At 56.9% G+C, this 57173-nt stretch carries 52 protein-coding genes (1 of these 52 only partly in view); 13 read left to right on the top strand and 39 right to left on the bottom strand.

Annotated elements, in window-relative coordinates:
- Positions 1–90 precede the first annotated feature (90 nt).
- The 4 genes from ACEN8R_RS06495 to ACEN8R_RS06510 all read right to left on the bottom strand — a co-directional run bounded on the left by ACEN8R_RS06495 (position 91) and on the right by ACEN8R_RS06510 (position 4091).
- Positions 91–1089, bottom strand: a complete 999-nt coding sequence (locus tag ACEN8R_RS06495; RefSeq protein WP_408981128.1) for a hypothetical protein — start codon at positions 1087–1089, stop codon at positions 91–93.
- A gap of 159 nt (positions 1090–1248) precedes the next feature.
- Positions 1249–1854: a hypothetical protein gene (locus ACEN8R_RS06500; RefSeq protein WP_428634051.1), complete on the bottom strand. Its 606-nt coding sequence runs from the start codon at positions 1852–1854 to the stop codon at positions 1249–1251.
- 144 nt (positions 1855–1998) lie between these two features.
- Entirely contained in the window at positions 1999–2469 is a 471-nt protein-coding gene (locus ACEN8R_RS06505; RefSeq protein ID WP_428634054.1) for a hypothetical protein, read from the bottom strand.
- Positions 2466–4091: an RHS repeat domain-containing protein gene (locus ACEN8R_RS06510; protein WP_495624661.1), complete on the bottom strand. Its 1626-nt coding sequence runs from the start codon at positions 4089–4091 to the stop codon at positions 2466–2468. The genes ACEN8R_RS06505 and ACEN8R_RS06510 overlap by 4 nt, the downstream gene beginning before the upstream one ends.
- A gap of 394 nt (positions 4092–4485) precedes the next feature.
- Between ACEN8R_RS06510 and ACEN8R_RS06515 the strand changes: the two genes are divergently transcribed.
- A complete protein-coding gene (locus ACEN8R_RS06515) occupies positions 4486–5040 on the top strand; it encodes an RNA 2'-phosphotransferase (RefSeq protein WP_495624662.1) in 555 nt (184 codons plus the stop codon).
- A gap of 5 nt (positions 5041–5045) precedes the next feature.
- On the opposite strand, the gene ACEN8R_RS06520 is transcribed toward ACEN8R_RS06515, so the two are convergent.
- From ACEN8R_RS06520 to ACEN8R_RS06540, 5 genes are all read right to left on the bottom strand, one after another.
- The gene (locus tag ACEN8R_RS06520) at positions 5046–5420 is read right to left on the bottom strand and encodes an SMI1/KNR4 family protein (RefSeq protein ID WP_495624663.1); all 375 of its coding nucleotides are present in this window, start codon (positions 5418–5420) and stop codon (positions 5046–5048) included.
- Positions 5417–10099 (bottom strand): RHS repeat-associated core domain-containing protein, encoded by a 4683-nt coding sequence (locus tag ACEN8R_RS06525; RefSeq protein ID WP_495624664.1) that lies wholly within the window; start codon positions 10097–10099, stop codon positions 5417–5419. The genes ACEN8R_RS06520 and ACEN8R_RS06525 overlap by 4 nt, the downstream gene beginning before the upstream one ends.
- Entirely contained in the window at positions 10099–10821 is a 723-nt protein-coding gene (locus ACEN8R_RS06530; RefSeq protein WP_495624665.1) for a DUF4123 domain-containing protein, read from the bottom strand. Before ACEN8R_RS06530 ends, ACEN8R_RS06525 begins: the two co-directional genes overlap by 1 nt.
- A 4-nt stretch (positions 10822–10825) precedes the next feature.
- Positions 10826–12868, bottom strand: coding sequence for a type VI secretion system Vgr family protein (locus ACEN8R_RS06535; RefSeq protein ID WP_495624666.1), 2043 nt, complete (start codon positions 12866–12868; stop codon positions 10826–10828).
- Positions 12869–13000: 132 nt separating this feature from the next.
- On the bottom strand, positions 13001–13516 hold the full coding sequence (locus tag ACEN8R_RS06540) for an Hcp family type VI secretion system effector (RefSeq protein ID WP_007900657.1): 516 nt from the start codon (positions 13514–13516) through the stop codon (positions 13001–13003).
- A 433-nt stretch (positions 13517–13949) separates the two neighbouring features.
- Here ACEN8R_RS06540 and ligD point away from each other — a divergent pair, with 433 nt between their 5' ends.
- Positions 13950–16487, top strand: a complete 2538-nt coding sequence (gene ligD, locus ACEN8R_RS06545; protein ID WP_495624667.1) for a DNA ligase D — start codon at positions 13950–13952, stop codon at positions 16485–16487.
- A gap of 107 nt (positions 16488–16594) precedes the next feature.
- Here the strand turns inward: ligD and ACEN8R_RS06550 are convergent, their stop codons facing one another.
- The 3 genes from ACEN8R_RS06550 to ACEN8R_RS06560 form a co-directional block, all read right to left on the bottom strand.
- On the bottom strand, positions 16595–16876 hold the full coding sequence (locus tag ACEN8R_RS06550; RefSeq protein ID WP_018925598.1) for a DUF3303 domain-containing protein: 282 nt from the start codon (positions 16874–16876) through the stop codon (positions 16595–16597).
- Between the two features lie 212 nt (positions 16877–17088).
- Positions 17089–17490: a hypothetical protein gene (locus ACEN8R_RS06555; protein ID WP_007937009.1), complete on the bottom strand. Its 402-nt coding sequence runs from the start codon at positions 17488–17490 to the stop codon at positions 17089–17091.
- 132 nt (positions 17491–17622) lie between these two features.
- Positions 17623–17913 carry a hypothetical protein gene (locus ACEN8R_RS06560; protein ID WP_018925600.1) on the bottom strand — a complete coding sequence of 97 codons (291 nt, stop codon included), beginning with the start codon at positions 17911–17913 and terminating at the stop codon, positions 17623–17625.
- Between the two features lie 243 nt (positions 17914–18156).
- On the opposite strand from ACEN8R_RS06560, the gene ACEN8R_RS06565 reads away from it, so the two are divergent.
- Positions 18157–18501 (top strand): cupin domain-containing protein, encoded by a 345-nt coding sequence (locus ACEN8R_RS06565; RefSeq protein WP_064618713.1) that lies wholly within the window; start codon positions 18157–18159, stop codon positions 18499–18501.
- Positions 18502–18550: 49 nt separating this feature from the next.
- Here the strand turns inward: ACEN8R_RS06565 and ACEN8R_RS06570 are convergent, their stop codons facing one another.
- The 6 genes from ACEN8R_RS06570 to ACEN8R_RS06595 all read right to left on the bottom strand — a co-directional run bounded on the left by ACEN8R_RS06570 (position 18551) and on the right by ACEN8R_RS06595 (position 25527).
- Positions 18551–19591, bottom strand: coding sequence for a YncE family protein (locus tag ACEN8R_RS06570; protein ID WP_258612342.1), 1041 nt, complete (start codon positions 19589–19591; stop codon positions 18551–18553).
- A 131-nt stretch (positions 19592–19722) separates the two neighbouring features.
- A complete protein-coding gene (locus ACEN8R_RS06575; RefSeq protein WP_086944954.1) occupies positions 19723–20175 on the bottom strand; it encodes a chromate resistance protein ChrB domain-containing protein in 453 nt (150 codons plus the stop codon).
- 82 nt (positions 20176–20257) lie between these two features.
- Entirely contained in the window at positions 20258–21616 is a 1359-nt protein-coding gene (gene chrA, locus ACEN8R_RS06580) for a chromate efflux transporter (protein ID WP_258612340.1), read from the bottom strand.
- On the bottom strand, positions 21609–22553 hold the full coding sequence (locus tag ACEN8R_RS06585) for a chromate resistance protein ChrB domain-containing protein (protein WP_495624668.1): 945 nt from the start codon (positions 22551–22553) through the stop codon (positions 21609–21611). The genes chrA and ACEN8R_RS06585 overlap by 8 nt, the downstream gene beginning before the upstream one ends.
- Before the next feature lie 102 nt (positions 22554–22655).
- A complete protein-coding gene (locus tag ACEN8R_RS06590) occupies positions 22656–24695 on the bottom strand; it encodes a bifunctional DedA family/phosphatase PAP2 family protein (protein ID WP_495624669.1) in 2040 nt (679 codons plus the stop codon).
- Positions 24696–24903: 208 nt separating this feature from the next.
- A complete protein-coding gene (locus ACEN8R_RS06595; protein ID WP_495624670.1) occupies positions 24904–25527 on the bottom strand; it encodes an eCIS core domain-containing protein in 624 nt (207 codons plus the stop codon).
- 425 nt (positions 25528–25952) lie between these two features.
- Here ACEN8R_RS06595 and ACEN8R_RS06600 point away from each other — a divergent pair, with 425 nt between their 5' ends.
- On the top strand, positions 25953–26426 hold the full coding sequence (locus ACEN8R_RS06600) for a hypothetical protein (RefSeq protein WP_018925608.1): 474 nt from the start codon (positions 25953–25955) through the stop codon (positions 26424–26426).
- A gap of 111 nt (positions 26427–26537) precedes the next feature.
- Here the strand turns inward: ACEN8R_RS06600 and ACEN8R_RS06605 are convergent, their stop codons facing one another.
- From ACEN8R_RS06605 to ACEN8R_RS06635, 7 genes are all read right to left on the bottom strand, one after another.
- Positions 26538–27320 (bottom strand): alpha-amylase family protein, encoded by a 783-nt coding sequence (locus tag ACEN8R_RS06605; RefSeq protein WP_225602777.1) that lies wholly within the window; start codon positions 27318–27320, stop codon positions 26538–26540.
- 172 nt (positions 27321–27492) lie between these two features.
- Positions 27493–30039, bottom strand: coding sequence for an NfrA family protein (locus ACEN8R_RS06610; protein ID WP_495624671.1), 2547 nt, complete (start codon positions 30037–30039; stop codon positions 27493–27495).
- Positions 30036–32150 (bottom strand): glycosyl transferase family protein, encoded by a 2115-nt coding sequence (locus ACEN8R_RS06615; protein WP_064618693.1) that lies wholly within the window; start codon positions 32148–32150, stop codon positions 30036–30038. The genes ACEN8R_RS06610 and ACEN8R_RS06615 overlap by 4 nt, the downstream gene beginning before the upstream one ends.
- A 12-nt stretch (positions 32151–32162) precedes the next feature.
- Positions 32163–34376: a hypothetical protein gene (locus ACEN8R_RS06620; protein WP_495624672.1), complete on the bottom strand. Its 2214-nt coding sequence runs from the start codon at positions 34374–34376 to the stop codon at positions 32163–32165.
- A gap of 41 nt (positions 34377–34417) precedes the next feature.
- A complete protein-coding gene (wecB, locus tag ACEN8R_RS06625) occupies positions 34418–35656 on the bottom strand; it encodes a non-hydrolyzing UDP-N-acetylglucosamine 2-epimerase (RefSeq protein WP_495625002.1) in 1239 nt (412 codons plus the stop codon).
- Between the two features lie 710 nt (positions 35657–36366).
- On the bottom strand, positions 36367–36687 hold the full coding sequence (locus ACEN8R_RS06630; protein ID WP_064618687.1) for an isochorismate lyase: 321 nt from the start codon (positions 36685–36687) through the stop codon (positions 36367–36369).
- 57 nt (positions 36688–36744) lie between these two features.
- The gene (locus ACEN8R_RS06635; protein WP_495624673.1) at positions 36745–37644 is read right to left on the bottom strand and encodes a LysR family transcriptional regulator; all 900 of its coding nucleotides are present in this window, start codon (positions 37642–37644) and stop codon (positions 36745–36747) included.
- A gap of 92 nt (positions 37645–37736) precedes the next feature.
- Between ACEN8R_RS06635 and ACEN8R_RS06640 the strand changes: the two genes are divergently transcribed.
- A complete protein-coding gene (locus ACEN8R_RS06640) occupies positions 37737–38744 on the top strand; it encodes an aldo/keto reductase (protein WP_495624674.1) in 1008 nt (335 codons plus the stop codon).
- 24 nt (positions 38745–38768) lie between these two features.
- On the opposite strand, the gene ACEN8R_RS06645 is transcribed toward ACEN8R_RS06640, so the two are convergent.
- From ACEN8R_RS06645 to ACEN8R_RS06655, 3 genes are all read right to left on the bottom strand, one after another.
- The gene (locus ACEN8R_RS06645) at positions 38769–38972 is read right to left on the bottom strand and encodes a hypothetical protein (RefSeq protein ID WP_495624675.1); all 204 of its coding nucleotides are present in this window, start codon (positions 38970–38972) and stop codon (positions 38769–38771) included.
- Positions 38973–38987: 15 nt separating this feature from the next.
- Positions 38988–39299 carry a hypothetical protein gene (locus tag ACEN8R_RS06650; RefSeq protein WP_081628190.1) on the bottom strand — a complete coding sequence of 104 codons (312 nt, stop codon included), beginning with the start codon at positions 39297–39299 and terminating at the stop codon, positions 38988–38990.
- Positions 39300–39459: 160 nt separating this feature from the next.
- Positions 39460–40524, bottom strand: a complete 1065-nt coding sequence (locus tag ACEN8R_RS06655; RefSeq protein ID WP_495624676.1) for an alpha/beta fold hydrolase — start codon at positions 40522–40524, stop codon at positions 39460–39462.
- Between the two features lie 205 nt (positions 40525–40729).
- On the opposite strand from ACEN8R_RS06655, the gene ACEN8R_RS06660 reads away from it, so the two are divergent.
- Positions 40730–41194, top strand: a complete 465-nt coding sequence (locus ACEN8R_RS06660; protein ID WP_258669151.1) for a VOC family protein — start codon at positions 40730–40732, stop codon at positions 41192–41194.
- A 191-nt stretch (positions 41195–41385) separates the two neighbouring features.
- Here ACEN8R_RS06660 and ACEN8R_RS06665 read toward each other — a convergent pair whose 3' ends face one another.
- From ACEN8R_RS06665 to ACEN8R_RS06680, 4 genes are all read right to left on the bottom strand, one after another.
- The gene (locus ACEN8R_RS06665; protein ID WP_064618677.1) at positions 41386–41646 is read right to left on the bottom strand and encodes a hypothetical protein; all 261 of its coding nucleotides are present in this window, start codon (positions 41644–41646) and stop codon (positions 41386–41388) included.
- Positions 41647–42685: 1039 nt separating this feature from the next.
- Entirely contained in the window at positions 42686–42994 is a 309-nt protein-coding gene (locus ACEN8R_RS06670) for a hypothetical protein (protein ID WP_495624677.1), read from the bottom strand.
- Between the two features lie 54 nt (positions 42995–43048).
- The gene (locus ACEN8R_RS06675) at positions 43049–43411 is read right to left on the bottom strand and encodes a hypothetical protein (RefSeq protein WP_138867866.1); all 363 of its coding nucleotides are present in this window, start codon (positions 43409–43411) and stop codon (positions 43049–43051) included.
- Positions 43412–44147: 736 nt separating this feature from the next.
- Positions 44148–45017 (bottom strand): AraC family transcriptional regulator, encoded by an 870-nt coding sequence (locus tag ACEN8R_RS06680; protein ID WP_495624678.1) that lies wholly within the window; start codon positions 45015–45017, stop codon positions 44148–44150.
- Positions 45018–45311: 294 nt separating this feature from the next.
- Here ACEN8R_RS06680 and ACEN8R_RS06685 point away from each other — a divergent pair, with 294 nt between their 5' ends.
- The 3 genes from ACEN8R_RS06685 (at position 45312) to ACEN8R_RS06695 (ending at position 47599) form a co-directional block, all read left to right on the top strand.
- Positions 45312–45896 carry an eCIS core domain-containing protein gene (locus tag ACEN8R_RS06685; protein ID WP_018925624.1) on the top strand — a complete coding sequence of 195 codons (585 nt, stop codon included), beginning with the start codon at positions 45312–45314 and terminating at the stop codon, positions 45894–45896.
- Between the two features lie 82 nt (positions 45897–45978).
- Positions 45979–47106, top strand: coding sequence for a saccharopine dehydrogenase family protein (locus ACEN8R_RS06690; protein ID WP_258612326.1), 1128 nt, complete (start codon positions 45979–45981; stop codon positions 47104–47106).
- Position 47107: 1 nt separating this feature from the next.
- On the top strand, positions 47108–47599 hold the full coding sequence (locus ACEN8R_RS06695) for a DUF2269 family protein (RefSeq protein WP_495624679.1): 492 nt from the start codon (positions 47108–47110) through the stop codon (positions 47597–47599).
- An 86-nt stretch (positions 47600–47685) separates the two neighbouring features.
- Here ACEN8R_RS06695 and ACEN8R_RS06700 read toward each other — a convergent pair whose 3' ends face one another.
- A complete protein-coding gene (locus ACEN8R_RS06700) occupies positions 47686–48138 on the bottom strand; it encodes a thiol-disulfide oxidoreductase DCC family protein (RefSeq protein WP_111455137.1) in 453 nt (150 codons plus the stop codon).
- Between the two features lie 141 nt (positions 48139–48279).
- Here ACEN8R_RS06700 and ACEN8R_RS06705 point away from each other — a divergent pair, with 141 nt between their 5' ends.
- Positions 48280–48636 carry a VOC family protein gene (locus ACEN8R_RS06705; protein WP_018925628.1) on the top strand — a complete coding sequence of 119 codons (357 nt, stop codon included), beginning with the start codon at positions 48280–48282 and terminating at the stop codon, positions 48634–48636.
- A gap of 181 nt (positions 48637–48817) precedes the next feature.
- Positions 48818–49513, top strand: a complete 696-nt coding sequence (locus ACEN8R_RS06710; RefSeq protein WP_305887972.1) for a tRNA (adenine(22)-N(1))-methyltransferase — start codon at positions 48818–48820, stop codon at positions 49511–49513.
- A 66-nt stretch (positions 49514–49579) separates the two neighbouring features.
- Here ACEN8R_RS06710 and tssI read toward each other — a convergent pair whose 3' ends face one another.
- Complete coding sequence (gene tssI, locus ACEN8R_RS06715; protein ID WP_495624680.1) at positions 49580–50875, bottom strand: type VI secretion system tip protein TssI/VgrG; 1296 nt, start codon at positions 50873–50875, stop codon at positions 49580–49582.
- Positions 50876–51119: 244 nt separating this feature from the next.
- Positions 51120–52223, bottom strand: a complete 1104-nt coding sequence (locus tag ACEN8R_RS06720; protein ID WP_018925631.1) for a polyamine ABC transporter substrate-binding protein — start codon at positions 52221–52223, stop codon at positions 51120–51122.
- A 138-nt stretch (positions 52224–52361) separates the two neighbouring features.
- Between ACEN8R_RS06720 and ACEN8R_RS06725 the strand changes: the two genes are divergently transcribed.
- Positions 52362–53153, top strand: a complete 792-nt coding sequence (locus ACEN8R_RS06725) for a response regulator transcription factor (protein WP_258612325.1) — start codon at positions 52362–52364, stop codon at positions 53151–53153.
- A 124-nt stretch (positions 53154–53277) separates the two neighbouring features.
- On the opposite strand, the gene argC is transcribed toward ACEN8R_RS06725, so the two are convergent.
- Positions 53278–54207: an N-acetyl-gamma-glutamyl-phosphate reductase gene (gene argC / locus ACEN8R_RS06730; protein ID WP_495624681.1), complete on the bottom strand. Its 930-nt coding sequence runs from the start codon at positions 54205–54207 to the stop codon at positions 53278–53280.
- Positions 54208–54321: 114 nt separating this feature from the next.
- Between argC and ACEN8R_RS06735 the strand changes: the two genes are divergently transcribed.
- Positions 54322–55206: a LysR family transcriptional regulator gene (locus tag ACEN8R_RS06735; RefSeq protein WP_064618643.1), complete on the top strand. Its 885-nt coding sequence runs from the start codon at positions 54322–54324 to the stop codon at positions 55204–55206.
- Between the two features lie 93 nt (positions 55207–55299).
- On the opposite strand, the gene ACEN8R_RS06740 is transcribed toward ACEN8R_RS06735, so the two are convergent.
- The 3 genes from ACEN8R_RS06740 to ACEN8R_RS06750 all read right to left on the bottom strand — a co-directional run.
- Positions 55300–56040 (bottom strand): Mut7-C RNAse domain-containing protein, encoded by a 741-nt coding sequence (locus tag ACEN8R_RS06740; protein ID WP_018925635.1) that lies wholly within the window; start codon positions 56038–56040, stop codon positions 55300–55302.
- 125 nt (positions 56041–56165) lie between these two features.
- Positions 56166–56930 carry an ABC transporter ATP-binding protein gene (locus ACEN8R_RS06745; RefSeq protein WP_018925636.1) on the bottom strand — a complete coding sequence of 255 codons (765 nt, stop codon included), beginning with the start codon at positions 56928–56930 and terminating at the stop codon, positions 56166–56168.
- Positions 56931–56946: 16 nt separating this feature from the next.
- A protein-coding gene (locus tag ACEN8R_RS06750) for an ABC transporter permease (RefSeq protein WP_064618600.1) crosses the window boundary here: on the bottom strand, positions 56947–57173 show its final stretch. Its footprint extends 484 nt past the window's final position; only the last 227 of its 711 coding nucleotides appear in the window; its start codon lies off the right edge, out of view; it ends in the stop codon at positions 56947–56949.

Consider the following 57173-nt stretch of genomic DNA (forward strand, 5'->3'; position numbering starts at 1 on the left):
TCCTGAACGAAATTGGGCAAAGGCTAGATTACCCGTCACGAAGATTTGAATAAGTCTGCCTATTGCGTTCGATCATTTAGTTAAAGAAAGTCAGACTTCTTTTCTCCACGCGGAAAAGGTGATGGCTGTTCCTTCTTCCTCGTTATCCTTGATCTCGATCTTGTAGGTGGCACCACCTGCAACGCCTTCAATCAATGCCTTTTCATCGTTCGCACTTAACTCGGCACCCTTGGCATTCTGTTTGTAAAACTCGACGACGTCGGAGAACTCGGTATAGGTTTTCAGCATGACCTCGAAATCATGTCGTGGGCGGCCTGCCAATTCGTCGAAATCACCGTAAATCGGTGCGCCTTTCATGCCGGGCGTGGTGTACACGCCATCGACGCCGGCGCCCGCCAGATGGGCATTCTTCGGAAGCAACGGGAGCATCGCCTTCGGGAAGTCGGAAGGTAATTGCGAGGCGTTCCAGGAGTCTTTTTTCGGGTCAGTGGTGATGTATTCGACCGTGGCAATTTTTTGCGCTCGAGCACGTGTTTCGGGATCTTCACTTTCGGCCCAATACGCAATCAATGGCGGCAACTGTTTGCTCCAGACAATGATTGGGTCCGCGTCGCTCTTCTTGGCGCCTTTCGCCTGGAAGATGGTCAGCACGGTTTCTGGACCGGGATTGCAGGACAACGACTCTGTGCGTGATTTGACGGTACAGTGCCCATTGACCAGCCCAACGGCGATCAACTGCCCCTTTTCGTCCAGCAACAGCGCGCCGCGTTCGTCGCCGTGGTTACCGTCATCCATGGCGGTAAGCATCTTGCGCCCGGCAGGCACACCTTCCTCAAACGTCGAGAACTCTGAATCGAGAGATTCCAGTACTTGCGTCACGATCAACGAGCCATCGTTGGTGTAGCTGCCTGTCGCGTAACCGATGAAGTCAATCAAGGCGGCCCGTATCGCCGGATCTTCGTTGAGCTGTGGTGCGTGCTCCGGGGCAGGGTCGTTGGTGAGCAGCAGCACAGTGGCACCGTCTTCGCGCTTTTCTGATCGAAGTGACAGCGCAACGGCGTCAAGAGAAAGGGTCAATGCCAGAAGCATGGCGAATGGTCGTGCAATGGTAACCAAGGGTTCATTCCTTTGTTGGGTGGTGATCCGGTTTCTTTGGGAGTGACTTGTCGATGGCAATGCATCGGAAGCAAAAGGGGGACAGATTATTTTCATGGTCACGTAGAAACAAATCTGTCTCCACCATGGTTTTTAATATCGACGAACTCCGAGCGAGCCTGTCTTCTTGGTTAACGCTAAGGTAAATGCCTCCTCCGACGTGAACTTCAGTGTTTCCAGCCAGCTCATAAACCACTCGACGTCCAGTGCCGCGAATATCTTTAGCCACTCAGCTTTTTTGCCTCCGCAAGCGGGTACTGCTGTCCCACTCAGTCCATGACCCTTGCCTTCGAAAAACAAAAAGTAGTCATCGTCGTAGCAGTAGCCGATCAATTTTGGCCAGTCAGCGCTGTGGGGTTGCTCCGGTACAAGATCCTTTTCGGCAATCACATAATAATTTCGGACTTTGTGGGGCTGTAGGGGAGGACGGTAGCTAGAAAGCCAGATCAGGCATTGAGTTGCTTTATCGGAGTCGTCCATCCAAGTCGATACTTTCTTGTCCAGTTCCGTAAATGTTCCTGCGGTGCCCATGCGATAAAACATTAACCAACCGTCTCGTCCTTCGTTGACTATTAAGTAGGTGTACCCATGAGCTTCGACGGTCAACGACCAACAGCCGAAATATACTCGCTGATCCGAGAACTCGGTGACGGTGAATCCAGCATGTTGAACAGCATTTTGCAGATCGGGATAAGGCAATTGGCATACTCCTAGCAAAGTCTAAGTTCGCACCTTGAATTTTGCGCCTCCTCCGTGAGGAGGGGGAGGTCGGCCAGACGATTCTCAGGTTTGTTTTCATGAGCGCTTAGAAAATAAATCTGTCCCTTTGTCCTTATTTTGTGCTTATAAATTTTCTAGATTTGTTGGTCCGCCATCATTTAGAAGTTTTGTCATTCGCCGATTGTAAAGCTCAATGTCTTGTGCGTTGTTGGCTTTGTTCAGTTCTTGACGCAGGAATCCCATGGAGTTAGATATTATCTGCTTTTCATTTCTAGACAAGTCGCGGATTAGATCGAACCCATTTGCAGCTAGGGCTGGAATCTTTTTTCGCATGTAGTAATAACAGCCAATATTTTCGAGAAGATCATTTGCATCTTCTACGGTGTTATTAATGGTTGCTACGTATTTTTTGAATGCGTTTGCTAATATGGGCTCTGGACTTTTTTGTGTTTTTAGAAAGCCGCAAAGTCCTTGCCAGTTAATGATGTGTAGCTGAGTTCCCCAGTCAGGATCTTTCGTGAAATAAATGCCAGCCCCTCTGAAGTAGGCTGGGAATTCGTCTCTATTTAGCGCTTTTTCAAAGTTGCTGATCATTGGAGTTGTTCCCAGTCGTCAAATTGGCTCAGAAGTTTGTCCATGTCAGCTCCGTGATTGATTTTTTCGGACCCGATCAGGGCAGCTTCCTTCGTTCCGCTTTTTGTTTCGCCTCCAGGTACCCATTCTTTTGGATAGGCACCTGCTTCATTGCCATTTGGAATTTCATATTTAAATCTAGGATCATCAGGCTTGATTTTGACGAGGTAGATTTTGGCGGAGGAAAGGTCCGAGGCACCAAGGTTGAGCTCCTTGTTGAGCACTTGCCAGTTACCCCCACTAGCTTTGTATTTGGCAACCACGGTATCCATCTCTGATGGCAATCCTACAAATTTTCTAGGAGGGAATGTTGGATAACTAGAGCGTTCAATCCATTCGTCAATAACGACAAAGGAGCCTCCCTGCTGCTTGAAGGCTTCTTCGTGCATATTTACATAATGCTCCGGTAGATATTCACGTGTGTCAGCAGGCCTATTTCCTTTTTCAAGGTTAATCACTTCATCGTACTTAGCCTGGGACATGGGAATATTGTCGGGTTTCGTTGCATTTGCCGAATTATTGGGCAGCTTGCAATCAGGACCAGGACACGTTGAACTCAGCCCCAACGGATCCACCCATCCCGTAGGGTTAGGCACGTACTGGTAGTTGTTCAACCCACCCGCAAGCTTGATCGGATCCGGCGTCAGATACCGTCCAGTTCCCGGATTGTAGTAGCGATGCCGGTTGTAATGTAAGCCCGTTTCGGCGTCGAAGTACTGACCCTGGAAGCGCAGCGGGTTGTCGATTTCAGCGACATCCAGCGTAGCGAGGTTGCCGTAGGCCCGGTATTTAGCCGACCACATGATCTCTCCGCTGTAGTCGGTGAGTTCTTGTGGCGTGCCGAGATGATCGAGTTGGTAATAGAAAGGTGTAGCGCTCAGCGGGCCTTCGCCATCAAGCATCGCCAAAGGGCGGAAGCTGCCGGGTTCATAAATGTAAGTGCGATAGCGGTTGTCGGCGCTTTCAGCGATGAGGCGTTCGCCTTGCCACAGGAATTCTGTGGTTTGGCCGTCTACGGTTTTGGCGATGCGTCGGCCGAAGGCGTCGTATTTGTAGCTCGCGGTGCTGCCACCCGGCAGGCTGACGCCGATTAAACGGTGCTGGCAGTCGTAACGATATTCGGTGACGAGTTTCTGCCCGGTGCCGCGACGTTCGCGGATCAGATTGCCGTGGGCGTCGTAGTCATAGTGGCGGTCGCCCTGCATGAGCAGGCGGTTGCCTTTGACGTTGGCAAGATTCGCGGCCGGCTGGTCGCCTTGGCCCAGGAGGTTGCCCGCCGGGTCGTGGGCGAAGCTTTCAGGCGTAGCTCCGCGCACACTGATCAGGCGATCGAGCGGATCATAGTGATAGCTGCGGTTGCCTTTGCGGCTGTCATCGATACCCGCGAGGTTGCCGTTGGCATCGTAGGAGTAGCGGCGACGGAACAGGTTGCGGTCCTGCTGGCTGACGGTGTGGGCTTGCAGGCGACCTTGTTCGTCGTACTGGTATTGGCTGAGCAGCAGGCCTTGTTGGCGCTGCTGTTCGCGACCGGCGTTGAACTGGTGGTTGGTCAGGCGGGAGCCGTTGAGGTCGATGCTGCTCAACTGGCCACCAGGCTGGTGGCGGTAGTCGAGCTTGCTGCCGTCCGGCAGGCGGCAGTGCTTCAGTTGGCCGACGCTGTCGTACTCGTAGCGCAGGGTGCCCCAACCCTGGTGTTCGGTGATGAGGCGGTCTTGCAGATCGTATTCGTAGGCTAGGGGCCAGTGGCCGTCGTTGACGTTGACGAGGCGGCCGAGGGCGGATGGGATCGGGGGGAGAAGTCTATAGATCGAAACGAGTTCTGAGATAGAGTGGAGTCTAAACTGTACAAAAAATACATTAGATTACGAACGCTTCATGGGCTTAATTTTTTAGCTTCCAGCTACTATTGATGCAGAGTTAAGTTTTTTCTATGTGGTACTTTTGAGCGTGTCTCAGAATAGGTCTAAAGGAGGGGTGGTGAGCGATGAAGCCAATGCTTTAAGCAAGTTTTTGAGCTATGTATTACGTCATAAGCCTGAGCACATTGGGCTTGAGTTGGACAGTGAAGGATGGGCTGCGGTCGCTGAGCTGATCTCCGGCGCGGCAGAGAAAGGGATTTTCATAAATTCTTCAAAAATTCAAGAGTTGGTTTCGCTAAGCGATAAGAAACGTTTCGAAATTTCAAGTGATGGGCTTAAAGTTCGCGCAGTACAAGGGCATTCGTCAAAGCTAGTTAACAGAAGTTATGTTGAGTTTAAGCCTCCTTTGTTTTTATATCATGGCACGGCGACACGCTTCTTAGATTCTATCCGTCAACATGGTTTAATTGCGGGTGAAAGGCATCATGTGCATTTGACCCAAGATAAGAGTTCAGCGTTGGAAGTCGGTCGGCGCTACGGAAAGGTAGTGGTTCTAAAAATCAATAGTAATTTAATGCATGTAGAGGGATTTAAGTTTTTCAAGGCGGAAAATGATGTATGGTTAACCGCTTGTGTGCCACCAGAGTTTATAGATGAAGTTGAGGAAGAGTAGCTTGGCTACTCTTCTTCTTCCCATTTTTGGTGGGTTTTTATTGCCTCACTTAACCAAGCATCAAAGTTGTTATAGGTTCCGTGTAGCTCCCAGCCTTCTGAAGCATAGGCGTGGATGATTAGTACTTTTGGCTCTCCAGAACTATCGTGGCCATCGAAGCAGGCAATGTCGTCGTTAGCATTAAATTTTGCAAATGGTATTAGCTCTCTTTTTGGATAAAGTTGTTTTAATGTGTGATGCCAATAATCTACATCTCCATCTTCAAATACAATGAGCCACCAAGGCTCAATGTCAATGGGTGGATTGAGGTTGATAGTAGTTATAAAGCTTTCCGGATAGAGAAAATCCTGTCTGTTTTTTATTTTTAAATAAATACTCATTCTTTACCACTCAGTTTTGGCAGTTCATGTGATCCGTAAGGTGTTTCTTTACCGAAACGTTTAGGTGACTGTTTACCTACTCGTAGCTCGATTGCTTGTCCCCACGTATCCGGTTTCTTCCCTTTTACGGCAAAGCGATGTTGTTCTGACTCGGTTACGACGTCGTTATATCCACGCTCTCTAGCCTCCACTTTGATTCCCGCTTCACGTGCAGCCCTTACGCGAGTGTTGTCCATGCTGGTTAGATGACCATCTGGCATTCGTACGACATCAATAGGGTCGCCTTGCCAGCCTTTCTCTCTCATGCTAGTGACTAAATTGTCATACGTATAATTATTTCCATTTCTGTCAATTTTGTTATACGAAACTGACGTTTGGGAGAAACGCACTTCGTTGGGATCAATAGATCTTACTTTGGGGCAGTTTGCCACTGTACTACTCAACCCCAACGGATCCACCCACCCCGTAGGGTTAGGCACGTATTGGTAGTTGTTCAACCCACCCGCCAGCTTGATCGGGTCCGGCGTCAAAAACCGTCCAGTCCCCGGATTGTAGTAGCGATGCCGGTTGTAGTGTAAACCCGTTTCCGCATCGAAATACTGACCTTGGAAACGCAGCGGGTTGTCGATTTCGGCGACGTCCAGCGCGGCAAGGTTGCCGTAGGCGCGATATTTGGCCGACCACATGATTTCACCGCTGTAGTCGGTGAGTTCCTGCGGGGTGCCGAGGTGGTCGAGTTGGTAGTAGAACGGCGTGGCTTTCAGTGGGCCTTCGCCATCGAGCATGGCCAGTGGGCGGAAGCTGCCGGGTTCGTAGATGTAGCTGCGATAGCGGTTGTCAGCGCTTTCGGCGATGAGACGTTCGCCTTGCCACAGGAATTCCGTGGTGTGGCCATCGACGGTTTTGGCGATGCGGCGGCCAAAGGCGTCGTACTTGTAGCTTGCGATGCTGCCGCCGGGGAGGCTGACACCGATCAGGCGATGTTGGCAGTCGTAGCGATACTCGGTGACGAGTTTCTGCCCGGAGCCGCGACGTTCGCGAATCAGGTTGCCGTGGGCATCATAGTCATAGTGGCGGTCGCCCTGCATCAGCAGGCGGTTGCCTTTGACGTTAGCGAGGTTCGCGGTCGGTTGGTCGCCTTGGCCCAGGAGGTTGCCCGCCGGATCGTGGGCGAAGCTTTCCGGGGTGGTGCCACGGACGTTGATCAGGCGATCGAGCGGATCATAGTGATAGCTGCGGTTGCCTTTGCGGCTGTCATCGATACCCGCGAGGTTGCCGTTGGCATCGTAGGAGTAGCGGCGACGGAACAGGTTGCGGTCCTGCTGGCTGACGGTGTGGGCTTGCAGGCGACCTTGTTCGTCGTACTGGTATTGGCTGAGCAGCAGGCCTTGTTGGCGCTGTTGTTCGCGACCGGCGCTGAACTGGTGCGTGGTCAGGCGCGAGCCGTTGAGGTCGATGCTGCTCAGGCGTCCACCGGGTTGGTGGCGGTAGTCGAGTTTGCTGCCGTCGGGGAGGCGGCAGTGGCTGAGTTGGCCGAGGTTGTCGTACTCGTAACGCAGGGTGCCCCAGCCTTGGTGCTCAGTGACGAGGCGATCTTGCAGGTCGTATTCGTAGGCGAGGGGCCAGTGGCCGTCGTCGACGTTGACGAGGCGGCCGAGGGCGTCGTAGCTGTAGTGAATTTCCTCGCCATCGGCCAGGGTTTTCACTAGCAGGCGGCCAGCGGCGTCGCGTTGGTACTCGGTGATTAGCTCACTGCCGTCTTCGCCGAATTCGGTTTTCTTCAGCAGTTGGCCGTTGAGGTCGTACTCGTAGGCAGTGCGGCGACCGTCGAAACCGGTTTCCTGTTGGATCAGGCCATTCGGGTAGTAATCGAGGTGGTAGTGTTCACCGCGTTCGTTTTCGATCTCAGTGAGCAGCAAGCGTGAGTTGTCGTAGCGGTAGCGAAGCTGGCTGCCATCCGGGTTGAGGCGACGGCTGACCAGGTGCAGGCCATCGGCGTATTCGTAGCGGGTGACACGCCCCAACTCATCGCGTTCGGCAGTGACATTGCCGTAGGCGTTATAGGTGAACGCGCGGGTTGCACCGCCGGGCAGGGTGATTTGCGCGAGGCGGTTGGCGGCGTCCCATTGGTATTGGGTGATGGCGCCGGTTTCTTCCTGACGGGTGATCTGCCGGCCCAATGCGTCGTAACGGTATTTGCGTTGGCCGCCGTCGGGCAGGTGCTCTTCGAGCAACTGGCCGAGGTTGTTCCAGCCCAGCTGATGGCGGCTTCCATCGGGATGGCGGATTTCCAGCAGACGGCCCTGGCGGTCGTAGCTGTAGAGGGTGGAGTTACCGTCCGGGTCGATCTGTTGAGTGATGTCGCCCTGATTGTTGCGTTGATACTTCCAGGTAGCTTTGCCTCGGTGCACGTCACTGACGAAGCCGTTGCTGTATTCATACGAAACGGGTTCATCTTCCGGAGGAATGACCGCCGTCATCAAGCCATCTTCGTCGTACCGATACTCGGTAACAGCGCCTAGCGGATCTTTTTCTGCAATCAGCTGACCTTTATCGTTGTAGGCCTTCAGGTGTTCAGCGCCATCGGGATCGATCTTGCTGATAAGCCGTGCTTTATCGTCGTGGGTGTAAACCTCTTCGCTGCCGTCGGCGTTGGTAACGGTGACACTGCCTTTATCGTCCCAAGCGTAATGCGCTTCCATCTGTGAGAAGCTCGCCCAGTGATGGACGCATCGCGATAACTTGCCTTCGTTCTCCCACTCCCAAAAGAAACTCGCACCACCCGCCAGTTGCCGCTCAAGAATTACGTGTTGATCGTTGTAGCGATAGTGTTCGGCTTCACCGGCAGCGTTCTTCGCTTCAATCAGGCGATGTTGCGTGTCATAGCTGTACGTAACCAGCGTCTGGACGGTGTTCCAGGCGTCTTCCAGATTGTCGGCGGGAATGAACTGCTGATAGTCGACGGCGATGATGTGCTTGCGGTCATATCGCAAGAGCAGGGCGCGGCCGGCGCCGTTGTCGAGGCGTTTGATCCTGCCGTGGATATCACGGGTGATATGCAGCCGGTTGCCATAGCTGTCGCTGATGGCGATCAGGGTTGCGCCCTTGCTGTCGTAGCGGAAGTGGTAGAACGATGGACGGCTCCCGGCTTGAGCCAGGACCAGCTCCGACGGGTCGTCACCGATGAAAATCGCTGCCCGTGACAGGCTGTTGGTAATTGCCGGACGCTGTTGGCTAGGAAGTGGAAATGGCGTCGCCCGGTTTTCGTGGTCGGTCCAGATGACTTCATCGCCATTGATTTCGATTCGGTGTGCCAGCGCATGGCTCCAGCCATAACCCAGGCCACAATCGATTTCCACTGCGCTGCTTCGGTAAAGACGTGTCCACTCAAACGGCAGCAGGCCGTCGAGCTGGCCATCATTGAGTGTCAATAACTCTTCACCGGTGACCATCGATACAGGGCACTTATCGGTGCAGGTTTTGGCTGCGGGCTCAGCGCTTTTGTCGGCAGGTGTCTTGGCTTGCCTGGAAACGTCGTCGCCCGTTTTGCCCTTGCCCAGTTTTGCGTTTTTCTTCCCGTCAAAACGAACCTGTGCAATCCCTTTCTTCACCTGAGCCGTCACACCACGAGCCGCCACCGCGGTGTATTTCGCGACGTACTCCATGAAACCTTTGATGATCTTGAACATCGACTCCACAAAGCCGGTCACGGCCTTGATGACGATTTCGCCGTACTTTTTCAAGCGCGCGGCGAGGTAGATGACACCGGTACCCTCTGCAGCCACGGTCAGCACGATCGAAATCACGATGTCGATCGCGATGCCGACTACCGCTGCCGTGGTCATTTTTGCGACGTCACCGGCCATCTTCATCGGTGGCAGACCGGCCAGCCAGATCACGGCACTGCGTACCATCAGGAACAGAGCGGCCTCGTCGCTGGCCAGCAGCATGGCCTTCTTCATGACGTCTGGCGTTTCTTTTGCCAGTGCTATCAGTTTTTGGGTTCCGGCACCGAGGTCTTTGGCAAACTTGCTCGGGTCTTGCAGGATATCGAGCACCAGGCTGATACCGTCCCAAACCCCTTTGATCGCTTCCCAACCGCCTTCAAGGATGCCGTTGCCAATTGCCGAGGCCGTTCCCAAGGCGGATATGTTCGACCATTGCGGTTTGAAACCGGCCCATTCCTTGCGCAGGAAACCTTCCAGTTGACCGGTCAGGCCTTCATAGGATTTGAACAAGGTATCGATCTCAGCCGGCGTCACTTCGTGGTGAACACGGATCTTGTAGAACTTGCCGGGAACACCCTCCGTCCAGCTGGCTTTGCCCTGGGCGTCGAGTTTGACTTTGCTGACTGCGCCGCCTTCCACCGCAACGATTTCAACTTCGATGTCACCCAATGGGATGTCATACACCGATTCGAATTTGCTCTCGATCAGCAGTGGCCCCTTGAGCGGGCACTGGGCAACGTTCGAGGCGAAGTCGCCATCGGTCATGCTCACCGATTTGCTGGTGTTACCGACCTTTATCACGCGCTCCATGCCCAGCAGGGAGGGCAGGTCTGCGGCTCGACTGCCTTTGTCGGCGGCTTTCGCGTACCAGGTTTTGGTCTGTTCTTGATACAGCTTCAAGCTGTCCTTGAACGTGCTCAGTTGGTTGTCAACGTAGGCAACGCGATCCATCAGCCTTGCTCCAGAATTAGGTGGTTTAACAGTGCTTCATTCAGGTTTTTCGGAGCATCGGGCCGGCTCACGAAACGTGCGATTTTCAGCTTCAGATTGCTCTCGGGGTAAGCGGCGTAGATGTCTGGACGTTCCTCTTCCAGCCATTGCATCAGGTTGCCGATCAGGGTCGACGGGTTTTGCTTCGCCAGGCTGTCGAGCAGTTTCTGCGGCACCTCCCACCACGGCCAGTCTTTCGCCGGCGGCACCACCCTCGGCCCCACCTCCAGGCTCTTCCCATTAATCAGATACCGATCAAACACCGGCAGTACCTCACCGGCGGCATCGCCGAGACCTTCCAGAATCGGATAGATATGCCGTCCATCCCAAAAACGGAAAAACACTTGCGTCCCATCCGGCATCCGCACTTGAGTCAGGCTGCGCAGATGTTCGAACACCACATCCGGTGTGCTGGTTGAAACCGCCATCCAGCCCCAGTCCTGAGCATCCGTATCGGCAATCCACGTTAGAAAACTTGAGTTGGGTTTCAGCTCGATGAGGTAGGGCATCACCGGCTGCCAGCCCGCGTAGGGTGTACCACCCCAAATCGGGGTCGCCTGGGTTGTGGGTTCGTTTTGGTAAAGCGACTTGAGCGCTTCGGCATCACTGGCCGCACTAACAATCAAGTACAACCGCTCACCCGTCTGCAACGGCCGTTCAGCCAGCCACGCTTGTGGAGTCATCGGATCAGATCGCACAAGCACCTGCCTTGCACTTCTCGCACTCTTCACAGAACGGCGCATTGCGTTTCAGGGTGTTGATCTGCGCCGGCGTCAGTACCGCGCCAGCCTTGTCGGCATCAGCCTGTTTCAGCGCGCCGGGCATCAGCGGTGCCGCCCCGGTTCCGCTGCCGGGGCTGCCGCCGGAGTTCATGTTGATCACCGGTCCGCTCAGCGTCACGCCGCTGGCGTCGATCTTGATGAAGCTGCCGCCGGCCTTGAGGGTGAGTTCGCTGCCGGCTTCGAGCACGACTTTCATGCCGCTGCTCAGGTGGATTTCCTGGCCGGCTTCGATGAATTGGCCGGTGCCGACCTTGATGTGCTGGTTGACGCCCACGGTGAGGTGGTCGTTGGCGCGGGCTTCGACTTTGCGATCGGCATAGACGGTGTGGTGTTCTTCGGCCTTGAATTCGCTGTAGCTGTTTTGCTCAACGGTGTCGTGGCGTTCGTTGCCGACGCGGATTTTCTGGTCGTGCTCGACGTTTTCGTCCCAGTCGCGCTGGGCGTGCAGGAAGATCTGTTCCTGGCCCTTTTTGTCTTCGATGCGCAGCTCGTTGAATCCACCGCCGCCCGGAGAACTCAGGGTTTTGAAGGTGCTGCGGGTCTTGTTCGCCGGCAGGGCGTATGGGACGACGTTTTCCTTGTGGAACAGGCAGCCGCTGATTAGCGGTTGGTCGGGGTCACCTTCGAGGAAGCTGACCAGCACTTCCATGCCGATGCGTGGAATGGCGATGCCGCCGTAATGGGCGCCGGCCCAGGCGGAGGAGACGCGCAGCCAGCAGCTGGTCTTGTCGTCGGCCTGACCTTCGCGGTCCCAATGGAATTGCACTTTGACGCGGCCGTATTGGTCGCAGTGGATCTCTTCACCTTTTGGCCCGGTGACCACGGCGCTCTGGCTGCCGAGGATCCGTGGCTTGGGGTGGTTCAGCGGCGGACGGTTCGGCACGTCCCAGGGGGTAGCCTGGAAGCGGTTGCGGTAGCCCTGGTGGAAATCGTCCTTGAGGTTGGTGGTGCTGCTGGTCACCGACTCTTCCAGCACTTGCGGCTGTTTGCCTTCGTGGAGGATTTCGGTCAGCAGCCACAGGTCGTTCCACTTGGCCTTGGGGTGTTGGGTCAGGGCCAGGAAGTGGCCGCTGACCAGCAACGGCTGATCGCTTCGGCCTTCGGCCAACTGGAAGTCGCTGCGGTGACGCTCGAGGGCGCGTTTGGCCAGGTGCTTGCCGCGTTCGCGGTCGATGAAGCGACCGGGGTAGTCGTAGTCTTCGAGGTCGGGCAGGGCGTCGCCACGGTTCTCGCTTTCCAGTTTCAGGCGCGGTTTTTCGAAGTCGTAATCGCGGCGGGTGGTGCGGCTGGTGCGGGTTTCCAGGCGCAGGTCGAAGCGCTTGATTACCGGGTCGTTGGCGACCATGCCGGAGTCTTGCTGATAGGCCACGGGCGCGAGTTTCGGGAACACCGTCTGGTCATCGCCGAACACTAGCTTGTGGGCCGTGGCGCTGTGCTGGAAGTGGTAATGGATACCTTCTTCCTCGCACAGGCGCTGGATGAATTGCAGGTCCGATTCATCGTACTGCACGCAGTAAATGCGCTCGGGATAAATCGCCCCGACTTTGAATTCGTAGGCATTGCTCTGGATGCCGTGCTCTTCGAGGACCATGCCGACGATTTTCGGCACGGTGAGGTTCTGGAAGATGCGTTGGTTGATGCGGTGCGCCAGGTAGGACAGCTGCGGACGCAGGGTCACGGCGTAGCGGGTCAGGCGTTTGCCCGAATCGCCCTGGGCGGCGCGGTAGATCTGGCCATGAATGCCGCTGCCGTCAGGCGAGAGCTGCAAGAAGGCCGGTTTGTGCAATAGCGTTTCGAGGTCCAGGGACGGCTGCTCGCTGACCAGCTCCACCTCAAACACAAAAGGCTGGCTGATGGCTTCCCGACCTTGCAGGGCAAGGACCTGGAGATCGTTTTCCAGACCTTCGACAGTCAGGGCAAAGTGAGTCTGATTGGCCGGCGCGAACATCCCTTGTTCCTCGTGCAGTGCTGCGGCGCGCGTTGACACCCGAAAGCCGGATCAACGGACGCGAAAATTCTTGGAGGGCGCAAATGACATCGACCAGCAGAGCTGGCCGATGTTTGGAACCGTCAGCCGCGATTAAGCGACTGGAACACGCCAGTCATCGGAACCCGAAGTACCGGATACTTCGTGGGTCCAGGTGATTTTGCGGTAGGTGAATTGCACTTCTTCCAGGTGCGTGAAGTGCGAGTTCGACGGATCCTGGCAGTTGTGCATTTTGTTGTTGATGGCGACGATGATCGCGTCTTCCAGTTTGGTGGTGTAGTAGTGCTCTTGGGTACCTTGAGCCGAAGTGCGGTACCACTGGATAACGATTTCGCTCATGCGCTCGCCGGAGGTCAGGGCCGCTTGCAGCAGTGGCGAAGACTTGTCGTAGACCTTGGTGATTACGACTGGCTTGTGTACACGCTGACCGGTCGGTTGGCCGGACTGTGGGTCACGCGGGATGATCACGTCGTGGCTGAAAGCCTGAACCATGACTTGGTCTTCGTGGCCTTCCTGGTAGGTGTTGCCAACGGAGTCGGCGGTGAAGGCGCCGGCGGTGATCAGGCCTTGTTTCTCGCCAGTAACGGACATGTACGCTGGTGTAGCCATGGATGTGCTCCTTGCTAAAAGTTAGGGTGCCCGGGAGGCGGTATCGCCCGGTGGGTGCCTGACTGTTATCAAGGAGCGTGCCAGAAATGTTTTTTGCCATATAAATCAAGTGGTTGATGCTGTTTTTAAAACGTTGAGAGGTTTTTCGGCAGCGATCACCTGAAAAAGTGCGCAAAATATTGCGCAGTGGTGCGCAAGAAGTTGCGCACTCGGCTGGAGGGCTTGATCCACCTGGCGTTCAGCGATGTTGAGGTGTATTTGGGACGAATAACTGCGCAAGAAGTTGCGCATCAAGGCTATGAGCGATCATCCCGATAGACCCAGCCGTCTGTCCGGGCAATTCCAGTGGCGATGGAATTTTTTTCCGGACCTGTCGCTCTGCTGATGTAGAGACGTGCCGATTCAACGTCCGCCAGCGAGCACCCGGTAAGCCATGAACAAGACCCTGGACGATTACAACCGCATGCGTGACTTTGTGGCGACTCCGGAACCGGCCGCCGCCAAGCGTTCGGGCAAAAAAGCGGTGAAGGATCATGCGCTGCAATTCTGCATTCAGAAACATGACGCCTCGCACCTGCACTATGACTTTCGCCTGGAGCTCGATGGCGCGCTGAAAAGTTGGGCCGTGCCGAAAGGCCCGTCGCTGGACCCCAAGGTCAAGCGCCTGGCAATCCACGTCGAAGACCATCCGCTCGATTACGCCACGTTCGAAGGCACCATTCCCGAAGGGCATTACGGCGCCGGCGAGGTGATCGTTTGGGACCGTGGGGTATGGATTCCCCAGGACGACCCGGCCAAGGCGTACGCCAAGGGCCGGCTGAAATTCGAGTTGCAAGGGGAGAAGCTCGGCGGCCTGTGGAACCTCGTGCGCACGCACATGCCGGGCAAGCAGGAGCAATGGTTTCTGATCAAGCATCAGGACGGCGCGGCCAGGCCCGAAAGCGATTACGACGTGGTCGCCGCCGAGCCCGACAGCGTACTCAGCGATCGCACCATTGTCGCCAAGTCGAAACCCAGTCCCGTAAAAAAGCCAGCGGCGAGGGCGCGCAGAGAGCGCTCATCACAGCTGACAGGCGCTCGTAAAGCCAGACTGCCGGAGCTGCTCAAACCCGAATTGGCGACACTGGTGGAGTCCGCGCCGGACGGCGAATGGAGCTATGAGATCAAGTTCGACGGCTACCGGGTCATGGCGCGCATCGACCACGATGAGGTCAAACTCTTCACCCGCAACGGTCACGACTGGACTCACAAATTGCCGGAGCAGGCTGCAGCGCTGGCGGCGTTAGGCTTGGAATCGGCCTGGCTCGACGGCGAAATGGTGGTGGCGGACGAGCAGGGTGTTCCGGATTTTCAGGCGCTGCAAAACGCCTTCGATGCCGGTCGTAGTGCCAGCATCGTTTACTACCTGTTCGATTTGCCTTACCTCAACGGCGTGGACCTGCGCGAAGTTCCTGTCGAAGCGCGCAGGGCGGCGCTGGCGACTGTGCTCAAGCCCAATGAAAACCCTCTGTTGCGGTTCTCCGACACGTTCAACGAGTCCCCGGAGGCGTTACTCGACAGCGTCTGCAAAATGCACATGGAAGGGTTGATTGGCAAACGCCTGGGCTCGCCTTACGTGTCCCGGCGCAGCAGTGACTGGATCAAACTAAAGTGCAAGCATCGGCAGGAATTCATCGTGGTCGGCTTCACCGATCCCAAAGGCTCGCGCAGTGCCTTTGGCGCGTTGCTGCTGGGGCTGCACGACCGTGACAGCGGGGAATTGCGCTATGCGGGCAAGGTCGGCACCGGATTCAGCGAGGCGAGCCTCAAGCGTCTTTACGAACAACTGAAACCGCTGCAGGCGAAAAAGCCCTCGGTGGTGAACCCGCCCACCGGTGTTGAAGCCAAGGGTGTGCATTGGCTCAAACCCGTTCTGCTGGCGGAAGTGGCCTTCGCCGAGATGACGAAGGACGGCTCGGTGCGCCAGGCCGTGTTCCATGGGCTGCGCGAGGACAAGCCTACCGCCGACATCACCGAGGAGCGTCCGACAACCGTGAAAACCTCAACCACTAAAACTAAAACCTCCCAAGCGACACCGTCACAAGTCGGCCTGGAGCAGGGCAAGGTGCGCATCACGCATCCGGATCGGGTGATCGATGCCAGCAGCGGCACCACCAAGATGCAATTGGCGGAGTATTACGCCAGCGTCGCCGAGTGGATTCTGCCGCAACTCAAGGACCGGCCGGTGGCGCTGGTGCGCGCACCGGACGGCATCACCGGCGAACTGTTCTTTCAGAAGAACGCCGAGAATCTGGCCATACCCGGCATTGTCACTCTGGACAAGGCACTGACCGGCCAACCGATGATGGTCATCAACAATGCCGAAGCCCTGATTGGCGCAGTGCAGATGAGCACCGTGGAGCTGCACACCTGGAACGCCACGTCGGTCGATCTGCACAAGCCCGACCGCTTCGTCCTCGACCTCGACCCGGATCCGGCGTTGCCCTGGAGGAGCATGGTCGAAGCGACCCGGCTGATCCTCACAGTGCTGGATGAGCTGGGGCTCAAGGCGTTTCTCAAGACCAGCGGCGGCAAGGGGATTCACCTGGTCGTACCGCTGACCCGCAAACACGGTTGGGACGAGGTCAAGGACTTCAGCCATGCGATTGTCAGTCACATGGCCAAGCTGCTGCCGGAACGATTTTCCGCAGTGTCGGGGCCGAAAAACCGGGTTGGGCGCATCTTCATCGATTACCTGCGCAACGGTCTCGGCGCCACCACGATCTGCGCTTATGCCGTGCGCAGCCGCGAAGGGTTGCCAGTGTCGGTACCGATCTTTCGCGAAGAAGTGGCTGAGCTCAAGGGCGCCAATCAATGGAACCTGCACACCGTGCATGAGCGCCTGGCCGAGGTGGGCGATGAACCCTGGGCCGAGCTGAAGAAAACCCGGCAGACGATTACCGCCGAGATGCGGCGACGGATCGGGATGTAGGAGCCAGGCTTGCCGGCGAAGGCGTCCTTAAGAGCGCCTTCGCCGGCAAGCCTGGCTCCTACGAAAAGCTTGCATTGGGCGGCGAGGGGCACCCGCCGCCTCGACAACTATTGCTTGCCCACTGCGGCAGCGAGCAGCGGCGCCACCTGTTCATCGGTCAATGCGGCGTGGACTTCCATGTTCATGAGGTCGCTCCATTCCAGCACCCACTTCTGAATCGCCACTGGATCACTGGCCTCGGCAATGCCCACGCCGCTGGAGCCGCCGACGGCATGCCAGCGCCCCAGCATTTTGACGCCTGCGGGTGGGGCGCCACCGGTCTTGAGAAAACGTTCGATCGCGCTGTTACGTTGCTGCGGACTGATGGACCAACGGACCATGAATAACATCTGCCACCTCCTGCTACGGACTGGCACCTTTGATCTTCGCGTTCCTGGCTGGCGCCGGGGCCACGGTCACGCCTGAGTTTCCAGCTCCGTCCTGGCTGGCCTGAAACCTGTTCTCCCATGAGAAGGCATAGCAGCGGACCGTGTCGCGTGTACGACCGCTGATCCTGTTTCAGGGCATTCTAATGAACGTATCGGGATAACGGTGCAAGCCATCAGGCATCACGCAACAAGTCGTTGGCATTGAGCAGCTCGTAGGCAACTTCCGGGTGCTTCTCCAGCCCTCGGCGAATGGCCGCCGGGATCGACTGACGGGTTTTGCGGCACAGGCCCGGCAGTTCGCCCAAGGTGATATTGATACCGCGCATGGTGCGCACTTCATTGAAGCCCGGAGCGATCTCCACGCGCAGACCCAACTGCTCATACATTCGCCGTTGCAGACGCTCCAGGTCGCTCAGGCTCTGGAGGTTTTCCAGGCGTTCGATCAGGCGTTTCTCTTCCGACTGGGTCAGGCTCAGGATGCGCAGGTCCGTGCCGGGAGTTTCCAACAGCTGCTCACGTTCGCAGATGCAAGCACCGGGAGGGCAGGGTTGGCGGATCGGAAGAGAGGTCGTCATGGGGTTCAATCATAGAGCGCTATGATCGGGTTTGCCCATGGGGTTGTTGTGGCGTTGAGAGTGGTGTTTTCCGTCGATGCAACACGCCGCCTGTTTACACAGTGTCTAGTGTGTTGCATCGACCGGTTGAATCTATTTTATCTGCACAATCACCGGACCTTCCGTCACGATCGGCGGTTTCACTTGAATATGCGAAGCATTTTTCTGAATCCAGTCGCGCGCCACTTTCAAGCTTGCATCGGTGCCGGTCTTGTCTTTGCAAACCGTCACTGCCGTGCCGCCATCACCCGTGTTGAGCAGTGTGTAGCTTTCGATGCCAGGCACTGTCCGTAGGGCCGCTTCGACATCGGCATTGCGCTTTTCCAGAAACTCGAAAAGCTCCTTTGCGCCAGCACCCAGGTAGGTTCTTATAACTGCATACATAGTCGTCTCCTTCGGGAGTACCGTCTTGATGCCAATCCAGATCCGCTGATGGCCGCCATCACTCCGGTATCAGTTCACCCCCGATTTATTCAGCTTAGCCAAACGTCGGTGACAAGCGAAATGTAACGACCATCGGCGAAATTTGACCGGATGGGCGACCGTCGCTGGGCGGATTTACACCTCTGTCGGTTCTCAGGGGCTTTACTTCTAGTCAGGCCCTGTATGTACAGAGAGGAGAGCACGATGAGCAACGAACAGGCGGCACCCGAAACGCAAGGTGTTACGGTGAAGTTACTGGCAACGGTTGACCTTGGCCCCGAGATCGAAGGCATGGCAGGGCGCCAACTTAGAATGCGCATGGTGACCATCGAGCCTGGAGGCGTCTTCGGGCCGGTTCACAACCATAAAGACAGACCCGGTACCGTCTACATACTGCAAGGAACCATCACCGACCATCGAAATGGCGTCGCCACGGACTATGGGCCGGGCGTGGGTTGGCCCGAGGACAGGAACACCACGCACTGGCTTGAGAACCGGGGCACGATCGCTGCGGTGGAGATCTCGGTCGATATTGTCAGGCAGGAGTAAGTTCAGGTCCGACATCCAGCACGGTCGGAACTAGAGTCGATTCAATCCGCTAACGGGGCTCCATAATCCGTAGTACCGGGTGCCCGTCGATATCCTTGAGCGGAAAATACGAGCGGTGTGTCGCGGCATCCACGGCAACGACATGCGCACGCGGGCCTACGCTGCCATTGCCGATTTTCGTGACCACTGCCCCCTTGACGTGGAACATCGACACAATGCCAGCCTCTCCAGCGACATAAAGTGTGTTCAGCACTGGGTCGAACGCAAGCACATCGGGGGCTCCCCCGGTATCGAACGCCTGGATAACCCGCATGGTGTGCATGTCCAGTACGAGGAGCTTGTCATTACCTTCGCACGCGATAAAGGCAAGCCGGTCACGCGGATTGATCAACAGGCCATGGTTGCCACGTGCCCCCGGCAGATCAATGCGCGCCACGATGTGGTCGGTCACGGGATCGATTTCGATAAGTTGCCGACGAGTCTGGATATTGACGAAGACGTGTCGTGATATGGGGTCATATTGTGTATTGCCGACTTCACCTCCCAGTGGAATTGTCGCAACACGAGTGTTCGTGTCCATGTCGATCACCGTTTCGGTCTCGCCGTTTTCGTTCGATACGTAAAGCTTGTGAAGGTCAGGCACATAAGCCATGCCGTCTGGATAGATGCCGCCCGGTATGCGACTGACAATTGCCAGGGTCGCTTCGTCTATCGCAACGATTTCGTTCGTACCCGTCGCCGAAGCGTAGACGCGTGACAACTCAGGAATAACGAGCACGCCGTGTACCGACGAGACGTTCGCAATGCGCCCGACAACGCGGGACTCGCGCATGTCAAAGGCGATAACTTCACCGTCACCAAGATGAGCGATGAACATCAGGTTGCGCTCTGGATCGTAGCTCTCGTAGTCGAGCCGAGTGGCGCCACCGGGCAATGGAATGTCGGCGACGTGCTTCAGTGGCAGGTCGTTAGCCGGCAACTCGTCGGCGGCCTGACAGTAGCGAAGGCTTGCGAAGTCCATGACGGCTAGCGCAGTCAGCAGGATCGCGAAGACTGGCAGAGTGAAACGTCGATTGTCTCGTATGTTCATGAGGTCTTCTTCTGCTCGGACAAGGCGGGTTCAACCGCCTCGCCCAAGTCTCAGCAATGCGCAGATCAGAATATGCAGTGTTTCACTGATCATGAGCCCAGTTCCGGGCTGGACCGCCGTGTAGACGCCTCTCACATCTGAGGAGGCCAATTATGCGACTCGCCCTGACATTCCTTGCACCAGGCATACAGGGCGTCATACAGGATCAAACCATGTGCCAGCATTTCGTGGTCATCGGCATAACTATGCGATAGTCCCAGCGAAATCGCATAGAGCCCAGCCGATTGCGGTGTCAGATCCAGGCGGGAGGTATCTGCTCCGCGCACGATTTTGGCCAACTGCTGCAAGGCAGGATCACTGAGGTGGTACTTGTTCAGGAACGCATCAAAGCTGCACAGCTCACCTACGTGGGAAAGCTCAACGCCCGGAATGTCATAAGGCGTTGCATCTTTCTCAGCGGCAATCTGCAAAACCTCTCTGCTGGGCACGTACAAGAACTCGGCCTCAGGGTCGATAAAACGGGTGATCAGCCAGGGACAGGCAATGCGATCAATTTTGGGTCGTTCACGGGTAATCCACCTCATGGAACACCTCCTGCCTAACTCTGTAGGCTGGGTGATCTGGCAGGCCCGGTGCCCGCCAGAAAATAGTTGATCATTGCGCGCTCTAGCGCAGTAAGTGCACAGTCAAACCAACGAGTGCGCAGGCCATCAATACTTGAATCACGCCGCGCTTGAAGCGGAACAAGGCAATCGCCGCCGCAATCGCGATCAGCGCGGAAGGCCAGTCCAGGTTGCCGCTGAACCCTTTGGGCCAAAGAACGTGATAGCCGAAGAAACACGCCAGATTGAGAATCACCCCAACCACAGCGGCAGTAATCCCGGTAAGCGGTGCGGTGAACTTGAGTTCATTGTGAGTCGACTCCACCAGCGGGCCACCTGCGAGGATGAACAGGAACGAAGGCAGGAAGGTGAACCAGGTCACCAGCGTGGCCGCGACGGCTCCGGCCAGAAACACCTGATCGGCGCCGAACACCTGCGAGACATAGGCGCCGACAAAGCCGACGAAAGCCACCACCATGATCAGCGGCCCCGGTGTGGTTTCCCCCAGCGCCAATCCGTCGATCATTTGTGTCGGTGTCAGCCAGCCATAATGACCGACCGCGCCTTGGTAGACGTAGGGAAGCACCGCATAGGCGCCGCCAAAGGTCAGCAATGCGGCTTTGGTAAAGAACCAGCCCATCTGAGTCAAGGTGCCTTCCCAGCCAAAGAGCACGGTCAAGACCCCCATCGGCAACGCCCACAACGCTGCGCCGATGAGTGCCAGCAGCGCCAGTTTCAACCAGCTGAACCGGGCATGCTCAGGGGACGGGGTGTCGTCATCGATCAATGCTGGGCCGAAGGACTTTTTGGCGGCGCTATGGCCCCCGGTCCTGAATTTCTCGGGCGCCAGGCGGCCTCCTGCATAACCGATTAACGCGGCTCCCAGCACGATCAGCGGGAACGGCACATTGAATGCGAAGATCGCGGTAAATGACGCCGCCGCCATAGCCCACAGCCAGTTGTTTTTCAGCGCGCGCGAGCCGATTCGATGGGCCGCCTGCACGACGATGGCCGTCACGGCGGGCTTGATGCCATAGAAAAGCCCGGCCACCACCGGGACTTCGCCGAAGGCGATATACATCCAGGACAGCGCGATCAGGATGAACAGTGAGGGCAACACAAACAGCCCCCCGGCGATCACCCCACCCCAGGTTCGATGCATCAACCAACCGATATAGGTTGCTAGTTGCTGAGCCTCCGGCCCTGGCAACAGCATGCAATAGTTGAGGGCATGCAGAAACCGCCGCTCGGAAATCCAACGCCGCCGCTCTACCAACTCCTGGTGCATGATCGAGATCTGTCCTGCGGGCCCGCCAAAGCTAATGAATCCCAACTTCAGCCAGAACCAGAACGCCTCACGCAAACTGATCGGTTCAGGCCTCGACAGATCCTCTTCAACAACTGATGGGGAAGCCTTAATCATTGGGATGTTCCTCTTTCACGAACTCGGCGAGCAGGCCGTCAAAGATGGCGCTGGCAGCAGCCAACAAGTGGTCGTCATGGGCAATGGTTTCGCGTAGCCCTGCCAGCACCCGTTCGATGCCGGCAGCCTCCACCGGCTGAATGCCACCGATATCGAGGTAATGCACCAGTGCAGCGATGCGGCTTAGGCCCGGCTCTTGAAGTTCAAAGCTGGCTTGCAGGGTTTCAAAGGTCACGCGATTGCCGACATGACTGAAAGTTGCGTCATCGAAGTCGAAACCCAAGGCATCTGCCGGGCAGTCCTGTGGAGTGTTGAGCCAGAGGATCTGAGCCTGCGGATCAATGAAGCGCCGAATCAACCAGGCGCAAGCCAGGCGGTCGACCCATGGGCGTTTACGCGTTGCCCAGACACGACATTGATAATCGCCAAGGCTCAGCGCCGTGATTGGCTGGTCGTGGCTATGCGGCTCATCCGCAGACAGCGCTCTGCTGACCGCTGTCTCAAGCTCCTGCAACGCCAAGTCGACCTGCTGCTTCGGCTTGCCTGAAAAGTAATCGATGCTGGTCAGCTGATCGTAGGCTTTACGCAGTTTGCGAATTTGCTTGGTGGTGACCAGCGCATTCTCGGCATTGAGCTGTGCCCGGCATGCTTCGATCTCGGCGCCTAGCTTGCTGTAATCATCGCTACGGTCGAACAGCTCAATAAAGCGTTCACCGTCAGGATCAACGACAGGCAGGACGTAGGCGGTGCCATTGATGGCCAGGATGTCGCGCTCGACAGACGTTAGCGCTTCTCGACAGGCAGCGGTATCCGGTAAAAGGTAGGCGCCATCGCGTAAGACCGCCGCTCCAGAGGCTTTTAGTGCGCGCCAGGCACGCATGCGTTCGGTGGCATTGGCAGTCGGCAGACCTAATATCAAAGCTAGCCAATTTTTCATGTAGCGTTTTCTACGATTTATGTAGGTCTTGCTACTTTATTCCTGATTCGGGCCATGGGGAAGCGCTCCTTCAGAAATAGGGCGGCAAACGACCCTGAACGGTCATTCATTTTTGTTTTTCACCGTGCGAGCTAACAGGACCTGCCCATCCCAATACGCATCCGCCATTCCTTCGGTCCGGGAAACGAGCCGCCCATCGTCCAGAACGGCCGCTAGCATTCTGCGCGGTGTATTCGCATCGGGTTGTGTTGACGTTAGCGTGACGAGGGCCAGGGGATGATAGAAACGCTCCTCGACAACCGAGCCAATCCACAGCGGCATAGTTCGCCCGTTTGTGAGCTCGATATCGACGATCCACAATCGAAGCACCAGGCGCGAACCGGCGGATCCATCATCGTTATACGTTCGAATGAGCGTCAGACTGGGAAGGCGACCACTGGCGAAAAGAGGGATGACCGGAAGATCGGCAGGGTCAGCCTGGACGGTAAACCAGTTCAGGGAATTCAACAGTGTCCATGCCGCTGAGGTGCGCCATCCGTTGCGCTGCAGGACATCTTGCAACTCCGGCAGACCACCGGCCCACTGAAACGTCAGTGGCTCATTCGTCTCGCCAGTGAGGTCGATACGCCGCACCGGCAGTTGCTGCCAATCCGACGTCCACCAATCGGTGGCAGCTAAGGTCAACGTTCCCACCTTGACGGCATAACGACTGCTGTCCGTCGTATGGTTACGATAGATATTGAAGCCGCCGGCGAGCAGAAGTGTCACAAATCCGAGGGCGAGCAGCCCCGCTGAGCCAATGTGCTCGGCCTGCCGCCGCAGGTAGAAGAGGCTGAGTAGCGCCAGCCAAGCGGATCCGAATGCCAGCCCCCCGAGCACGTCGGAAAGCCAATGTGCCCCGAGGTAGAGGTGCGAGAATGCAATCAGAAATATCAGGGTGGCTGCGCCAGGAGCGACCACGAGGCGCCGTGCCGGGCGGGTATCACGCGCGATAAGGAAGGCGAGAAAACCGTATAGCACGACATTGATCGTGCTGTGGCCGCTGGGGAAGGAAAAGGCACTCCACCCGGAATAGAGAGGTTCCGCAGGGCGAGCTCGATACAGCGCTACCTTGATGACTATGGTGAGCCCCGAAGCGCCGGCAATCGCAATCAGCCAATAGGCAGCCGTACGCCAGGCGCGTTTCCACATGAGCCACAGCAAGACAACAATCGTGACCGCCAGCACGACCTTGGTGTCGCCGAGTTCCGTGATGGCGATCATCACCGCATCGCCCGGTGCAGTGCGAAGATCCTGGAGCGCGCGGTATATCGCGCTATCTGCAAGCAGCAACGGGTCACCGTTGATGATGTCCTCAAGGACACCGAAGAAAAGCCACGCGGCACCGACGAGCAGGACCGTCGACAGTGCGAGAGCCCGTGCTTCGGGCCGTGAAGGATCGAGAAAGTGAGTGAGACTGCGGCTCAGCCAGGTGTCGTGGGCGCCGGTCCAGCCCCGCAACCGCTGCACTGCGACGATGAAGTAGGGGATGCCGCGATGCAGCGCCCAGCGCACGATATGCAGGACCACCCAGCCCACCGCGACTAGAACGGTCAGCAAGATCGCGAGCGGCTTTGCAGCTGCACCGAGAATGCTGAACGTCGCGCCGACGAGCACACCGGGCAGGATATGCGACGGAGCCCAGGCGAGCGCCGACACGACATTGACGGCATAGAACCGACTGACCGCCATTCCCAGCGTGCCGGCGAGGAGCGGAACGAAGGCGCGGACGCCCGGTGTGAAGCGCGCGAAAAAGATACTTTTATCGCGATGACGGTTGAAAAAGGCTTCGCTGCGCTGAATCAGCTCAGGATGCCGGTTCAGTGGCCAGAGGCCAAGAATCTCGCGGCGGTATCGGTGCCCGAGCCAGAACGAAAGACCATCCCCCGCAATGGCGCCTGACGTGGCGGCGATCAGCAACGGCCAGAGCAATAACACGCCGCTCGGCACCAGGGTGCTGAGCGCAAGAATCACGGCGGTGCCGGGAACGACGACACCGATGATCGGGATTGACTCGGAAAGTGCCAAGAGAAACACGGCCAGATACACGATATGCGGGTGCGCCGTGAGTAACTCGATGATCGATGAGACCAAGGACGTCATATTTCGCGGCTGCCTATGGAGGACCAGTGGGGCGGCGATCGACACGGGTGTCTGCAATTCCCGTCTGCACAATCAGTTTGCACAACAGACTAAGCATAGCTACTCATTAACTATCGCTTCGCCCACCGGCTGTTTTTGGTCCAGCGTCGAGACTCTCGGGGTCTGTGATGGAGAGCAGCAGACGGCAGGATTGCCTGGCCCTTTGAACTCAAGGATGTCGAGGAGGTTCTGACTGGGCCACGCTGGCCCTTAGCGCTCTGGCTACCTTGGCTTGAATCTCGTAAGCAGGCGCCTCGACGGCTGTGTAATCACGGGTATAGCGAGTGGAAAACTCCCGAACTCCCCATTGCTGGTACTGCTGCACGTGCTTCAATTCATGGGCCCACAGCGCGACATTGTTAAGTGCATCATCGGGATTGCGAAAGACGATGATGTCTATCAGGGTGACCGCAGTGACATCGGGATTCTGCAACATGGTGTTTGCGGCGTTCAGCTCCTCATCATCGCCTACCTTGTAGCGGGCCGAATCAAGCACTTGAATGTCATAGTAGGGTTCGAGTTGGGCCCGGATATTCAGCGGGATTGTCCGAATATCACCAGTTGCCGCGGTGTCGCGCGATTGCACGATCCAACTCTGTAATCCAGTGGAAGCTATTTGGCTCATGTTCTCAAAAATCGACCCGGTCTCCTCTTTGGAGCCCGGAGCACAAAAACAAGTGACCACGCAGACTTCGTACTGCCCTTTTGGGCAGGCGTAAGCAGAAAACGAAGTGCCAACGGAAAAGAGCAGTACCGATAACCGGAAAACTTGACGCAAAAAGACAGCTGACAATTGGTTCTCCCAGAGGTAGTGGCAGTCGGCAGGTGATGCTTCTGGTAGCTCGCACCTGGTGTTCAACCGCGCGTTGGACCGTTGCGGCCACCGTTTGTTGCCTTCAGAGCCCACAGCTTTTTCAGGCCAGCACCGACCAAGTGCTGGCTGCAAGCACCGCACGCGCCACATCGCTTGGATCGGCCACTTGACGATATCCTGCTACGGGCGGCGTTACCCGACTCTGAGCCGGCGCATTCAAACGCCAGTTCGGCACGTCACCCGGCACTTGGCGCAGACAATCAGCATGAGAGGATCCGGAGCCGATGGAGACTCACTCAGCCGCATTCGGCATGCCATGATCTATACTCGCTCGTCAGTGGTATTCCTCATGCCTAGAAGTTTGCCGTTGGGCGGATTGATCTCTTCCTTCAGGAGAGTTTCGTATGCCAGATGACGCCAATTTTGAAGCGCCCGTCGCGCCCGATGTAAGCGGTGTAACGGACTTGCCCCCGGAAATGATTCAACAGTTGAAGGTGCGATTGACAGACGCGGCCAAGTTGCATGATGTCTTGGCCGATCCGATCATGTTTAACGGCGGCACTATCCTGGTGTTGCTGTTGACGACACTGGCGACGCTGTTACCCGCTACAAACTTTACTTGGGTGGCACCTTTGTGTTCTGCGCTCGCCGGGTTGTTCGTCGCAATGGAGCGAGCCCTCGGATTCGGTGCCCGTTGGCGTTATCACCGTGAAATGCGTTTTGCCTATGAATCAATTATCGACATGCTGGATTTTCTTCCGGTAATTCCCGCCTCCGAACGCCCGAAATATATCCGCGATATCTTTACGGCATTGTATGCGGTTCGATCTCGGGAGTCGGCGATCCCGAATGCAGGGACTAATTCGGCACCTACTTGATTACGATTCCAAACTACCTGCTTCGCTGCGGCTCAACCGGGGGGGCTTCAGTCGGCTTCATATCTTTTAGGCGTCGGTTAGCCACGACGTTATAAATGGCTGCTTTGCGATTCACCGCACCAGTTGCTCCAGCAACTCAGGCGTCACGTAGTGCGGTCCGTCGAACAGGTAGAGCGGATAACCGTCATAGGCCGCGAGTTGCGGTTTGAGTTCGGCCGCGGTCGCGGAGCGGAATCCGCCGCCGAAGTTGGGGCGAAAGGCTTCGACGATGATTCGCACACGGTCCTTGCCCAGACGCTGGCGCATGGCGTCGGCGTAGGTTCGGGCCACCGGTGCGGTGCGGGCGTAGACGCCGACGCCATCCTGGAAGAACACGCCGATGTCATCCGGCAGCCATTGCTTGAGCCAATCGGCGGTGGCGGCGGGGCCGATGTTGGCGCCGTCGTAAACACTGATCCATAACGGTCGCGGCAGCTTGGCCAGCAGGGCGGGCAGTTCTTTGGCGCGGGTCCAGCTGGGGTCGACTTCGGCCGGGAAATACCAGCCGGTGACGTGTAGCGGCGTAGGCAATTTGGCGATGCGTTCCGAGACAGCGGCCAGTTGCTCGATGTTGTCCCGTGAGCGGTTCTCGCTGAAGTAACCGGCGAGCCCGAGAATGACATCCTGCGCCCAGGGCGCCTTGGCGATACGGGGCCAGTCAGGCAACACCGGCACGGTGGGCAGGCCGGTACCGGGAACGAATGCCTGATCGTCGACGACGGTCCATTGCACCAGCAGCTCATGGGCGCCGAGTTTTTCCCAGTGGCCGTTGATGCCGACGGTCTTGTTGTCCGGCTGCCAGACGATGCCGACAATCCCCGGCTTAAGAGCCTTGGTGTGTGTCACGTAGAGCATGCTGGAACCTGCGCCGAGGGTAGCGATAAGCAACAGGGCGACAACGGTCGCGCGACTGGCGGTATAGCCAAAGATTTTCACAGGGCTGCCTTTTTCAGGGGCGGGGGATATGCCCACGTCGAGGGCAGGTTAAACCCCAGGCACAAATAAACTCGAACGTTCATACCAGTCCTCAATAGGAATACGTCAGGCGAGCGAACACGCCTTGAGCGCGGTCATCGCCCAGCACCTTCACGCGGTACTGCAGAGAAAAATCCACATAGGAGCGTGGGGCGTTGTAGGCATCTTCGCGGAACCAGTAACGGACGTTGTTGCCGACGCCGATGCCTGCGGCCTTGCCGGATGATGAGCTCGTGCTGCCGTCGGTATCGGTCTCGCTGTTCATCTTTGAGTCATAGTCGAATGCGGCCACGACATGGGGGAAGCTCACCCAGTGTGAACCTGCGCCGCCGATGGCGTAACTGCGGCCGACCTGCCATTCGCTGTTGAAATAGTCACGCGAGTCATTGATGTAATGACCGCCTTCAGCGAACAACTGCGAGGTCCACCAACTGGAGGTATCGACCCGCAAATCGGTCCCGATACTTGAGCTATAGCCCAGGCGCACCAGCCAGTCACCGTTGACGTCTGACGACCCCAAGGGGAACGTGCGCTCAACGGCGGCCATCACGTTCAACGCCGTGAACGGTTTGACCCGCACACCAACGGCGCCTTGCAGGGCATCGATACCGCTAGCCGAATCGCTGTTCTTGCTCCATAGCGTGTCGGTGACGCGACCGTAGAGTTCGACGAAGCGTGCATTGCGATAGCCCAACGGGCGCCAGGACAGTTCGGTGCTGTTTTGCAGGCTGTCGTTGCTGTTACTGCCGCTGCTCGGCGCTGAACTCAGACCGCTGCTGGAACTGTTGCCGCGATAACTGGTAGTGCTGATCAAGCCCCAGGTACGCGACACATCGGCCACCGCGCGACGGGTGTCGAAGAGCTGCTGCGGGGACATGTCGAGTTCACCGGCATTTTTTGCGTCGATGACTCGCTTGAAATAGGTGACGGCTTGCTCATCGTCATTGACCCGCATGGCGTTGTAGGCGGCATCCTGCGTTGCCGTCGGTGAGAGCCGGCTGCCAGCATCGGCCTTGCGAAACGATTCACGGGCGCGGTCATCGTCGCCGGCCTGGACCGACAAGTAGGCGATCTGCAGGTCGCTCATCGCTTCCAGTTCGCCGGTGTCCCGCGCCTGTTGCAGCCGTTCGCGCGCAGTTCTTCTCTGGCCGATGGCGGCATACAGACTGGCCTCTTCGTAAGCCGGCAAGCTGCCCAGGGCCAAGGCCTGGGTAAAATCCTGGCGTGCCCCGGTATCGTCCCCCGATTGTTGACGCAAGAAGCCGCGCTGGCTCAGCAGCCGGGCGTCATCGCCATTGGCCTTGAGACCATCGCTGGCCGCCGCGATGGCTTCGGGCACATGCTTCAGGTCGGTCAGGGCTCCGACCAACAGGCGTCGATACGCCGGGTTGTGCGGCGCGCGGCCGACGGCTTGGTTCGCCTGGGCAACCGCCGTTTCGAAGTCCTTGCGGGCCAGGGCCGCGTAGGCCTGGGCGGCGAGGTCGGTTCCGTCGTCGCGTTGGTTGCCAGGCCAGATATCACACACCAGGCCGAAGGCCGTTTCCTGACAGTTCAGGGCTGGAGCAGGGACGTGAGCGGCAGTGTTCAGATCCCCATTGTTTTTCTGCCGCAGCGCCACTCGTGCGGCGCTGCGTCGGCGGGCTATTTCGCCACCTTCATCGTCGACCAGTGGCTGCAAATCATCGAGCGCTTGCTGAGGCTCGCCATGGGCCAGTGCGGCGTCGGCGGCGAAGAAGCGAATGTTGCGGACTTGCGCTTGCGGCAGGCCATCGATGGCGAGGGCCTGCTTCAGGTCAGTTTGAGCGGCTTGAGTCTTACCCTGCCGATCAAGGGCGTAGCTGCGCAGAATCCACGGTGCGATTTCCCCGTCATCCTGTGCCAATGCAGCGGACGCGGCTTGCTCGGCCCCAGGGTAATCGTGGGCGGCGAGCAGGGCGCTGATCAGCAGTTGCTGGTTGGCGCCGATTTCCGGGGCCCAGGCGACGGCTTTTCTGGCCTGGTCCACAGCCAGCGGCACATGGCCTTGCTGCAGGGCGCGATAGCCCTGAACCGCCAGCGGCACCGCCAGTTGACGACGAATCGCTGTGCGCCGCATCAGCAACGCGTCGTCCTTCGGGAACACCGCAAGCGCCTGGGTGGTGGCTTGATCCGCTTCCTGCAGATGCGGTTGGCGCTGCAGGGACTCGATCAGCAGCAGTCGATAGTCCATGCGTTTAGGCGCCTGAGCGATGGCCTTGCGTGCGGCCTGGGCAGCAGCGCCGAAGTCATCGCGGTCATAGGCTGCGAAGGCCTGGGCAGCGGCGCCGAAGCCCGGAGCCTGACGTGATTGCGGGTAGCGCCTGGGATGATCGCGCAGGTCCTTGTCGCGCTGAGCCAGCACAATCAGCGTGTTCAAACGCTGGATATCGGCGCGCTGACGTAGCGCTTCGCGAGCCTTGGCGATGGCCAGGTCATAGTCTTTGCGCTCGTAAGCGCTGTACGCCTCGTTGGCGGTTACATAGGCCGGACCGGTCAATGGCAATGGCAGCATCTGGGCATGAGCAAACGCAGGTATCAGGCTCAGCCCCGTGGCCATGAGGGTCAGTAAGGGGCGATTCATGCAGGAAGCTCCGCAGGGTAGTGGCTGTGCTGACGTGCCACGGCTTTTTCGATGGTGGCGCGAGGCAGCACGCCGCTGTCGACCAGATAGTCGCCAATGCGGCCGTGATGCTGCGGGCGGTACTGCAACATCGCGCGGCTGAACACATCGCGATCAAGCAGGCCCATTTCGATCAACAGGTCGCCCAGCAATGGCGCTCGGGCATCCGGCACGGATTGGCCTTCGCGCACGTTCAGTTGACGCAATTGCGCGACGATTTCGCTCTCCCGGGCAATCAGCTGCACCGGTTCGCTGCCCAGTTCGTCGCTGACCTGTTGCAGGCCTTCGGCCGGCAGTGGGCTGGCCACGGCGACTTGCGCACGGCCGTCGGCATTCAAGCCAAGCGGCACCACGCGCCAGCGCAGGGCGAATTCGTCGTCCAGGGTCTGGTTCGAGTCCCGCGCCTTGGCGGCCACATCGAACACCCGCGGCAAGTCGTTCTGAAAGGCGATGGCTTCCGCGAGCGTTTCGTCGTCCAGCCAGCCGTTGCTGAGCAAAATCCGCCCCAATGGCATGTGCCGGGTTTTCTGTTCGACGAGAGCATTTTGCAGGTCGGTTTCGTTGATCGCCTGCCAGGACAGCAACACGCTGCCCAGTTTGCGCGGTGCGGCAGCGACCAGGTCGGTGGACGGGAAGTCGTGCATGGTCTTGTCCCACACCAGTTTGCGGTTCAGCGCCTTGCCAACCAGGAACATGCGCCAGGCCCGTGACGCGGCCATGAAGTTGACGAAGTTGCCCACCACCATGCGCGGGATCGACAGCAAACCATGCTGCCAGCCGTACAGCACGGTGGTGAAATAGCAGCGGTGCGCGATGCGCCAGGCCAGCGCGATACCGTTGGCCAGCAGCAGGTATTGGATAAAGCCGTTGGTTTCAAACGGCGTCGGGAAACTCACGTCCCACAGTCCGCTCTGGCGCAAAACAATCAGGCCCAGCAACTGCACCAGAATCACGTAGGCGATGATGCTGACGAACGCCGTCACTACGCCTTTGCGGTCGCGAAACAGTAGATAACGGTTGGCCAGCGAGCCGCTCCAGCCCATTTGTTCCCAGCCTTGCAGCCCGATGCCCAATGTCCAGCGGGCTTTCTGGCGGAACGCGGTGCGGAAGGTGTCGGGAAAGAATTCGCGCACGCACAACGGCATCTTCAGGGTCGATTCGTAAGGCTTGCGAAACCATGATTTGCGCAGCACGCGAAACTGCACCGGGAAGCGCACGAAGATCGCATTCATACCGACCTTGGCCAGGCGTGCGCCGACGTCGTAGTCCTCGGTGAGGCTGTCGGTGTTGAATGGCTGGTTCTGGGTTTCCCCGGCCAACACTCGCAAGGCACGATGTGAAAAACAGGTGCCGACCCCGGCAGATGGCACGGTATCGGTCATGCTTTCTCGCACCACCAGATCCTTGCCATGCCATTCGGCGAATTCGTCCATGTAGGTGCCGGCCACCCATTCGTACCAGTTGCGCTCCAGCGAAACCACGGGCAACTGGATCATGTCCTTGCGCGGCAGCAAGTAGTTGAACAGGCGCAATTCCAGCGGGTGCAGCACGTCTTCGCTGTCGTGCAGCACGACGCCGGCGAAGGTCATGCCGTGGGTTTTCTCATGCAGGAAAATCGCCTGGATCACCCAGTTCAGACAGTCGGCCTTGCAGGTCGGCCCGGCATGCGGGACTTCCACACGATGCAGCTGCTTGTAGCGCCGACGCATGCGCTCCACTTCATCGATGGTGCGTTGGTCGTTGATGTAGGTGCCGACGAAGACCACATAGTTCTGGTAGTCCAGAGTCGACACCATGTTCTCGATCATCGGCGCGATGACGTCGTATTCCAGCCAGGCCGGAACCATGATTGCCAGCGGTTGTTCATCCCGGGCCATCAGTTGCTCGGCGGTCAGCGGCCGGTACTTGCGACCCACGGTAAATTTGCGGAACAGGCGACGAGACCAGTACCACAGGTCAATGAACAGATCGTCCAGGCTGGAAATCAGAATCAGCACCGCGACCACGATGGTCGAGGTCTCCAGGAAGCTGTAGTAGTGGGCCAGCCAATAGGGCCAATAAAGCGACGTCATCGAGGGTTACCGTTACTGGCGATTGCGACGGGCGTTACGGCCGGCCAGCAACAGGATGAGGACCAACAGGATGCCACCGGGAATCAGCCACAACAGCGACGGTGTGCGCCAGGCGTCCAGCCCCTTGGGTTCTTCGTGGTCGATCAATTGGCTGCCACTGGGGTCCTGGGTGTCGAAGGTGGTCAGCGTACCGTTGTCACCGAGGATGGCGACGTCGCCGCGACTCAGCAGAACCTGCCTGGCGAATCGGGGGGCGTCGGTGCCCAGTGTGCGATAGACCAGACCGTGCTGGCCGCCGCTTTCCACGGCTTGCAACGAAGCCAGGTGGTTGAGGGGATGCACGTCGAGCAACACCTGATCCTTGTGATTGATACGCAGGCGGCCCTGCTCGTCGACCTGCACCGACTCTTTACTGTCCTTGATCGGCAACTCGAAGGCCAGGAAGGCTTTGTCTGGCGTGACTGAGACTTTCGGGTCGGCGCTGATATTCAATTGCGCACGCAGCGGCGAAACACCGGCGGCGTCAGCCACCGAAATCACCTGCGGCAAACTGCTTGCCGGGTGTTCGAGGTAGGCCTGCGGCACGAGGATCTGCGCGTTCACGGCAAAGCGTGCAGCCATGCCGGAAAAGTCATCATCCAGCGCAGTCTTTTCCAACACGATATGGCTGGTCGGTAGCACCGAGACCGGGAAGGCTTGTGGCGTTTCGAGGCAGCGATCACTGACCGGCTGGCGCTGGAACGACACACGCAGCACGTTGGTCGAGCCCACGGCGTAACGTGGGATCCGCGCTTCAATGCGTTGCTTTTCTCCGTTGGCCACGAGCTGTTGTGCGCCAATCAGATAATCGTTGAGAAACAGCGAGGCCACCGGCGCGGTGTCCGAGGCGCCGGGTGCGGCGGACACATCGATCACCGCCTTCACCGGCAGACGTCCGTCGTAGGCCACGCTGCCCTGAGGGAACGAGGTGCTCCAGTCGGATTTGGCCAGCACGTCGATCGCGCCGGGTTTGCCGCTCAGGCGCGACAAGGCCACACGGCCGTCGGCGCTCAATGGCAACTGTGCTTCGCTGACGGTCAATTGGCGGCTGCGTGCCAGTGTGTTCCAGGCCGAGCTGAACAAGGCCAAGGCCTTGCCGGTCGCTTGCGGCGCGATCGTCAGCACCGGGCGTGTCCCCAGCAATGCCAGTCGCACATTGTCCGTGCCGGTGGCGGCCAGGCCTGCATTGATATGCCGTACACGCCATTGCGCGAAGGCGCTGGCTGCGGTGGCGTCGAGACCTTGAATCTGACTTTGCAGCGCATCCAGAGACTCATTGACGGCCTTGAGCAGTTGCGGGTCGTTGATGGCCAGATCCGCCTGGACGTTCGGGGTTTGCCCCAACATCAGCAGCGCGCCGATTTGCGCCGGGTTCTCCAGGACGTGCGGGCCTTTGCCGCTGAGGCTGGCGAACGCTGGAATAGTTTGCAGCTCGGCCGGGATACGCAGGCCGGTCAGGTCAACGCTGTCCTGTACGGCAGGATAGGGCAGGATGTGGCTGTGCTTGCCGATCCGTTCCAGTGCCACGCCCAGACGCCAGGCGGCGTCGTAGCTTTCGGCGGTTAGGGTGCCCGGCGCGACCATGATCCCCGGTTTGCCGGGCAGTGCCGTCCAGGCTGCACCAACGTCCTGTAACTGGCTGGCGTCGTAGCTGTAGTTGAGGCGGGTGTCCGGTTCGATACGCAATACGTTGCCGATGGCGCGTTCGTCTTCGCACAACTCGCGGGACACGATCGACGACCAGGCAATACCCAGGCGCACCGAACCGCTGTCACGCGCGGTCTTGTCCACGCCCAGCGTGGCGCTGGCGTCACCTTGAGCTTCGCTGAGCCCTTCGGCGCGCACCGGATAACCGTCCAGCGACAGCAGCAAGGTGTTGCGGCCGCCTTCGCCGTTGAGGTAGCTGGCGTCGAAATTCAGCGTGGCATCGGTCAGTGGTACGCCCGCCGGCACGGGTAAATACAATTCGCGCCGGGCATCGGTGGAACCCAGGATGATGGGGGCGTCGATCCCCAGATCGCTCAAGCGGATCTCACGCTCCTGCCGAGTGTCGGCGTTGAGTCGGTTGATCGCCTGGGTGAGCGGGCTGTCCGCGGCCAAGGCGAAGGTCGGCATGAGCGCGAGCAGGCTCACGCCACAGGCAAGGGCGCTGAGCGCCCCCGTATGGATGGCAACGGAAGACTTCATTCAGGTAGATCTCGAGCTGATAAGGGGAGGAGCGGTTCGGTTTAGAGAGAGGTGAAAGCCGGGTAATTTTCCTCGGGCACAGGCACCGCTGTCGGGTAATGCAGGAACTTGGGCAATGACTGCCGAGCGACGACGAACTCATCGACCGGACGACCCATCAGCGCGTCGACGATGCGCGCACTGGCGCAGCCATCGCCGTATGGGTTGGCCGCCTGGGAGCATCGACGCCACAGCAACTCGTCATCGAACAACGCGTTGACACCCGCGATGATCGAGTCCGGCGAGGTCCCGACCAGGCGCACAGTGCCCGCCGCGACCGCTTCGGGGCGCTCGGTAACGTCACGCATGACCAGCACGGGTTTACCCAGTGAGGGGGCTTCTTCCTGCACGCCACCGGAGTCGGTGAGGATCACGTGTGCCCGTTGCATCAGTCGCACGAAAGCCATGTAGTCCAGTGGCTTGATCAGGTGCACATTGGGCAGGTCGCCCAACTGCTCGGTGACCGGGCCCATGACATTGGGGTTCAAGTGCACCGGATAGACGATCTGGATGTCGGCACGCCGGGCCAAATGGCTCAGGGCCTTGCAGATGTCGAGGAAGCCTTCGCCGAAGTTTTCCCGACGATGCCCGGTGACCAGCAATACCTTGCGGCCGGGTTGCAGGAACGAGAATTGCTCATCCAGGCCTGCACGCAGGTCAGCGTCCTGTTCGATGCGCTGCGCGGTCATCTGCAAAGCGTCGATCACCGTGTTGCCGGTCACGAAAGAGCGCCCCTGCAAACGCTCGTCGAGCAGGTTTTTTTGCGACTCGTGGGTCGGCGCAAACAGCATGTCCGCACCCAGGTCGATGCAGCGACGATTCATTTCTTCCGGCCATGGGCTGTAGATGTCACCGGTGCGCAGGCCGGCTTCCACATGGCCGACCGGGATGCGTCGATGGAACGCAGCCATCGCGGCCACCATGGCCGAAGTGGTATCGCCATGTACCAGCACCCGATCCGGCTGGGCCATTTCCAGCACCGGATCAATCGCCTCGTAAAGCGTCGCGGTCAGCGAATTAAGCGTCTGGTGCGGCGTCATCACATCGAGGGTGTAATCGGCCTTGAGGTTGAACAGATCCAGCACCTGTTTAAGCATGCTTTGATGTTGGCCGGTGATGCATATCTGCGAATGAATGCCAGGTTCCGCAGCGAGGGCTTTGACTAAAGGCGCCATCTTGATGGCTTCAGGACGGGTACCGAAGATCGAAAGGACTTTAAGCCTTGAATGATGGCGGACGATGATGCCTTCCTCGCGCAGTTCTAGTGCGCAACACAAAAGCTGCCCCAAGTTATATTGAAACTTGAGCCACGCTAGCGTTATTTGAGTTTAGTAAAGGCCGGGATAGTCAGCGTGAGCGCTGATGTTCACTTCATGTGAGAGGGGACGTCGCCTGGAAACCCGGAAGCTGCCGGATTATTAGCATCAAAGGTGAATATTTTAAAGCGTTATGTGTGGGTTTTTATTTAATTATAAAGTTTGAAACTTTTATATTCGAGGTCGGTCACTTATGGTTTTTAATGATTTTATGAGGTTTTTATTTAAGTGTTGTTGAGGTTTTATATTGTTGATTTATATGACTATTTTATATTTTTACTCCGTTCGTCAGTGCGTATGAATTATTCATGGGTTGTAACGGTCGCGTCGGCGCTGTTAAGGGTCTGTTTCTCTGAGGAGTGCTGGTTGTGGTGGTCACTTAAATGACGCCTGAATATTGTCGTGATGCGGTAGGGTAATAAGTTTTTGTGAAAGGGTAAATGACGTATTAATAGGAGTTGATGTTTAAAGAATGTGTTCGTCAGTGTAATTGACCTGTGTTTCAACAGAATCAGCCGATAGCAGTTCCTTTGCCATCAGCGTTTTCTGCGAGTCGAGCGCAAGTCCGCTCCAGGCCTATCGCAGCCTGCATAGCTGACCAAAATAGACCTTGGCGGACAGTCAGGACACTAGCGTCAGGTTTCGGATTGATGAGCCGCCCAGTGTTTCATCTCTTCGGCAATGAAGTGGTTCACCAGGTCGCTGTACATCTTCTCGATGGCATCCGGGCTCAGGCCCTCGGCTTCGGCCCATTCGCGTCGTGTTGCCAGCATGGCCTTGAAACGCTCCGGAGCGCGCACCGAAGTCACCGAGGTCTTGAACTTCGAGGCGGCCAGCACGTAGTGAAAACGCTTGCCCAACAGCTTGATAACGGCCTGGTCCAGGGCGTCGATTTCGCGTCGGATATCTTCCATGCCTGCACACTCTGCGGGCTGCAACTGATTGATGACTTCCATGTAGGTGACTCCGTTTGTTGAAAAAATCGTGGGATTCAAGTGCCGATTTTACGACGGCTACGCAGCCTCGCGAGCACTGATAAATTCGATGAGCGCTTTCAAGGCGGGTGGCACATGCCGCCGGCTTGAGTAGTAAAGAAAGAACCGGCTGGGCGGTGCTTTCCACTCCTGGAGTATTTCTCTGAGATGCCCGTTCCGGAGATCGTCGCGCACCAGCTCCTCGTAGACATAGGCAATACCGGCGCCATCTTTCGCTGCCTGGATCATCAGCGCATCGTCTTCCAGAATCAGCGGGCCGGTGACGGACAACCGTATCGGTTGACCGTCGGCTTGATACTCCCAGGCGTAAAGTTTGCCACTGGGAAAACGCCTGGCAATGCACGCATGGTCGAGCAAGTCGCGGGGGACGTGCGCGGTTCCCTTCGCGGCCAGATAAGCATCCGCGGCTACGGTCACGAACGATTGAGGTGCGCCGACAGGGACTGCGATCATGTCACCGGCCAGGCTTTCACCAAAGCGGACTCCAGCGTCAAATCCCTCATTGACGATATCGGTCAATCCATCATCGGTGATCAGGTCCAACTGAATACGTGGATACATGGCCACGAAGGGCGCCAGCACTTTCGCAAACACGATGCGAGCCGCCGGACGCGCCACGTTGAGGCGAAGTTTGCCAGTGGGGACTTCCTGCATCGAGGTCAATTGCGCCAATGCATCGTTAACCTGGTGCAGGCTCGGGACCAGCGTTGCCAATAGCTGCTGGCCGGCCTCGGTCGGGGTCACGCTACGAGTGGTTCGGTTCAGCAGTCTGATGCCCAAACGTGCTTCCAGCGCTCGCATTGCGTGACTCAACGCGGAAGCCGAAACGCCACGTTCGTCGGCGGCCTTGCGAAAGCTGCGATGGCGAGCGACGGCGGCGAAGGCGTCGAGTTCAGAGAGATCGGGGTGATAACTCATGAGTGTTGTTCAGTAGTTCAAATACGATTACCTATCTTATCGTCATGAGACCTCTGCCGGATACTTCCTCCATCATTCGTGGAGAGGTGGCTATGCAAAACAATCGTCTTGGATCATCGGATTTTCTGATTTCACCGATTGGCCTGGGAACCTGGGCAATCGCCGGCACCGGCTGGGAGTACAGTTGGGGAGCGCAGGATGACAAGGACAGCCTGGGCGCACTTGAATATGCCGTCGAACGCGGCGTGAACTGGATTGACACCGCTGCGGTTTATGGCTTGGGCCATGCAGAGCAATTGGTGGGGCAATTGCTGCGGCGGGTGCCGGCGTCACGGCGTCCTTTGGTGTTCACCAAAGGCAGTTTGGTCTGGGACCCGGTCACGAAGAAGATTTCGCATTCGCTGGCCCCTCAATCCTTGCTCGCCGAGATCGACGCAAGCTTGCGTCGGCTTCAAGTCGAGGCGATCGATCTTTATCAGATCCACTGGCCTGCTTTTCCTGCCGACGCCAGCAGTGAAGGCATTGAAATGGCGCTTTCGGCTTTGGCCGCCGCGCGCGATCAAGGAAAGATTCGCGCGATCGGTGTATCGAATTTCGATGTCGCTCAACTCAAGCGGGCGCAGGCGGTGACGGAGATCGTTTCGCTCCAGCCGCCGTACTCGGCCTTGATGCGGGACATTGAGCAGGACGTTTTGCCATTCTGCGAGCAGGCCGGGATGGGTGTCCTTGCCTATTCCACGCTTCAATCAGGGCTGCTTTCCGGCAGCATGACGCGCGAACGCATCTCGCAACTGCCCGAAGACGATTGGCGCAAGGCTCGAAGTGCTGATTTCCAGGAGCCCCGTTTGAGTGCGAACCTGGCATTGGTTGACGTCATGGCACGTATTGGAGAAAGGCACGGGGTGAGCGCTGCGGCGGTCGCCATCGCCTGGGTACTTCGCAAACCGGTCGTGACGGGCGCCATTGTCGGAGCCCGCCATCGCGCACAAGTAGACGGGCTGATTGCAGCCCTGGAGTTGCGCCTCAGCGCTGCGGAAATCGATGAAATTCGACCGTTCCTGCCGGCGGGCATGGGAACGAATGTCCCTGGTGCCGCCTGACACTATTGAGAAGAGGATGAGTGTTCAGTTTTGCATACTGAACGCAGGCGTTCGATGGGTAGCAGAGCGGTCGGTCAAGATCGCAATGCTACCCATCACAACACCGATCAAGCCCGGCGGCGCGGTCAGCACCACCATCCACATGCGAGAGAAGTTCTGCAGTTGCAGCATAAGTGACGGCAGTTTCGCTTCGATCTCCTTGAGCAACGGCTGGATCTGCTGCGTCACCGATACACCTTGCTATCAGTTTTTGCACTCCGCCATCACCACATGACAGGTAGTCGGCGTGCCACCGGATTGGCCGGCATAGCGTATGCAGTTATCCATGGACTTTTGGCGAGCCTTGTCCAGGGTGGAGCCCCAGGCCAGGCCGCCCTCGCCAGCAGTGGGTAGCGCTTTTGCATAGCAACTTGAGCCTGCGCTTGAATCTGTACTTGAGGCCGAGTAGCGGGCCGTGGAAGTTTTGCCCGCACAGCCCGCGGTCAGCGCCAGGTTGATGGCGAGCAGGGAAGGGAGGATCCATGACGAGCATTGGCGTGCTGTTTTGCCGATCATCCCATTTTCCCCTGTATCAAGAGGCTGGAGGCGTGTTTGTGGTCGTGTTCTATTTAGATTAGACGGTGTTGCGCCTGCCTTGGTTAAAACGGCTCGTTAAATAAACGAGCCGTTGTTGTGAAGGTGTTCAGCGGGGCAAGTGCATGGATGTCAGATAACCTCAAAGGCGGTCCGCATCAATCACAGACTTGGCGAACGCCTGCGGATCTTCCTGCGGCAGGTTGTGGCCGATGCCGCCGCTGATCAGCCGGAACTCGTATTTGCCGGTGAAGCGCTTGGCGTAATCCTCGGGGGCCGGGTGCGGCGCGCCGTTGGCATCGCCTTCAAGGGTGATGGTCGGCACGCTGATGGAAGGCGCCGTGGCCAGTTTCTGCTCCAGCGCTTCGTATCGGCTCTCGCCCTGGACCAGGCCCAGGCGCCAGCGGTAGTTGAACACGGTGATGTCGACATGGTCGGGATTTTCCAGCGCCTTGGCGCTGCGGTCGAAAGTGGCGTCGTCGAACGCCCATTTCGGCGAAGCCAGTTGCCATATCAACTTGGCGAAGTCGTGGGTGTTTTTCTCGTACCCGGCGCGACCGCGATCGGTGGCGAAGTAAAACTGATACCACCACTGCAATTCAGCCTTGGGTGGCAGCGGGTTCTTGCCGGCCGCCTGATTGCCGATCAGATATCCGCTGACCGAGACCAGCGCCTTGACCCGTTCTGGCCACAGCGCCGAGACGATGTCGGCCGAGCGTGCGCCCCAATCGTAACCACCGAGCACGGCTTGTTTGATCTTCAGCGCATCCATGAAGTCGATGACGTCACTGGCCAGCGCAGCCGGTTGGCCATTGCGAACGGTTTTATCGGACAGAAAATGCGTATCGCCATAGCCACGCGCATACGGCATCAGCACTCGATAGCCCTTCGCGGCAAGCAACGGGGCGACCTCGTCATAGCTGTGAATGTCGTACGGCCAGCCGTGCAGAAGAATCACCACTGGCCCATTAGCCGGGCCTGTTTCGGCGTATGCCACGTCCAGCAGGCCGGCGTTGACATGCTTGAGCGGGCCGAACGGGGAGGGTGTTGCATGAGTGGCGCCAGCATTGACCGAGGTTGGCTGCGCCGCGGTGGTCGTTTGTGCGTGGGCCGCACCGAGAGCGCTGAACAGGGTAAACGCGAGGATCGACGAGCCGACCGGGCGGTGGCGGGTTTTGCCGGTTTTGTTCTGCAGTGCCATCTTCATGTGATGTCTCCGTTGCAAGTCGTTGGCCAGGGGATCTGGCTGAGCCCCTTGAAACCTTGCTTGCATTTGAACGTAGCGACGTATCTGGTCTGTGTCGAATCGCAGGCCTGGTGAAAAATCATGTATCGAGAGGCTAATCAGACACACTGTGATACATAAGGAGAGATCTCGGTATCAAATCGCATGTCTGAAAAAGGTGGGGCCATTGAAATTAAAGTTCAGCCACGTGGATGTTCTCGTCAAAGACCTTGAGGAAGCGTGCAGGTATTACGCCCGTGTCTTCAGCGCCAGAATTTCAAAGACACTTGATTGGCAGCGCGACGGTTTGCATGTGCGCTATGCGATCGTCATGTTTGGTACGGAGCGCCTTATGCTGGTGCAACCGTTTACCGGAAATCTCAAGGCTCTGATGGACGCCAACGGCGAAGGCACCATCTACCGGCACTGCTATTCCACACCGGACATCGAGGCAGCCTACGACGAATTGATCGACGCAGGCGTCCAGCCGGAAGATGAGAACGGCAAACCGCTGTCTCGCGATAACCTCCAGACGCCAAGTGGGACACGCATACTCTGGTTACCGAAACGCTTCGGGCATTTTTCTATTGAGTTGCTTGAAGAGAAAGAGCTGGAGGCATTTATCAAGGATGCATTTGCCGAGGAGGGCTGAGGGAGGGCGCTCGGCATTGCCACGCTGACTAGCCGATTGGTCCAGGCTCTACGTGGTCACTGCGAGCGGATGTCGAGACTGACCCCCATAAACCGTGGCGCTAAGGAAGAGCGTGGGCCATCGACTGTCGTAGAGTGAAATGTTGCTGGTTAGCGCCATGGTGCTTCTTCATTGTGTCCACTGGCAACAAACTATGGTCGCTTGCTCCCGACAAAATAAAAAACAGCGCTGAGCAGGAAAAACACTATGCCAGCGATGATCAAACCGTACAAAAAGTAATGCTCATGGGGCGTTAGGTATACAACCGAACCGTGCGTATCCAGCGGGTAGGTTTTTCCACTTTGAAGATCCGGCGTTCTCAGTCCGTGAGCATCAAAGTATTTCCAGGCAAAAAATGAAGAAAACCAAAAGCCTAAGGCCAGTACTCCCACGACGCGTTTAAGTGCATTCATTCTCTCGTCTCCCAGATTTTGTTCCGTCCATTTTCCACCATGGTTTTATCCATGTGTCTGTTGCGTCGACAATAAACAGATTGCCTCTGGTTACAGATTGATCTTGTGAACCGCTATCGGTATATCCCTCTCCTTCGGTGGTTTCGTCTTTTAATTACAGTGTAGAAGATAAAGAAGATGGACGCAGCGTGCTCGATGGAGAATGCAATAAAGAAGAAGTTGTCAGTCATTGGGTGCGGCATAGAAGTGATTATTGTGTAAGCTTCCATTTGTCCGAATGTCACTGCGAAAATGGTCGCAATAGATACGGCTCCTCCTATTAATCTTTTCAGAAAATTGTCACGTAATCGCCGCAATGAACTCAGATACCAAAGCAAAACGCCCCACTGAACAAAGGCAAATGGCAGGATTGCCAGCCTTCCGATAAATAAGTGTTCGCTTCCGTCGGTCATTTTTACACCCTGACTTTGATGGCTTACTTTCGCCCGCTAGCACCGCACCAATTGCGGGCAAGCCAATGGCCGGGCCGGACATGCTTTCTGATCTGGAAGCTCGCCGGGGTGGGGTATTTTCATGCAGATACCATGAGTGATCTCCATATGTGTGTATATTTTTTATAAGTTATTTATCAGTCCCCATGTTAAGAAAAAAGACATTAGAAGAGCTAGTGTGCCAACTGATCTAAGAATATATAGATAATTGCTTGACCTGATCAAGCTCTTGAATGGGTAATTTTTTGATGCGCCTGCCCGGTCAATCAACTTGATTATAATGCCTTGCGTTTTCTCAGAAAAAAACAAGCACATTATCCCCAGTAAACACATTGATATAATAAAAACTAACAGCCCAATACTCTTCATTCTCACCATCCTGATCCAATCTTCCATGCAGCCTGGAAGGAGTAGTTATAACTAGCACCTAGTTGTGGAGAAACGAATCCAAACCCTGATGCGGCCCCATTACCTAGTGACCACGAATCAGAAACGCCCCCCCAGCAGCCAGCGGTAGCGTTAATTCCATTTCCCGACAAGCGACGCCCTTACACACCACCACCAAAAAAAATAAAAACCGTAAAAATAGCGATGAATTGAATCGGTATAAAAACAATCAACAACCAGTTCGGCAGTTTTTTTGAGAAGGTCAGCATTAAAGCGCTAATAAGAACTGATGCGGCTGGAAATAATACATAAAGCTTAAGTTGGTCGGAATTGGGGTAGCCAACGGCTTTTTGTGGTGCAATTCCAGAATACAGCTCAATGCCAATAAAAAAAACAATGCATGTCAATAACAAGGCAATAGTTAATGCAATACGGACTCCTACTTTACTCCTTTTTTCTAGTTTACTCATGGTCCAGTTCCTATACTAGGATTAAGCGCGTTTCAAAGAGCAGTACATGGCCAGTTATGGCGATGCCCAATAAGCTTTCTTAACTACTCGGCCACCTTCATCCAGTTCTACCGACCATGCTTCTATATCAAAGGATAAACGGTTTTCAAACCATAGTCGCTCAACGCAAGGATGTTGACAGTGGTGCGATGCGTAGCGGGTAAATAAAGTGCTTGGTTTTTCTACATGAGAAGGGATCCCGAGTCGGTTGATAACAACCCCTTGTGTATCGCCAATATTGATTGCTTCAAAAGCTATGCTTTTCTGTTTTGAAATAAATATGCATGATGTGACGTATGATGTTATGGCGAGTAGTAGCATCCAAAGCAGTATTTTTTTGATAGTGGTTTTTGGTGCGCTGCCTTTAATAGTATTCATCATTTTCTCTTCGCATCATTGCCCGCTGTACTTGGGGAGTGCATACAGTACAGGTCCATGAATCGGGCCACCTTGGGGGATGAAAAAGGTGGTTGTGCCTAGTATTGACTGTACATCTCGAGCAGTACCTCCGGGAAATGGAATGTCATCAGCCATAACCATGCCGGCAGGCAGGCAACAACACTAGGCACATGCTCAGGCAGTGCACTCTGCGCATGCTCAATTACTGGTACGTAGCGGGCTGAAATAGGGAGCCAGGATGCGAGGGGAGGTAGGGGAGAAAAGCAGAATGTTCTATATCAATACATTGGTGAATACTCAGCATTTGCTGCCGAGACTTTAGACCTGAAGCCACCATAAGCACCTCCCTGTGAACCGGAGCCATTGGGCTCGTCGTACACGTCGTATGCACAGCGGTTGGAACACTTGTGTGTTCACGATGGGGTCTTCATTCCATGACCTTGGGGGAGATCGAACGTCCGCGATCCCGAGCATCCAGCACGAGATGACAGTAGTACAGGGTTTGAAAACTTGCCAATGGGACTGGAAAGCGACCGGTCAGGATGGCTTTCTGCAGTCGAGGATTTCGCGGGTTTGCGCTTTCCCCTCGTTGACTTTGTCGCGAAGCGTTAACAGGCCCTGGGTTACGGGCAAAGAAGCTGTCGTCGTTGATGTGGATGCCAACCCTGAGCGGACACTCGTCAATGTCCGTCAGGGTCGAAAGCTGCTTGCTCCGCTATTGAAGCGGAATATACACGTCAGTTTGCCATTGATCCTGCGGCGTCTCGGGATAGACGCTCAGGTAATTGAAGAACAACGGGTGGTCACGGAGTTCCTCGCCACTGGCAGGAAGCCAATCGCGGTAAATCGGATAGATCGTTTCGCCGATGTGATCCGGTGACCCCGTATGTCGCACCACGACGCAGCGACCGCCAGGAATGACGATCTCGCGCACGCCGAACTCATTCGGCGCCACAGCCTCGTGAATCTCGCCGCAGATGGCGAAGCGGAATGCTTGTGCAGGTGTCGTGTCGGGGTTGCCATAGGGAATGCCAAAGCTGCGACTCGATGCCACCGGCGACTGTCCGCTCTGCATGCGCCACTCGATGAACTTGCGCACGCTCTCATTGACGAGCCCGGGTGGTCCGCAGTGCTCAAGCGCTGCGACCCTGACTTCTGGGAATTCCACGATTCGTACTTGCATGATGATAGTCCTGGAAAAATGAGGGATTGCGAATACCGCATTCCAGACCTGCCAGTTCGGTTCCTTCCTGAACGCACTCGGGGTCATACCGAACGCCCGCCTGAACGCCCTGCAAAATGCCTCGGGGCTTTCAAAGCCGGCACCGAGTGCCGCGTCCAGTACCGAGTGATCAGCGAAGGAGGCCAGGCGATGTGCCGCGCGTCGTAGCCGCATCAGTTGCACATAACGTGAGACCGGCACACCTGCGAACGCGCTGAATTGTCGATGGAAGTGAAACACCGAAAAGTTCGCCACATGACTCAACGTCTTCACCGACAAGTCACCTTCAAGATTGGCATCGATGTAGGCGAGTACGGCGTTGAAGCGTTTTGTGTAGGCGAAGTTGCTCGGCATGTCAGACACTGGGAAAAGGCTCCTGGAAGTACGGTCGGCAATAGAATCGACTATAGCGGTGTAAACGCGCCTAGCCGCGTTTGCTCAAGGTACGTTTTGGGTTGGCCGATGCGATCTCTTCCACCATGAGACACCGTATACCCAGTCCGATCACTTCTGATCGACTGTTGCTGTCGTTGTGAGGGCAGCAATTACCCCCAGGCAATCATCGAGAAGAGACCCGACAAGGATGCGCTAAAGTTATGCGGGTCATCGATCAATTGTGATTCGCTGTTCGCGCTGCTTCCGTCCCTGGAGGGCCCAATGCCGCCCATCATCACATGCCTGGTGGCGCTGTCTGTTCTTGGCCTGACTCCTGTAGTGCAAGCCCAGACTAACGCCTGCCCACCTGGCGAGAAACAAGTGTGCCTGAACGGCTGCATCTGCCTGCCAGATCTGGGGCAGGTGCCTGATGGCGTCTACCAGGTCGCGGCACCTGCCCTGGCGCTGTGGCTGACCCAAGCCCGCGCTGAAGCAGCCAGCGCCGAGATCCAACCCATTCCACCGCACATCCGGGAGCAACTGCTGCGCTGGTACGACCCCAGCGTCCTCGATGCCGCGCACTACAAAGTGAGCGACAACGGCCAATTCAGCGCCGCCACTTCCATGCTGCAAAACCCCGACGTCGGTGCCGTGACGCTGATCGACATCATCCTCTTCCGGGACACTCAAACCGCAGAACAGGACATCGCGCTCTGGGCTCACGAACTGAAGCACGTGCAGCAGTTTCGGGAATGGGGGGTAGAAGGATTTGCCCAGCGCTATACACAAGATTTCAATGCTGTGGAGGCGCCGGCTTATGCCATACAGGCTGAAGTTCGACGGTCGGTGCGGGGAGGGACTCAATGAAGGGTAGCGAAGCCGCCTGACATTACAGGCATAAAGCAGTCATTATTGGCTGAAAGCAGCCTGTCAGTTAGGGAAGAGTTGAATGGTGTTCAGGGTGATGGTGGTCGGTGGCTACGGAAACTTCGGTAGCATCGTTTGCAGGCATTTGGCGGTAATGCCAGATGTGGAACTGGTGATCTCGGGCCGCGATCCACACAAGTTGCAGCGCAAAGTCGATGAGTTGAAAAGCCAATCGGGCACTGTCGCCGAAAGTTGGTGCGGCAATGCCATGGGCACTGAGTTCAAATCCGTTTTGCGCTCGATGGACATCCAGTTGGTCATCCATACTGGCGGCCCGTTTCAGGGGCAATCCTATGCGGTCGCCGAGAGCTGCATCGAGGCTGGCGTGAACTACTGCGACCTGTCTGACTGCCGAACCTTCGTCAACGGCGTTGGCGTACTCGATGCCTTGGCGAAACAGGCAGGAGTGGCGATCCTCAGTGGCTGCAGTTCGGTGCCGACGCTATCGTCAGCCATCATCGATCAGCAGCGCTATCGCTTCAGTCGTATCGACTCGATCGAGCATGGCATTTCCTCTTCGGCGAAGATGCCGGGATTGTCGACCGTCGAAGGCGTACTCGCCTACGCAGGTAAACCGATCAGGCAACTCAAGAATGGCAAGGTGCATGAAGTGTCGGGTTGGCAGGATCTGACGCTGCGCAAGATGCCGCATCTGGGCACTCGCGTGCTGGCCAACGTCGATGTGCCGGACATGGATATTTTCGCCAGCCGCTATGGCGCGCAAACCCTGAGCTTCAAGGCCGGCGCGGGCTTGAAGCTGGGTGGTGTCGCCAACTATCTGCTGGCTCAGGCGTTGAAGATCGGGCTGGTTCGCGACCATGCCCTTTGGGCCGCCAGACTGCATCGGCTGGGGACCCGGTTTGAACGTTTCGGCGATGGCAAAAGCGCGATGTACATCGACGTTCAGGGCAAGGGAGTTGATGGGAAACCGCTGGCCATGACCGTGCAACTGACGGCCACCAATGACAAAGGTCCGCAAATCCCAAGCTGCGCATCTGTAGCCTTGGCCGCAAAAATGGCCCAGGGCTATGTGCCGCATCCCGGTGCCAGGGCTTGCGTGGGCGAAATTACCGTCGATGAATACATGGCAGCGATCAACGATCCGGACAATTTGAGGCTGTCTGTGCAGTTCTCTGGCGAGCTGCGCTGACATGCTCTATCTATGCCTGAAGTACCTCCACATCATTGCCGCGATTTTCCTGTTCGGATTCGGCATGGGTTCCTACCTCTATCTGATCGCCGCCAGCCGCACGGCCAACCCTCAAGTGATCGCGCATGTGGCCCGGATGGTCGTGCGCTTCGACACCTGGATTACCACGCCGGCAGGCTTTGTTCAGATCATCACGGGCTACCTGCTGATGAGGCTCTCCGGACTACCCATGACCACGGAGTGGGTACTGACTTCGTTGATTATCTTCTTCTGCGTGGGTTCGCTTTGGCTGCCGGTGCTGGTGTTGCAGAAGCGGCTGTACCTGATGGCGTCGTGCGCAGTTGAGGCTGGCAGCGGACTCGATGATGAATACCGATCCGTGTACAAAAAATGGTGGTGGATGGGGGTGGTCAGTTTTGTCGGGATGTTTGTGATTGTGCTGATGATGGTGACGAAGATGACGCCGGTGCAACTGGTTGGGCTATTGGGGTAACAGGATCGGTTGGCTCAAGACTTTGGTGTTCAAGGCCTCTGCCAAACGTGAACGCGAGGCGGTCCAGTTAATGCGGGTGAGGGCGTTCATAGGGGCGCTTTCAAAAAGCGCTGTTCATGATCAGGATCCGGCAGCAGGCACGTGTCGTATTTCCCGAAGAGCCGATAACGATTAAGCGCAATGCGGTCGTATGCCCAATCTCGAAGCATGCGAGGGAAGATGCGCAACAGGTTCACTGGGCGCCAGAGAGCGGGCAACTGGGCGATGACTTCGAAAAATGCATCCGAACGCTCCCAGAAGTGTCGGTCGCGGATCACCGCCATGGTGTCGAACTGATCCACGGGCAAACCTGCCCACGCGAGCAGAGCCTGCCCCTCGGGTGACTGAACCGCCGCCAACCGCACGCGCCGCTGGCGGTCATGGCGAATCAAAAACCTCGCCCAGCCATTGCACAGCTTGCAGACACCGTCGAACAAGACCACCGTCTCTCCTGGTTTGAGCAGCGGCGCGGGTGAGGGGCGGATTTTCGAGGTGGGCATAAGCGTGGATCCAAGGGAACCTGATTATCCCGGATCATAACCGCGTGCCAGCGTTAAAGTCTGCATTTCGCCGAAGGGGGGCTGCTCCTTGCCGGCAGCTGCAATATCATTGTTCCTTTAATATCAGCCAAGGAGGCATCCATGAGTGTGCGTGGTAAAGACCGGCAGATCGACAATATTGAATTTAATGTCGACGACATTGCCCGCAGCAAAGCTTTCTACGGCAGTGCGTTCGGCTGGACATTCGTCGACTACGGCCCGACCTATACGGAATTCAGTGATGGCCGCCTTACCGGTGGCTTCACTACGGGAGAGCCGGTTCGACCTGGTGGCCCTTTGATCATTTTGTATTCGGATGATCTCGATGAGGCGCAGCAACGGCTCAAAGCCTTGGGCGCTGTTATCACCCGCGAAATATTCTCGTTCCCTGGTGGAAGCAGATTCCACTTCATTGATCCGGATGGCTACGAACTGGCCGTTTGGACAGCTCAGCAGTAGGTCTCAGGTCGGCCCAAAGCGATCCATTACCAGGGTTCGCTTTGGGCCGATACTCAAGCGGTAGGTGCGGGTCGAGCCATGATCCTGGTCGCATAAATTTGAAATGCACAGCGTTGCTCGCCAGAATCGCGGGCCGACCCGGTCAAAGGTGCCGGACGTTCGTGGTGAAAAGGGGCAGCAGTTGAACCAACAGACATTGTCCATGCGCCTGGAACGCGTGGCGGCACATGTGCCAGCAGGTGCGCGCCTGGCCGATATCGGCTCGGATCACGGCTACCTGCCTGTGGCATTGATGCGCCGTGGCGCCATCGTGGCGGCGGTGGCCGGCGAGGTGGCATTGACGCCATTTCGCTCGGCCGAACGCACCGTGCGCGAGAACGACCTGGACCAGTGGATCACCGTGCGCCTGGCCGATGGCCTGACGGCAATCGAGCCGGGAGACGGGATCACGGCAATCAGCATCTGCGGCATGGGCGGCGAGACGATCCGCGACATTCTCGACAGCGGCAAGGCACGTCTGAGCGGCCAGGAGCGCCTGATCCTTCAACCCAACGGCGGCGAGCAGCCACTGCGCCAATGGCTGATGGAAAATGGTTACTGCATCCTCTGCGAGGAAGTGCTGCGGGAAAACCGCTTCGACTACGAAATCATCGTCGCCGAGCGCACCGGGCCGGTGATGTACACCGCCGAGGAGCTGTATTTCGGTCCGCTGCAGATGCAGGCACGCAGCTCGGCATTCCTGATCAAGTGGCAGCGCCTGTTGCGCGAGAAGCAGCGGACCCTGAGCAGCTTCGCCAAGGCGCGGCAGGCCGTGCCCGAGGAGAAGGTGCAGGATGTCGCCCGGCAGGCCCGGTGGATCGCCGACCTGCTGGCTTGAGCCCTTTACTAAGTAATTGCAGGGCAAATTTCAACCTGACGGTTGCTGCTCTTATAGGGTTTGCGGTTAGCGGCAGCACAGGCAACCGCTGATCAGCGGTTGATCGGGGTCGCTTTCGAGAAATGTAACCATGACTTCCATACCCGTTCGGGGGGGCGTCATTCCACAACTCCAATTGGAGGTCCCCCTCAGCCAACAACAACTCTTGTCGTCAAATCTACCTTCGCGGTCCCAGGGGAACTTGACCTTGACCCTTCCGAGGCGCCTATCACCCTGGATCTCCTCGTCTTCCAGAGCGATGATCACAGCGGTGTGGTTACTTGGTACCTGAGGTTTCTTGTGAGCCAAAGGTGGACGATAGGACACGTCCCACGGAAGAACGATAAAGCGGTTGCGGTAACCCTGATGAAAGTCATCCTCGTTGTTTGTGTTGCCACTGGCGATGTTCTCGCTCAATACCTGTGGTTGCTTGCCTTCGTGGATGATCTGAGTCAGTAACCATCGGTCGTTCCATTCCTGGCGCGGGTGGCCAGAGATCTCCAGAACATGGCCACTGACTAACCGGGTCTGGTCACCTTGCCCTTCGGCTTGACGATAAGCCGCATGGCGGCGCTCCATAGCACGCAGACTTATCTGCTTGCCGTGCTCATGGCTTGTGAAAGGCTTCAGCTTGTCATCGTTTTCCATGCCTGGCTGTTGCTCGTTTCTCCCCAGACGTAGGTTGAAGCGCTTGATCAGTGGCTCGTTGGCCACTCTATCGCTCTCTTGTCCATAAGCAGTGGGTTGCCCAATCCTGGGAAAAGCCGCCTGGTCATCGCCAAAGACCAGCACGTGGCCTTGAGCGCTGTGTTGGAAGTGGAAGTGGATACCTTCTTCTTCGCACAAGCGCTGAATAAAGTGCAAATCCGTTTCATCGTACTGGGTACAGTAGTCACGCTCGGGGTAGGTCGACCCCAGATGAAACCGATAAGCCTCACCCACAATCCCGTGTTCTTCCAGTATCAAGGCGACGATTTTCGGCACCGAGAACTGTTGATAGATCCTCTGGTTGATGCGGTGGCGCAAGTAGGACAGGTGCGGTACGAGGGCCAGATTGTAGTGCGTCAAACGCTGATCATTACCGCTTTGGGCGATGTGATAGATCCGTCCATGGACGCCGTTGCCCTTCGCGTCGAAGGTCAGAAAAGCCTCTACGTCGAAGAGGCTTTCGAGATCCAGGTCAGACCGCTCGCTAACAAGCTCCACGTTGAAGAGGTAAGGCCTGCTGATCGCCTCATCTCCGGTGAATGCGAGTACTTGAAAATCGTGCGCAAAACCGTCGATGGTCAAACTGAAAGACGTCTGATTGGCTGGGCTGAACATCCACTGTTCTCTTCTTGCATAAAGTGTTGAATCGGGGCTGTCGCAGATGTCAATGTCAGGAAGCCGGGTAAGTCCAGCTCAGGGCAAGAGCCTATAACAGGCACTAATCCACTAATTTGGCGCTCTTGTATATTGGCGTTTGCGTCTTACTTTCCGGACATAAATAGCCTCAACCTGCTGCTCAAGCACGTCCGCGTATAAAATAAAGACATGCATAGAGCAACAGGCGACAAATCAAGTCAGATCACACACCACTCTTCACTTTGGTCCAGATCCGCGTGCGGATTCGCTCCAGCTTCAATGGCAGTGGCTCAAGTGGGATGAGTGTGGCAATGGTCTTTTTGTCTGGATAAATCCAGGGGTTGTCTCGCAACTTCTGTTCGACAAACTCAGCGGCATCTTTGTTAGCGTTAGGGTAGAGAGTGTGGTTTGAGGTCTTGGCAATAACTTCTGGTCGCAACATGTAATTAATAAACGCCATACCCTCCTTTGGGTGGGGCGCGTCTTTTAGAAGAACCAGATTTTCCGACCAGACCAGCGCTCCTTCGCGAGGAAGGCTGTAGGTAATCTTGCGTCCAGTGTTGGTCTTCTCGTTGATGGCCTGCGCAGCAAGGGCACCATTAGCCCATCCCACGACTGCACAAATATTGCCGTCAGCCAGGTCAGCGTCAATTCGGGAGGAGTCGAAATAGAGGACGTAGGGGCGGATTTTTAACAGTAGGGCTTGAGCTTTCTGGTAATCATCCGGGTTCCTGCTGTTGCTGGGGAGCCCAAGGTAATGCAACGCAATCGAAATGATCTCACTTGGAGAGTCAAGCATTGCCACACCACACGACTGGAGCTTACTGATGTTTTCTTCTTTGAAGATCAAATCCCAGCTATTCACCGGAGCATTATCACCCAATGCCGCTTTGACTTTGTCAACGTCATAGCCAATGCCGGTAGTACCCCATAGATAGGGCACAGCGTAGCGATTACCAGGATCATTGACCGCGACCTGGGACAAGATATCAGGATCGATATGGGACAAATTACTCAGTTGATTACGATCCAGCGGCTGAAGTACTCCCGCCTGGATCAGGCTTGGCAACACATTGGAGGTGGCCACAACCACGTCATACCCCGTGCGCCCAGCCATTACTTTGCTCTGCATGATTTCGGCGCTGTCGAAAGCATCCATATGCACTCTGGTGCCAGTTGCCTGCTCAAACTCCTTTGGGGTCTCCGGTGCGAGAAGCCCGAACCAGTTGTACAGATGCACCCCAGGCTCTACAGCTCCCACTGATGTGCTCATCCCAGCACAGAGAAGCGAGGCCGAAAAAATGGTTCGCAAACGTGATTTTCTCATGCAACATCCTTATCAAGACGATGTGCCCTCATGGCCATCGTAAGTCCTGCCAGCGAATATACCGGGCGTTACCGAATAGTAAATACCTACGAATACTTACCTCTGACCTACGAATCCCTAACCCTAAAGGGGTAGAAAATGCCGTTCGACCTTCATAGCCTGGCTTGGCACCGATCGATTGGGAAGCTGATCATGCAGTTGAACCGTCCAGAATTCTGGAGTTCGCTTGTTCGTATATTAAACGAATACGTGCAAATCGATAATTGGGTTGTATTGATCTTTAGCAATCAACAAGTGCAAGTCGTTAGTCTTCCTGAAGTCGCAGATGTTGAAGAGGTAGACGCGTTCATTCATCGCTATGTGAAGGGGCTTTACCTGCTGGATCCATTTTATATAGCTAATCGAGAAAACCCCCAGAGCGGTTTCTTTCATTTGCTGGATATTGCGCCGGAATACTTTCTTGAAACTGAGTATTATCATCAATATTTTGCACAATATATCTCTGTGGATGAGGCTCAGTACAATGTTCAGCTCGACGCCGATAGAACGTTATGCATTTCCGTTGGTAGCAAAGTCCGTTTTAATCAAGAGCAAATAACAATGCTTGATATTATCAAGCCGTGGGTGACTGCATTAATGCATCAGCGCATGTGTTTTGAAGTTGATGTAGAGAAGAATCTCGCTGAGCCACCTCTATGGCCAGAAACGATTACCCAGCTGGGCACGCAAATAACAGCGCGCGAAAGTGATGTGCTCAGATTGTTGCTCAGTGGCTTCTCTAATAAAGAGATAGCCGGAAAGCTTTCCCTCTCGGTGGAAACGATAAAGGTTCATCGGCGCAATATTTATGCCAAATTAAATATCAAGTCACAATCCGAGCTGTTTGCTCGATTTTTTATGCCCAAACAAGATGTTTTCTCTACAAGTTGAAGTCGGTGTTTTAGTCTGGATATTACCGTTAAATGGGTTCACGGCTTCGGGTGCGAACCTTGCCTGACCTCTAAATCCCGGTTCGGGACGAGGGCATCACGCTAATTCGCGCGGGTCATCGGAGTCATGTTCCTGCAAGCATCAAATCCAGATTCTGCACTGCAGCTCCAGCTGCTCCCTTCCCAAGATTGTCAAACACCGCAGCCAACAAAACCTGGCCCGTTTCGTCATTCTCAAACACAGACAGTCGCAGATCATCAGTCCCGTTAAGTGCCTGAGGATCAAGGGACGTCAGCCCTTTAGCCTCCAGCATCGACATCACCTGTACATGGCTCGTATCGGCGTAGTGCCGCATCAGACACGCATGCAACTGCACCGCACTCACACCTGGCGCCAACAACCGGGTTTGCAAGGGGATGGTCAGCACGATCCCCTGCCTAAAAGCGCCATAGGCCGGCACAAACATCGGCCGCTCCGTCAGACCGCTTTGTTGTTGAATCTCTGGAATATGTTTGTGTGCCAGCCCCAGCCCATAGACCTGAAACGCCGACGCCTGTGCTGCGCCTTCTCCCTCATGCTCTTCCACACCGACACGTCCTTTCCCGGAATAACCCGACACGGCATGAATGTTCATCGGGTAATCCTTGGGCAGTAATCCGGCCTCCAGTAAAGGGCGCAGCAACCCTATCGCCCCCGTTGGATAGCAACCGGGATTGCTGACCCGTCGCGCGGTGGCGATGCGTTGGCTCTGCTGCGGATTCATCTCCGCGAAACCATAGGTCCAGTCTGGATGGGTACGGTGCGCCGAACTCGCATCGATCACCCGCACGGCGGGGTTTTCGATGGTCGCTACAGCGTCGCGCGCGGCTTGGTCGGGCAAGCACAGAATCGCGATGTCGCAGTTGTTGATGGCTTCGGCGCGACGTTGCGGATCTTTGCGATAGTCGGGGCTGAGAGTGATAAGCCGCAGATCGCTGCGGTCGCGTAGGCGTTGATGGATTTGCAACCCGGTGGTGCCTTGGTCGCCATCGATGAATACAAGGGGACTTGCCATGGAATGCTCTCGGACGTTGGAAATCAGGAGTTCCAATCTTCAGTGAGGCGCTAAGATAGGAAAAGTTGAATTTATAAACGATGAAATTCAGTTTTTCTGAACGAGGAGTCACTCATGCGCGAAATCAGCCTGGACCGTCTGCGCACGTTGGTGGCGATTGCCGACCTGGGTTCATTTGCCGAGGCGGCCCGCGTGCTGCACTTGGCGCCACCCACGGTCAGTTTGCATATCGCCGACCTGGAAGCGCGCGTGGGCGGCAAGCTGTTGTCGCGCACGCGTGGGCGCGTTCAGCCTTCGGCGATTGGGAACACACTGGTGGAACGTGCGCGGCGTCTGTTGGCGGATGCGGAGCAGGCGCTTGAGGACGTGGAACGTCAGGTGCAGGGATTAGCCGGGCGTGTGCGGCTAGGCGCTTCCACGGGGGCCATCGCACAGTTGATGCCGCACGCTTTGGAGACGTTGAGCCAGCGTCATCCCGCTATCGATGTACAGGTCGCGGTGCTCACGTCGCAGGAAACTTTGAAGAAGCTTGCCGAGGGCTCGTTGGAAATCGGTTTGGTCGCGCTGCCGCAGTCCCCGGTGAAGGGCTTGCGGATCGAGCCATGGCGACGGGACCCGGTCATGGCCTTCCTGCCGGCTCGCTGGGAATCCCCGGAGGTTGTGACCCCCGACTGGCTGTCCACTCAGCCATTGATTCTGAATGACAACACCACTCGTCTTTCGCGTTTGACTGCGGAGTGGTTCGCCAGTGGTGGGCCGCAGCCTGCGCCGCGTATTCAACTGAACTACAACGATGCGATCAAAAGCCTGGTGGCGGCTGGCTATGGTGCGACGTTGTTGCCGCATGAAGCCTCCACGCCATTGCCCGATACCAGGATCGTCATGCGGCCATTAAAGCCCTTATTGTGGCGGCAACTGGGTATTGCCCACCGTAGTCGAGACATCGAACGGCCTACGCAACATGTGCTGGATGTGCTGTGGGAATTGAGTGCGGGGTAGGGGATTTTGTCAGAGGAGGGACAGCTTCTGGCCGTCATCTACCTGATGCAAAAGCCAGTGATTCCTGGCAACGCACTGGTCCGATGCGCTCGACTATCGGTCCAGCAGAGGTGCCAACAGTGCACACATGCCGCGCCAGTGCGAACCCTCCCAGTAAATCCGTTGGCAGGCGTCACAGCGCAGGAAGTGCGAATAGAGGACGCCAACGCGTGGCGGCACTTGCGGCCGGGCCAGTTCCGGGCTGATCTCGTGTAGCGGCAGGTTGCAATGGAGGCACAGGCTGAAGGGGCGCGCGCTACGCGCCAGGTCGAGGCGCTCGTACAATTCGCGCAGCTGCAGCGACGGTTTCAGGGCATGCACGTAACAGCCGTGGCTGATGATCCGCCGCTTGAGCAGTTCGCGGTCGCGGGTTAGCACGATGCGTCCTTGCTGCGCGGCGATTTCGGCGATCTCGGCATCGTCGAAGCCATTGTCGTAGAGGGTGTCGAAGCCGCTCATGCGCAGCAGACTGGCCAATCCGCCAAGGTGCGCATCAGCGACGAAGCGCAGCACCCGTAAAGGTTGCGTACGAACCTTGAGCAACGGACTGATGTCCAGCGCTTCGAACTTGGGATACACCGCCAGCCGGTCACCGTCGAAGATCACCCGCTCAAAGCCCACCGACTCGCCATTGAGCAGCACCATCTCGACCTCGGTGTGCGGTATCCCGAGCGCCTCGATCATGTGCTTGACCGTCGCCCCTCGCGCGCACTCGCAAGTGAAGGACTGCCGCCGCCGTTCGGCCGGCAGGAAATCGTTGAGCTCCTCGTAGAAGCGGAAAGTTGCACGGGTCATGCTGAACAGTATGGCAGGGCTGCAGGAAGAATGAGTTCAGCTGCTCGGTAGAGGGCGGGAGGGATGGATTATCAGGTTGAGCCAGCGCCTTCGAGCAACCCAGCGGTCGCTCGAAGGCGCTCCGGTTACTTCAGGTTGCCGCTGAGGAATTGCTGCAGGCGCTCGCTTTTGGGGTTGCCCAATACGTCCTCGGGCGCACCTTGCTCTTCGACCCGCCCCTGGTGCAGGAACAGCACCTGGTTCGACACTTTGCGCGCAAAGCTCATTTCGTGGGTCACCATGATCATGGTGCGGCCTTCTTCGGCCAGCCCCTGGATCACCTTGAGCACTTCGCCCACCAACTCCGGGTCCAGGGCCGACGTCGGCTCGTCGAACAGCATGATTTCCGGTTCCATGCTCAGGGCACGGGCAATGGCGACCCGTTGCTGCTGACCACCCGAGAGAAACGCCGGGTATTGATCTGCAACCCGTGCCGGCAAACCGACCTTGTCCAGGTAGCGCCGGGCGCGATCCTCTGCGTCCTTCTTGCTGACGCCCAGCACCCGGCGTGGTGCCATGGTGATGTTTTCCAGCACCGTCATGTGGCTCCACAGGTTGAAGTGCTGGAACACCATCGCCAGGCGAGTGCGGATGCGTTGCAGTTCGTTGGCGTCGGCCACGCGCATGCCGTGGCGGTCATGGACCATTCGAATCGGCTGGTTGTCCAGACTCATGGCACCGTCGTTGGGTGTTTCCAGGAAGTTGATGCAACGCAGAAAGGTGCTCTTGCCCGAACCACTGGCGCCGATCAGGCTGATCACATCGCCGGTCCTGGCGTTCAGCGAAACGCCCTTGAGGACTTCATGGTTGCCGTAACTTTTGTGCAGGTTTTCAACGGTCAGTTTGTACATGAACAAGCATCCTGAATTAGTGAGCCGGGCCGAGGAAAGACAACCAACGGCGTTCAGCCAGGCGGAACAGGCCGACCAGGGAGAACGTGACTGCCAGGTAGATCAACGCGGCGAGGCCGAACGATTGGAAGGTCAGGAAGGTCGCCGAGTTGGCGTCCCGCGCGACTTTCAGGATGTCCGGGATGGTCGCGGTGAAGGCTACGGTGGTCGAGTGCAGCATCAGAATCACTTCGTTGCTGTAGT

This window comes from Pseudomonas sp. Pseusp15 (assembly GCF_059492165.1).

Excerpts from the sequence above, each read along its gene's own strand:
- ACEN8R_RS06495 (WP_408981128.1), bottom strand. The coding sequence starts at position 1,089 with ATGCTTCTGGCATTGACCCTTTCTCTTGACGCCGTTGCGCTGTCACTT.
- ACEN8R_RS06630 (WP_064618687.1), bottom strand. The coding sequence starts at position 36,687 with ATGGAAGTCATCAATCAGTTGCAGCCCGCAGAGTGTGCAGGCATGGAA.
- ACEN8R_RS06745 (WP_018925636.1), bottom strand. The coding sequence starts at position 56,930 with ATGTACAAACTGACCGTTGAAAACCTGCACAAAAGTTACGGCAACCAT.
- ACEN8R_RS06705 (WP_018925628.1), top strand. The coding sequence starts at position 48,280 with ATGAGTGTGCGTGGTAAAGACCGGCAGATCGACAATATTGAATTTAAT.
- ACEN8R_RS06635 (WP_495624673.1), bottom strand. The coding sequence starts at position 37,644 with ATGAGTTATCACCCCGATCTCTCTGAACTCGACGCCTTCGCCGCCGTC.
- ACEN8R_RS06620 (WP_495624672.1), bottom strand. The coding sequence starts at position 34,376 with ATGAAGTCTTCCGTTGCCATCCATACGGGGGCGCTCAGCGCCCTTGCC.
- ACEN8R_RS06685 (WP_018925624.1), top strand. The coding sequence starts at position 45,312 with ATGCCGCCCATCATCACATGCCTGGTGGCGCTGTCTGTTCTTGGCCTG.
- ligD (WP_495624667.1), top strand. The coding sequence starts at position 13,950 with ATGAACAAGACCCTGGACGATTACAACCGCATGCGTGACTTTGTGGCG.
- ACEN8R_RS06555 (WP_007937009.1), bottom strand. The coding sequence starts at position 17,490 with ATGACGACCTCTCTTCCGATCCGCCAACCCTGCCCTCCCGGTGCTTGC.
- ACEN8R_RS06665 (WP_064618677.1), bottom strand. The coding sequence starts at position 41,646 with ATGAATGCACTTAAACGCGTCGTGGGAGTACTGGCCTTAGGCTTTTGG.
- chrA (WP_258612340.1), bottom strand. The coding sequence starts at position 21,616 with ATGATTAAGGCTTCCCCATCAGTTGTTGAAGAGGATCTGTCGAGGCCT.
- ACEN8R_RS06675 (WP_138867866.1), bottom strand. The coding sequence starts at position 43,411 with ATGAATACTATTAAAGGCAGCGCACCAAAAACCACTATCAAAAAAATA.
- ACEN8R_RS06520 (WP_495624663.1), bottom strand. The coding sequence starts at position 5,420 with ATGAGTATTTATTTAAAAATAAAAAACAGACAGGATTTTCTCTATCCG.
- ACEN8R_RS06550 (WP_018925598.1), bottom strand. The coding sequence starts at position 16,876 with ATGTTATTCATGGTCCGTTGGTCCATCAGTCCGCAGCAACGTAACAGC.
- ACEN8R_RS06525 (WP_495624664.1), bottom strand. The coding sequence starts at position 10,099 with ATGGATCGCGTTGCCTACGTTGACAACCAACTGAGCACGTTCAAGGAC.
- ACEN8R_RS06575 (WP_086944954.1), bottom strand. The coding sequence starts at position 20,175 with ATGAGGTGGATTACCCGTGAACGACCCAAAATTGATCGCATTGCCTGT.
- ACEN8R_RS06655 (WP_495624676.1), bottom strand. The coding sequence starts at position 40,524 with ATGAAGATGGCACTGCAGAACAAAACCGGCAAAACCCGCCACCGCCCG.
- ACEN8R_RS06720 (WP_018925631.1), bottom strand. The coding sequence starts at position 52,223 with ATGAGAAAATCACGTTTGCGAACCATTTTTTCGGCCTCGCTTCTCTGT.
- ACEN8R_RS06735 (WP_064618643.1), top strand. The coding sequence starts at position 54,322 with ATGCGCGAAATCAGCCTGGACCGTCTGCGCACGTTGGTGGCGATTGCC.
- ACEN8R_RS06690 (WP_258612326.1), top strand. The coding sequence starts at position 45,979 with ATGGTGTTCAGGGTGATGGTGGTCGGTGGCTACGGAAACTTCGGTAGC.
- ACEN8R_RS06530 (WP_495624665.1), bottom strand. The coding sequence starts at position 10,821 with ATGACTCCACAAGCGTGGCTGGCTGAACGGCCGTTGCAGACGGGTGAG.
- ACEN8R_RS06570 (WP_258612342.1), bottom strand. The coding sequence starts at position 19,591 with ATGAACATACGAGACAATCGACGTTTCACTCTGCCAGTCTTCGCGATC.
- ACEN8R_RS06565 (WP_064618713.1), top strand. The coding sequence starts at position 18,157 with ATGAGCAACGAACAGGCGGCACCCGAAACGCAAGGTGTTACGGTGAAG.
- ACEN8R_RS06640 (WP_495624674.1), top strand. The coding sequence starts at position 37,737 with ATGCAAAACAATCGTCTTGGATCATCGGATTTTCTGATTTCACCGATT.
- ACEN8R_RS06605 (WP_225602777.1), bottom strand. The coding sequence starts at position 27,320 with ATGCTCTACGTGACACACACCAAGGCTCTTAAGCCGGGGATTGTCGGC.
- ACEN8R_RS06700 (WP_111455137.1), bottom strand. The coding sequence starts at position 48,138 with ATGCCCACCTCGAAAATCCGCCCCTCACCCGCGCCGCTGCTCAAACCA.
- ACEN8R_RS06610 (WP_495624671.1), bottom strand. The coding sequence starts at position 30,039 with ATGAATCGCCCCTTACTGACCCTCATGGCCACGGGGCTGAGCCTGATA.
- ACEN8R_RS06560 (WP_018925600.1), bottom strand. The coding sequence starts at position 17,913 with ATGTATGCAGTTATAAGAACCTACCTGGGTGCTGGCGCAAAGGAGCTT.
- ACEN8R_RS06725 (WP_258612325.1), top strand. The coding sequence starts at position 52,362 with ATGCCGTTCGACCTTCATAGCCTGGCTTGGCACCGATCGATTGGGAAG.
- ACEN8R_RS06540 (WP_007900657.1), bottom strand. The coding sequence starts at position 13,516 with ATGGCTACACCAGCGTACATGTCCGTTACTGGCGAGAAACAAGGCCTG.
- ACEN8R_RS06740 (WP_018925635.1), bottom strand. The coding sequence starts at position 56,040 with ATGACCCGTGCAACTTTCCGCTTCTACGAGGAGCTCAACGATTTCCTG.
- ACEN8R_RS06505 (WP_428634054.1), bottom strand. The coding sequence starts at position 2,469 with ATGATCAGCAACTTTGAAAAAGCGCTAAATAGAGACGAATTCCCAGCC.
- ACEN8R_RS06650 (WP_081628190.1), bottom strand. The coding sequence starts at position 39,299 with ATGATCGGCAAAACAGCACGCCAATGCTCGTCATGGATCCTCCCTTCC.
- ACEN8R_RS06695 (WP_495624679.1), top strand. The coding sequence starts at position 47,108 with ATGCTCTATCTATGCCTGAAGTACCTCCACATCATTGCCGCGATTTTC.
- ACEN8R_RS06590 (WP_495624669.1), bottom strand. The coding sequence starts at position 24,695 with ATGACGTCCTTGGTCTCATCGATCATCGAGTTACTCACGGCGCACCCG.
- ACEN8R_RS06535 (WP_495624666.1), bottom strand. The coding sequence starts at position 12,868 with ATGTTCGCGCCGGCCAATCAGACTCACTTTGCCCTGACTGTCGAAGGT.
- ACEN8R_RS06585 (WP_495624668.1), bottom strand. The coding sequence starts at position 22,553 with ATGAAAAATTGGCTAGCTTTGATATTAGGTCTGCCGACTGCCAATGCC.
- argC (WP_495624681.1), bottom strand. The coding sequence starts at position 54,207 with ATGGCAAGTCCCCTTGTATTCATCGATGGCGACCAAGGCACCACCGGG.
- ACEN8R_RS06615 (WP_064618693.1), bottom strand. The coding sequence starts at position 32,150 with ATGACGTCGCTTTATTGGCCCTATTGGCTGGCCCACTACTACAGCTTC.
- tssI (WP_495624680.1), bottom strand. The coding sequence starts at position 50,875 with ATGTTCAGCCCAGCCAATCAGACGTCTTTCAGTTTGACCATCGACGGT.
- ACEN8R_RS06600 (WP_018925608.1), top strand. The coding sequence starts at position 25,953 with ATGCCAGATGACGCCAATTTTGAAGCGCCCGTCGCGCCCGATGTAAGC.
- ACEN8R_RS06670 (WP_495624677.1), bottom strand. The coding sequence starts at position 42,994 with ATGAGTAAACTAGAAAAAAGGAGTAAAGTAGGAGTCCGTATTGCATTA.